This window comes from Pseudodesulfovibrio halophilus DSM 5663 (genome assembly GCF_059568665.1).
In genome coordinates this window covers 291,901-346,922 of record NZ_JCANTV010000008.1, presented here as the reverse complement: position 1 = coordinate 346,922, position 55,022 = coordinate 291,901, and the positions used below count along the sequence as shown (strand labels likewise).

The following is a 55,022-nucleotide window of genomic DNA, read 5'->3' as shown; positions in this document are numbered from 1 at the left end:
TATCCGTTGCCTAGGCCCCGGAATCCACTCCGGCCTCGCTGAATGTTGCCATTTCGTTGAAAATGTCGCACGCGGAGCGCAGCAGGAAGAGCGCGCAGGCGGCGCCGGTTCCTTCGCCGAGGCGGAAGCCGAGATGCAGCAGCGGTTCCTGCTCCAGCATGGCGGTGACGGCCTCGTGTCCCGGTTCAGCGGACGCGTGGCTGACAAAGCAGTACTCCGAAACCAGCGGGCAGATGGCCCGCGCCGCGCAATACGCCGCGGTGGAGATGAAGCCGTCCACGCACACCACCTGACGGTTGCGGGCGCCGCCAAGGATCAACCCGGCCAGCGCGGCGATCTCGAGGCCGCCGAGCGCGGCGAGCACGGCCAGCGGATCGCCGGACTCCACGACCTCCCGGTTGGCCGCAAGCCCCCTGCGGATGACGTTGATCTTGTTGCGGACGCCATCCCGGTCAAGTCCGGTTCCCGGCCCCGTGATCTCCTCGGGGTCGAATCCCAGATAGGCGCAGTACAACGCGGTGGACGGCGTGGTGTTGGAAATGCCCATATCCCCGGTCCCAAGCGTGCGGATTCCCGCGTCGAAGGCTTCGTCAGCCAGCCTGACGCCCAGCAGCAGCGCCTCGAGGCACTCATCCCTCGTCATGGCCGGTCCTTCGGCCAGGTTGGCGGTTCCGGGCGCGACCTTGGCCTGAATCAGGTTGGGATGCGCCTCGTATGCCCCGCCGCACGATCCGGCGTCGACCACGTAGAGTTCCGCCCCGACCGTCCGGGCCAGCACGTTGATTCCCGCGCCGCCGTTCAGGAAGTTCGCCACCATCTGACGGGTGACCTCCTGCGGAAACAGGCTGACCCCTTCGGCGGTCACCCCGTGATCGCCCGCGATGGTGTAGATTCGGGCCGGATCCGCGCTCAATGCGTCCGGGCCTTCCTGAATCATGTATATGCGCCGAGCGAAATCCTCCAGACGTCCGAGGCTTCCCTTGGGCTTGGTCAGGTCGTCCAGTCGGGCCTGCGCCGCGACTCCCAATGCCGGATCAAGAGGCCGAATCGCCTCAGCGACAGCTTCGAGCTTGCGTTCCATGTTTCTTCTCCTTGTGGCTCAGGCTTTTACACCCGCGCCTTGCGGATTGCAAATATGCCGGGAAGTTGCGGCGGGGCCCCGTTGGTGCTATTTCATCCCGAAGGAGTGAGGATGGGCAAGGAACTTTGCGTCATACACGCCAATTGTCAGGGCGAGCCGCTGCTGCAGCGGCTGAACCGCAGCCCGGACTTTTCGCAGCGCTTCGACACGCGGATCGTCACCAACTACGCGCGCGAACCCATGCCCGACGGACTTCTGGAGAACGCCTCCCTCTTTCTCTATCAATATCTGGATGACCAGTGGGGGACGCTTGCTTCGAATGCCCTTTTGGCGCGGCTGCCCGAAAATGCCCGCACCCTCTGCATCCCGAACATGTTTTTCATGGGCTACTGGCCCCTGTGGTCGGGAGCGCCGGGGTTCGATTATCGCGACAGACGGCTTGACCAGCTTCTGGACGCAGGGATTCCCGACGAACAGATTCTCACCCTGTACCTGCGCTCACACCCCGCCAAGCACTTCGGCCTCAATGGCCTGCTCGAGGAAACCTTCCGCCGGGAAGAGGCACGAGAAGCCGTGACTCCTGTCAAATACCTCGGTCACATCCGAGAACACTGGCGCGCGAGGCGGCTGTTCAACACCGTGAACCACCCCGGACCCGAGCTTATGGACCTTGCGGCATGCGGCATTTTGGAGCACCTTGGCATGGCGCGCCCCACCGAAGCCGCGCTGGAGCAGTGCGGTGAACCGTTTCCCGAGTTCCAGCAGCCTATCCACCCGCTTGTGGCGGAACACTTCGGACTGCAATTCACGGACGCCAACACGCGGTACGAGGTTTACGGCCAGAAGATGACCTTTGCCCGATACGTGGCCCACTACATCGACTGTCGCAGAAGCGGCATCGACGACTTCATCTCCTACCTGCGGGCGAGGGCCGCCAATGAGCAAGCCTAAGGTCGCATGGGTCGGCGGCATCTATTTCCGCGACGACTTCGCCCGGCAAGGCTTCGACGTTCGGACCGTGAACTTTTCCGGGCCAAGGGCGCTGGACTGGGAGGAGCTCTGCGAGGAGACGGGCTGTGAGCCGGATGTGGTCATCTACAACGACCGCTCCCTGCCGCCTCCGCTCATCGGCGTCGAAGCCTTTCCCTGTCTGAGCGTCTTCTACTGCATCGACTCTCACATTCACGAGTGGTACCCACTTTACGCGCAAGGGTTCGACCTCTGCGCCGTGAGCCTGCGCGATCACATGTCACGGTTTCGCCTTCGGCTGGACGAGCAGGCCGTCTTCTGGCTACCGCCTTACCCCATCCGCGACGAGCGCCCGCCTGCGGAGCAGCCGGAACGCATCTGGCCCCTGCTGTTCGCCGGCACGGTAGATCCGGAGACCACGCCGGAACGCAAGCTGTTTCTGGACAGGATAACAGAGCTGGTCCCGGGGCTTGAGATTCGCAGCGGCCGGTTCGAGACGCTCTTTCCGCAGGCCGAGATAGTGCTGAACATCGCCGAACGGGGTGACCTCAACTTTCGCGTCTTCGAGGCTCTTGCCACGGGAGCCTGCCTCCTGACTCCGGAAGTGGGCCACGGCCAGTCCGAACTGTTCGAGGACGGCAGGCATTTTTTCACCTATCCCCTGAACGAACCGGAAGCGGCGGCAGCCCGGGTACGGGAGTTGCTCTCCGATCCGGAGCGCATGCGCCTGGCGCGCCGCGAGGGACTGGCGGAAATCGACGCCCGGCACCGCAGGAGCCACCGGGCCGTCCAGCTTGCAGAAGTTGTTCGGAAAGCCCTTGAGCATTCTCCGGTACAGCGCAGACTCCGCGAGGCCCCGTCCATTCACGAACGGTTCCTCAGGCTCGTCTATCTTCACTGGGCGCAAGCGGAGCGCGGCAGCGGGCTGGGCGCCCGCTACCTTGCCGCCGGCCGCAATAGCCCGGCTCGGTCCTGACCGGAATCAGGACTTTTTGTATTCGGGATCTTCGAGGAGGTCGCGCCCCGACGCGGCGTTTCTCGCCAGCTCGTCGCAACGCTCGTTTTCCGGGTGCCCGCTGTGGCCCTTGACCCAGCGGAAATCCACGGAGTGCTTTTCCAGAAGCGGCATGAGACGCCGCCACATGTCCTGATTTTTCACCGGCTTCTTCGCGGCGGTCTTCCAGCCGTTTTTCTGCCAGTTGGCGAGCCACTTCTTGGTGATGGCCTGCTGCACGTATTTGGAGTCGGTATACAGCTCCACTTCGCAGGCTCGGTTCAGGCTCTCAAGACTCTCGATGACCGCAAGCAGCTCCATGCGGTTGTTGGTTGTCAGTCTGTAGCCCTGAGAGAGTTCCTTGGTCGTGTCGCCGTATTTGAGAACGGCACCGTAACCGCCCCGCCCCGGATTGCCGAGACAGGAGCCGTCGGTGAATATGGTCACCCGGGTCATGAATTTCCTTGTTGAGAGTCGAGGGCGCTCAGCCGCGACCAGATCATGGTCAGCACTATCTTGAGCTCGCGCGGCCAATCGCCCTGTTTGAATGATTGCATGAAGTCGTCGGTGAGCGATGCAGTGAAGTCGTCACCCAGCGCGGCCCGTACAAGCGGCGGAAACCGCAGAATGACCTCTCCCGCTTCGGGAGCGAGGCCGAAGAACATGGTCTTGGGCCCGACCTCCGGAACCAGCGCCTGTCCCTTGTAAATCGTGACCTTCATGTTGACGCCATATGTCTCACGCATACTAGCGATGAACCCCTTGAGAAAATCCAAGTCGGTCTGGGACAACGTTTCGGTCTGATCGTTGACGGCCTGTCTGGTCTGGATGCGCTCCAGCACGCTCTTGTTGTTCTGCATGAAAGCCCAGGCCACCACGGCAATCACTCCGACAAGCGCGATGGCGCGAATCATGCGCTCGGCTTTGGAGCGCCCTCTGGGCTTGGGAATCTCAAGTCGCACAGCCTGTTCCTCCGGGGGTTGCCCGCTCAGGGAGCATTCAGCGTTTCCTTCGTCAACCGTGCATACGTACCGTCAGCCTTGATTTCCCGCAAGGTTTTCGTCAAGAGCGGCACCATCTCCCGATGCTTTTCATGGATGTAGATATACATGGGAACCACTTTATACTCCGGCAGCATCTCACGCACGCGAAAGCCTTTCTTCCGCAGCAGATATCGCCCTGCATGACGCTCGTAAAGCGCGATGTCGATACGCTTGTGGACAAGCATGCCCAACAGCTGTTCCGGCTTGTTGGCATGACGGTGCATGGTCTCGGGACGCAGGATGCTTTCGTAAATCTTCCATCCCCGCAACAATCCGACCTGCAGGTGATTGAAGGTCTTCCAGTCGATTCGGGTAGGACATCCTGCTCTGGTGAACGCCACGAACGCATACTCGACAACAGGCTCGGGGAGCATCACGAGATTTGAAAACTGCTTTTCGATCCCGGCAATGCGAGGCAGTTCCACATCCACCAGCCCCTGATTGGCAGAGAGCAGCGCCCGAGCCGCCGGCTGCCTGACGATCTCGAACGAGACGCCGGCGCGACCGAATATTTCCAGCAGCAATCTGTCGAGAAAGCCGTCCTGATCGCGGGTAGAATATGGAGGTTTGATGGAAGTCCCAACCTTGAGGGCGGGTTGGTCGGCATGAAGACTTTCCGGAAAGAGCAAGGCGACCACCAAGCACAGGGAAAGCAGGGATTTTGCGACCATGGAATTTGATACATTCCACTCCGGATTTTCGCAACCCCACGAAAAAGGCCCGCTCCGTGGAGCGGGCCTTCGGGTAGGTAACGGCAGATCGAGGTTACGCTGCTTCCTCGGCGGGAGCGCAGTCGCAGTTGTCCTCGGTGGAGCAACCGCAGGGCAGCGCCTGGGAGTGGCCCATATCTTCCTTCACGCTGGTGGCGATCTTGAAGAGCACGGTCACGACCAGTGCGCCCACGGCGTAGATCATGGCGGAGATCATCAATTCCTTACCGGTGGGCCAGTAGGGGGTGATGGTGCCGAACGGAGTCGGGTTGAAACCACCGATGAGCAGGCCAAGGCCCTTGTCGAGCCAGGTCGCGATGATCAGGATGCCGAGCGCCCAAGGCAGGATCTTCTGGTTTTTGCGCAGCTTCGGCGGAATCAGCAGAGCCAGCGAAGCGGCGGCAAACAGGATGAAGGTCCACATGAACGGAACCAGCTCGTGGTGTCCGTGTTCACCTGCGAAGAGGTAGGTGATGGAGTGGGTGTGGCCCGGCAGCTGGGAGTAGTATGCGGTGAAGATTTCCAGCAGGAAGAAGAACATGTTCACGACCATCGCGTACGTGATGATGGTGGTGAGGGTGTTCAGTGCCTTCTTCGGCATCTGGAAGGAAGTGAACTTCTCGGTAACCTTCATGACCAGCAGCAGGATGGCCGGTCCGGAGCAGAACGCGCTCGCCAGGAAGCGGGCGGCCAGAATGGCGGTGAGCCAGTAGTGGCGGCCGGGCAGGCCCTGGTACAGGAACGCGGTGACGGTGTGGATGGAGAACGCCCATACTATCGAGATGATGATGAACGGCTTGACCCACTTGGGGTGCGGAAGGCGCATGCGGTCATGCTCCAGACAGACCCAGCCGCAAAGGATGTTCAGGAACAGGTAACCGTTGATGACGATCATGTCCCAGAACAGGATGGAGTTCGGGGTCGGATGGAAGATGACGTTGAGCATCCGCTGCGGCTGACCGATGTCGACCACGATGAACAGCAGGCACATGATACAGGCCGCGATTGCCATGAACTCGCCGAAGATGACCATGTGCTTGTTCGGTTTGTACTTGTGAAAGTAGTACGGCAGCACAATCATGACGCCGGATGCGGCGAGCCCGACGAGGTAGGTGAACTGGGAGATGTAGAAGCCCCAGGAGACGTCACGGCTCATGCCGGTGATCTGGAGACCTTCCATCAGCTGATTGATCCAGACAGCACCGCCAATGGCGATGATGACGAGCAGGAAGCCGATCCAGCCGTAGTACCTCGGGGAACCTTTCAGAGCTCTTTCAAGCATTACTGTCCTCCCCTATATGATGTAGTAGACGCTCGGCTCGGTGCCGGCGGAAGGTTTGCGACGCAGGGTGAACCGCTCGCGCAACACCTGGCGCACTTCGCTTTCGGGATCGTTGAGATCGCCGAAGAACATGGCGCCGTTGCTGGCCTCGACGCAGGCGGGGCGTTCACCCACGGCCAGACGCTCGACACAGAAGTTGCACTTTTCCACCACGCCGCGCATGCGGGTGGGGAACTTGGGATTCAGCTTCTTCAGTTCTTCCTCGGTGAAGTGGTCGCGAGGCTCGCTGAAGTTGAAGGAGCGGGAGCCGTACGGGCAACCGGCCATGCAGTAGCGGCAGCCGATGCAGCGATGGTAGTCCATGGCCACGATGCCGTCGGCACGCTTGAAGGTCGCCTTGGTCGGGCAGACGCGCACGCACGGAGGATTATCGCAGTGGTTGCACAGAAGTGCGTAGGAGCGCTGCTTTATTTCCTCGTTCATGTGCGGGTTGGGCTGCTCCACGAAGGTCTCGTCGTAGCTGCCGGTCCAGAGCCACTTGACTTCCTGATTGGAGTCGATCTCGGGCACGTTGTGGATCTTGTGACACACTTCGATGAGCGGAGCGAAGTCCTCTTGGGTCTTCAGCTTCGTGGTGTCGATGACCATTGCCCAGCGTTCGGCGTCGAGCCCTTTCGGGTTCTTCATGATCGGTGCGGCGTGGCCGCCACCGGCGGCCTTGGCGACTGCGGGGGCCGTGCAGAGCGCGGCCGCCGCGACACCGGCGAACTTGATGAACTTTCTTCTGTTCTGTTTCATTATTTCAGGCCCTCCGGCTGGATGTGGCAGTCCCAGCAGTAAGGCGACACGCCAGCGTCGGCGTGGCACTTGTCGCAGAACTCGGCCTTGTTCTTGTGGCAGTCCATGCAGGTGTTCTGCAGGCTGATTTCGAACTCTTTGCCCTCGTGGTTCACGTAGACGCGCTTGCCGTCACGCAGGGCCCAGTCGCGCCACTCATCCAGCAGCTCCATGTGCTTGGTGCGCATGAACTCGAGGGATTCGACACATTTCTTCTCTTTGGCCGGGAGCTTCAGCTTCGGCTGCTTGTACGACGCTTCCACCGTCAACGCGTTGTACGCGAAGGGGGAAAGCAACAGGCCGACGAAGATGAGCAGGCCAATGATGATTTTTCCACCGTAATGCATTGCTCACATCCTCCTAGGCGTTCGGGGGAGTCCAGTCGTCTTCCTCGTCCTCGAAGCCGGGGAGCGGCTCCTGGCGGAGGTCCATAGTCCGCTGCTCTTCCCCGGGCAGGACGAGCGCGTTACCCACGAGTTCGTGCGTTCCGCAGACCTCGACTCCGGGCGCCCAGTAATTAGCCAGGGGTATCAGCGTCGCACGGTCGATGGCGCAGATGCAGGCCATCATGTTGACGTCGTGCTTCTGCTGGACGTAGCGCAGGGCGTTGCCGCGGGGCAGTCCGCCGCGCATGCGGATTTCCATGATTTCGTCGGTGTTCAGGCCGGAACCGCCTGCGCAGCAGAACGTTTCTTCGCGGATGGTGCCCTGGGGCATTTCGAAGAAGTTGTTGCACACGGACTTGATCACGTAGCGGGGCTCGTCCAGCAGGCCCATGGCGCGGGACGGGTTGCAGGAATCGTGGAAGGTGACCCGGAGATGGTCGTTGCGGGTCGGATCCAGATTCAGCTTGTTGTGCTTGATCAGGTCGGAGGTGAACTCCGTGATGTGCACCATCTTGGTGGCCGCGGCGTTGTGGAACACGGTTCCGGTGACGGGGCTCTTCGGGGTCGTCATCTGCGGCCCCTGATTGTCGCCGTTCATGGTGTCCATGTACTGGTTGATCACGCGCCACATGTGGCCGCATTCGCCGCCGAGGATCCACTTGGCGCCGAGGCGGTTGGTCTCGGCGTACATCTTGGCGTTGAGCTTCTTCATCATCTCCGAAGAGGTGAAGAGCCCGAAGTTGCCGCCTTCGGATGCGTAGGTGGACATGGTATAGTCGAGATCAAGGTAGTGGAAGAGCATCAGGTAACCCATGAAGGTGTAGATGCCCGGATCCGCGAACACGTCGCCCGAGGGAGTGATGAAGATGATCTCGTGGCCCTTTTCGTTGAGCGGGGCCTTCACGCGAACGCCGGTGACTTCCTCGATGTCGTCCACCATGAATTCGACGATGTCGGCGAATGCGTGGGGCTGGATGCCGAGGTGGTTCCCGGTGCGGTTACAGTTGGAGACCGGCTCCATGATCCAGTTGATGCCGATGCCGCACAGGTGCAGCAGTTCGCGCGCCATCATGGTCACTTCCGCGGTGTCGATGCCGTAGGGGCAGAACAGGGAGCAGCGGCGACATTCCGTGCACTGGTAGAAGTAGATGAACCACTCCTTGAGCACGTCCTCTTCCATGACGCGGGATCCGGTGAGCTTGCTCAGGATCTTGCCCGCCATGGTGAAGTCCTTGCGGTAGACGGAGCGCATCAGCTCGGCACGGAGCACCGGCATGTTCTTGGGATCGCCGGATCCGATGAAGAAGTGACACTTGTCGGCACAGGCGCCGCAACGCACACAGATGTCCATGAAAAGCTTCAGGGAACGATACTTTTCAAGGCGTTCGACAAACCCCTGGTGGACGATGTCCCGCCAGTTCGGCGGCAGCTTCCAGTCCTCTTCGTTCGGAGCCCAGATGCGCGGATTCGGGAAGTTCACGCTCTCCAGAATCTCCGGCTTTGCCGGGTAGCACCAGTTGCCGGGGGAGAAATCCACGGGGGTCTCCATCCAGCCGGTCGCCGGCGGGGTGTAGTCTATGCTCTTGAAGAGTTCTTCAGCTTTGGGAACAGCCATATTATTCTCTCCAGTCGTTTAAATTGCTTATCAGTCCGGATGGGGCCTAAGCCTCGTCCGCGCCCTTGGCGTTCTCGGGATTGTCCAGGGGCAGACCGGCTTCAGCCATCATGGGACCGAATTCCTTCTCATAGGCCTCGTAGGAGTGAGGCTTGATGTTCGGATCGTTCCACGGGTTCACGTGGTGACGGATGCGCGCGTCGTTGGGCATGTTGCGGGTCGGGCTCAGGAACACGCCGCCGAGGTGCATCAGCTTGCTGAACGGGAAGTAGGCCAGCAGCACGCTCACGAGGAAGACATGCACGTAGAAGGACACGTCGATGTTCTCGGGAATGTGGAAGTTGAAGGTGGCCAGTCCCATGGTCAGTTCCTTGATGGCGATGACGTCCACCTTGGCGTAGTAGCGCATGTAGATGCCCGACAGAGCCACGCCGATGATGAGCAGCAGCGGGAAGTAGTCGTTGACCAGGGAGATGTAGCGCAGTCTGGAATCGGCAATCCTGCGGAAGAGAAGGAAGAGCAGGCCGGCCATGATCAGCACGTCGGACTGATACAGGACCGGAGCGCCGATCTGCAGGATGCCGTCCATGAACTCGAGTCCGTTGACGAAGAACGGGATCGGCTCAAGGAACAGGCGCAGGTGCCGCAGCACGATGACCAGAAAGCTGTAATGGAACAGCAGGGCGAAGAGCCACAGCCACTTGGAGGAGGCATAGGCCACCACCGGCTCGTCCCCGACCTTGTGCAGGGAAGCCTTGCTGTTGCGGAACAGGCTGCGGAAGGTCAGCACTTCCAGAAGCATGCGGACAACGGTCTGAAAACCGTTGGTGGGGTTGTCCCACTTGTTCTGTTTAAAGGTTTCGGGGTCGAAGGAGCGCTGCTGCCCACCGGTGGTGGGGATGCTGAAGGGCACCGGGCTCTTACCCCATTTGATTATCCTGTAGGCGAAGCCCAGGACGAAGATGACGAAGGCCGTCATCGGGATGCACACGCCGAATATCGTATTCAGGTGCGCCAGTCCCACCCCGAACAATGGGATGAAGACCAGGAGAAAAACGAAGAGGAGTGAGTACAAAGCATTCATCTACCGTCACCTCGCTTGCATTTTGGTCCCGCGAACATTCGCGGGGACCGCCTCTATTCCTCGGCCTTGCCGGCCGTCACGTCCGAAACGCAGTTGGCCCGCCGCACGATATTGCGGTGGGCGCGCTTGACCTCGTCCACGCGCATGGCGAAGAGCTCCTCGCGCGTTTTCGAGTAGATGTCGAAGGCCATCATGGCCATGTTGTCGAGTTTTGCCTCGAATCGAAGCAGGTCTGCCAGCTCGCCCTTCTTCTCCATCTCCTTGAAGTACGCTTCGCGAAGCACCTTCTTGAAGAGGAAGAGAAAGCTCAGGGCCTGAGAGGGGCTGAACTCCTGAACGGAGCGGATGCGGATAAGGCGGTCGAGGGAGTCGGCCATGGCCTCCGCATCATCCCAGCGGATGAGGTGGTCGATGAACTCGCCCACGCAACGGGTTATGGTTTCGCCCACGGGGTTTGAGAACGTGTTCCCGCCGGTCTTCCAGATACGACGGGTCTCCTCGGGATAGCTCCCGAGGATGGCGTCCACCCATTTTTCCGCGAGCGTCTCGCGGTCGGCGCCTAGGCGCTCCTCCATACCCATAACGCTACCAGCTCCTATAAAAAAATCTCGCGAAACAGCGACGCCCTCCCCCAAGGGCCACCGGTTCACGCTCGAATTGGCTGAGGATAATTGTGAAAACCCTCACGTAAAGATGTGAGTTTCTATTCCAGATAGACTCGAAAAGGTCAAGGTTTTTTGCCAAAAAAAGCGGCTGCTCCCGGCCTTGCCGACACCCCGAAAATGCCCGTCATGCGGGCCTTTTTCCCAAGGTGAATTTCCCTGCACCGAACACTTGCCAAAGCGCGGATTAATGTATACCTGTGCGGTATGAAAAACAGGGAGACACCCATGAAGACCATACACATACTTGCCCTCACCCTTCTGCTGACCCTCGGAGCCGGTTCGGCATACGGATTCCTCGGCCTTTTCGGACCGGAGCCGCTCGAGGCGGAAAACGGCGTCGTGAAAATCGACGTGGACACGGTCTCGGACGGCAAGGCACATCACTTCACCTACGACGCGGCAGGCAAGACAATCCGCTTCTTCGTGATCCAGAGCCGCGACGGCGTCATCCGTGCCGCCCTTGATGCCTGCGACGTCTGCTGGCGCGAGGACAAGGGCTACTCGCAAAACGGCGAATGGATGGTGTGCGACAACTGCGGCCAGCGTTTCCACTCAGCCCGCATCAATGAAGTCCGCGGCGGCTGCAACCCCGCTCCGCTGGAGCGCAGCGTGGAAGACGGAATGGTCGTGATTCCCGAGTCCGACCTGTTCGCCGGCCGGCGGTACTTCCTCTAGCCCGGAACGTCGCGCATGAATCTGCTGACCATCCCCCTGCGCAACGTCAGGCGCAAATGGCTCAAGTCGGCCCTGCTCCTCGGCGTGTTCGCGCTGGCCGCCATGTCGATCACGGCCCTTTCGCTGGTATCCCGTGCAGTCGGCGCCGGCATGGAAGAGAAGCTCACCGCCTTCGGTGCCAACATCCTGATTGTTCCACGCTCCGAGACACTGAGCGTCAGCTACGGCGGGTTCAGCCTCGGAGACCTTGACTTCGGCAGCGAAATGCTCGTGGTCGACGAGGTGGACAGAGCCATCGACTCCGTAGAGCTGCGCAAGAACATCAGCGTGGTGGCTCCCAAGCTCATCCATGCGGGACGCCTGAACGGCGCCCCCGTTGGCGTCATCGGCGTACGCTGGGATCGCGAGAAGGCCCTCAAGGGCTACTGGGCCGTTGACGGCAGCTATCCAGAGAGCCGCAACGAGGTGCTGGCGGGGGCCAAACTTGCCGAACAGCAGGGGTTGCGCCCGGGCGACACGACCAGCCTCGACGGACGGGATGTCCGCGTGACCGGGGTGCTCATGCCCACCGGCAGCGACGACGACTCCGTGCTTTTCGCGGCGCTGCCCTTTGTGGGCGAGCTGGCGGACACGCCGGGTCGCGCGACCTTCGTGGAAGTGGCGGCCCTGTGCTCCGGGTGTCCCATTCAGGACATAGTGGACCAGCTCGCCGAAGTGCTGCCCGGCACCGAAGTCACGGCCATGCAGCAAGTGGTCAAGCAACGCATGTACTCCATCCGCTTCGTGGAACGCCTCGCCTTCGGCGTGAGCTCGGTGATCCTGCTCATCGCCTGCGCCTCCGTGGGCCTTTCCATGCTGTCCTCGGTCAACGAGCGGGTCCGGGAGATCGGCCTGCTCCGTTCGCTCGGCTTTTCACGGCAGGGCGTGTTCACGGTGTTCTGTTTCGAGGCCCTGCTCATCGGCCTGACGGCCGGGCTCGCCGGCTACCTGCTGGGACTCGGCGCAAGCGCGAAGATACTGTCCCTGCTCGACATGGGCGGCACTGCGAGTTTTTCCGGCGCCGAGCTCGGGCTGTCCGCCCTGTCCGCCGCGCTTGTCGCTGCGGTCTCGTCGGTTCCCCCGGCACTCAAGGCGGCTTCCGTTGAACCTTCAAAGGCGCTCGTATCCCTCTAGCTCCACAAGGAACCGTCATGCTTCTCGAAGCACGCAATATTGAAAAACGTTTCGGCCCCGAACCGGAGGGTCTCGTCCTCGGCGGCGTGGACCTCTCGGTGGACCGCGGCGAGTTCGTTGCCATCACCGGCCGCTCCGGGTCGGGCAAGTCCACCCTGCTCAACATCCTGTCCGGCATCATGCGACCCGACGGCGGATCGTTGCATTTCGAGGGCAAGGACATCACCGCGCAGGGAAACCGGGAACTCGACCGCCTCAGGGCAACCGGATTCGCCATGATCTTTCAGGCGCATCACCTCCTGCCCTACCTCACGGCGGAGGAGAACGTGCTGCTGCCCGCAATGCGCGGTCTGCGCCCCGTCTCCGCAGATCAGACGGAGACCGCCCGGGAGTGTCTGGCGCGCGTGGGGCTCGACGGCAAAGGACACCGGCTGCCCGGAGAGCTCTCCGGCGGGGAGTGTCAGCGTGTGGCCATAGCCCGTGGCTTGGCCAAGAAGGCGTCCGTGCTGTTCGCCGACGAACCCACCGGAAGCCTCGACCGCAAGACCGGGGACGGCATCATGGAGCTGCTGGAGTCTCTGCCCGGGACCGGACTGAGCGTGGTGATGGTGACGCACGAGGCGGACTACGCATGCAGGGCGCAGCGCACCGTGGAGCTGGCCGGCGGGAGGCTGGCCGGGATCAGTTGAGCTTGAAGAGCTTGCCGTAGGTGCCGTCGATGCGAATCTCGCTCAAGGCGGTCTCGAAACTGCGCACCAGATCAAGGTGCTCGGACTTCTTGGAAAACGCCAGATAGCTCGGCACGTTCTGAAGCGGCGGCGACAGCGCCCGCACGCCGTCCTTCCTCCCCATTTCAGCGAGGATGGTCCACGCCTCGAGCCAGTTCGAGACGAGGATGTCCGACTCTCCGGCAAGGAACCGCCGCACCGACTGCTCCCCGTTTCGGGAGACGATGAGCTTGTCGATTATCCCGTGCTCGACAGCGGCGTCGAAGAAGCTGCCGTAGCTGACCTGTTCGACCACGCCGAACGTGTACTTGGCCAGGGGCACCAGATCACCGTTGTAGTCGATGGCCGACCCTTCGCGCACGAAGAGAGAGGTCATCTGACCCACCAGCTCTGTGTTCGGGTAGACGAGATACTCCTCGCGCTCCGGCGTCCTGAAGGCGGTGTAGATGGCATCCGCCTCTCCGACCCTGACGGCGTCGAGGGCGTCGGCCCACGCCATGAGTTCGATCTCTATTTCCACATCCATCCGCTGGAACACCTCGCGCACCACGCGGGTCGCAACGCCCTTCACCTCCCCGTCCTCCATGTATTCATAAGGCGGATAGGACAGCGTGACGATCTTCAGCGGCTCTGCGAAGGCCGCGGCGGACAGAAAAAGGACCAGCGCGAACGCAAGGCTGATTCGGGACATTCTTCCTCCGATAGAGCATTGGTAGCACACTCGCGCCCATGCTCGCAACGCCGTGATAATAACCCTGTTGCCAAACCGGCAAAGGTGCTTATTGTTGGTGGCTGGAGGTACCATGGCACGATTCACGGGCATAAATCACATGGCAATGGTCACGGCGGACATGGACAGGACCATCGCCTTCTGGCGCGACCTTCTCGGTTGCCGGCTGGTCACGGGGCTGGGGCATCCGGGCTACCGGCATTACTTCTTCGAGCTGACCCGGCACGACATGATCGCCTTCTTCGAGTGGCCCGAGCTGGACAACTGTCCTGAGAAGGACCACGGCGTCCCGGTGAAAGGCCCGGCCTGCTTCGACCATGTCTCTTTCGAACTGGCCTCGCAGGATGAACTATGGGAACTCAGGGACCGGCTTGAAGCCGCGGACATCTGGGTCTCCGAAGCCGTGGACCACGGCTTCATCCATTCCATATACACCTTCGACCCCAACGGGATCGCCATCGAATTCAGCGTTACCGTGCCCGATGTGGACATCCGCAGCACGCCGGTCATGGTGGACAGCGACCCCACCCCGCTGGCGCGCGAAGGCGCGGACCCGGTGCCGGGACGCTGGCCCGAACCCGAGCGATTCACCCCGCCGGAAGAGCGTGAGGTCTATCCGGGCGAAGGGGATCAGATCCGTGAGGCGGCCCGAAAGAAAAAATAGCGCTGCTTACTGCGTGGTCCCGTCGAAGAACGCTTCCATGATGCGGTGAGCCTGGTTCTCGGCCTCCAGCGCGAGGCTTCCGAATTGAGCCGGGGCCACCCCCAGCAGTTCCCACGCGGCCTTGTCCAGCCTGGGGACATAGAGGTCGCCGCTGCGAGCGGTGTACAGAGCGTTGGCCATGAAGTCCGCGGCGTGGACGATGGCCGTCTCCAGCATCACCGGCGACGCCGACGGGCCGTGGTGGTGACGCAGCAGGTGCTCCAGAAACCGCGGCAGCTTCCACGCGCGCAAAAGCTCGGCTCCGATTTCCGCGTGCGTCGTTCCCCAGAGGGTCATCTCCGCCTGCGACACGGACTGCGGCTTAACACGACACGCCTGAAGCGGCTCCAGCGCCCGTTCGGGCAGATTGCGAAGCACCACCAGCCTGCCGATGTCGTGCAGCAGCCCGGCCACGAAGAAACGCTCGTCGTTGGCTATGCCGTGGTGGCTTGCGAGCAGGCGCGCGATCGTGCCGCACATGATGCTGTGCAACCAGAAGCCCTGAAGATTCAGTATGTCCTCGGGGATTCCCTCGAAGGCGGTGATGACGGAGATGCCCTGCGCCAGCCCGACAAGCTGCTCCGCCCCGACGATGGTCACCGCCCGGGTAAGGGAGTCAATGCGCCCGGGGAATCCGTAGAACGGCGTGTTGACCATGCGCAGCAACCTCGCCGAGACCGCCACGTCCTTGCTGATGATGTCCGCCATGTACGACGCGGAGCTGCGCGGATCGTTCAGCGCTTCGCTTATTTCGAAAAAGATGGCGGGCAGGCTCGCCAGCCGCACTTCGCCCTGAACCAGCTCCGCCGGGTCCAGCGGCCCCGCGGACTCGACCTTCAGCTCTGGGGCGGGATCGTAGCTTTTCACCATCTCCCTGAGCTGATCCGGGCTGTAGCGGGTTGCCGCGACCTTCACGAAGGCTCTGGCGGCTTCTCTCACGGCGGAGTGGCGGTGGTTGGTCAGGAGAAACTTTTTGCGGGCAAGCTCTCTCGCTGCGTCGAGAGCCTCCGGTGGGATGTCGGAAGAGTCGTCGCGCACATCCACCCGCGAGATTCCTGCGGCAACGGCCGTGGCTATGCTTGAGCCGGTCAGCGACGCCCCGGCCCGCAGGAGTCTGCGCCCCTGCGGTGTCACCAGATCACGTTCGAGCAGCATGCCCGGCTGTATTTCATCAATCGTTCGCCATGCCATAGGTTCGCCTTTCGGTTGGGAAAAACGTCCGTCCCTCTCGGCTTCTCTTGCCGAAGATGCTCATCATACCCTATTCTCCGGCCGCAAGCCACAGGAGTATAGAGAATGACGAGCGCCTTTCTGCCATATCCCGAGGGATGCATCCGGGCCGACTTCATCGACCGCCGCAAGCGCTTCACGGTGAACGCGCAGGGCGCCGACGGCCGCATCGCCGCCCACACCAACAACACCGGCTCCATGATGGGGCTTCTTCGGGAAGGCAGGACCGTGCTCCTCTCTCCCGCCGCCAATCCGAACCGGAAACTCAAATGGACCCTCGAGGCCGTGCAGTTTGACGATTTCTGGGTCGGTGTCAACACCTCCACCCCGAACAGGATGGTCCGCGCGGCGTTCGAAGCCGGACAACTGCCGGACACCGAAGGCTACACCGAGTTCCGCAGCGAGGCCAAGACCGGAAGCAGCCGTCTGGACGCCCGCCTTGAAGGGCCCCGGGGCGTGCTGTGGGTGGAATGCAAGAACGTCACCATGGTTGAGGACTGCCGAGCCTGCTTTCCCGATGCCGCCACCGAGCGCGGCAGGAAACACCTGAACGAGCTCATGGCCCTTGCCGAGCAGGGAGACCGCGTCGCGCTCTTCTTTCTCGTGCAGCGGCCCGACGGCGACTGCTTCGGCCCCGCCGACTTCATCGACCCGGAGTATGCGAACCTGTTCGCCAAGGCACTGCAAAAAGGCGTGGAGGCGTGGCCGTTCGAGGCCGAAGTCGGCATGGACGGCATCCGGCTCGGCCGCAGGCTTCCGGTGGCGATCTAGATGGGCTCGCTCGCGCTTGGCGCGGTGGTCATCAGCTTTGCCGCCGTCTTCGTCACTTCAGCCGGCATCTCGGCCGACGCTTCCGCGTTCTATCGGATGCTCTTCGGCGGCATCACCATGGTCGGACTGCTGGCGGCCAAGGGGAGGCTCGGCACGCTCAAGACGGTCCTGCCCGCCTCCCTCATTGCGGCATTCTTTCTGACAGGCGACTTCCTCTGCTGGCACAGGGCCATCCTCGCGGTGGGGCCGGGGCTGGCAACCATGCTGGGCAACCTTCAGGCGGTCTTCATCGCCGTGTTCTCCGTCATCATCCTCGGAGAGCGGCCCGGCTTCCGATTCGGGGGCGCGCTCATTCTGGCCCTCGGCGGCGTCTATCTCACGGTCGGCCCGCAATGGGACCTCGGCGGCGAGACCTTCCAGAAAGGGGTGCTCTACGGCGTGGCGACGGGACTGTTCTACGCCGCCTACATCCTGTCCCTGAAACGCCTCGTGGCCCGCACCGGCGACGCCCTCGCCAGCGTGGCCGCCATCACCCTCTGGACCGCGGCGGCCTGCGGGGCGGCCAACCTGATCGGCGGCGGCTCCTTCGCGCTGCCGGACATGGCCGCGTGGTCATCCATGCTCTCACTCGGCGTTCTCTGCCAATGCGGCGGTTGGCTGCTCATCAGTCGCGGGCTGGATACGGTGCGCGCCTCGCTCGCCGGGCTCGTGCTTCTGCTCCAGCCGGTGCTGTCGTTTCTGTGGGATATTCTCTTCTTCGCAAAACCGGTAGACCCGGTGGAACTCTCCGGCGTGGCGCTGGCGCTCTGCGGCATCTATCTGGGTTCCCTGCAACGGCAGCCCAGGGCCCGCGATCTGCCGGGCGGGTGACTCAAATGACGAAAAGCTAGGAGGCAGGACGAACCAGAATGGTCACGCGACGGTTCCGGGACTGGTTCTCCACGAGTGGATTGCCGTTCTCGTCGCGGTTGGGAACAAGCGGTTTTGTATCCGCAAGCCCCTTGATCTCTATCTCGCCCTTAGGGAACCCCTCACCGATGAAATAGCGGGCCACGGACGCGGCGCGCGCCGACGAAAGCTCCCAGTTGGAGGGGTAGCGCGCCGAACGGATGGGGATGTCGTCGGTGTGGCCTTCGATGGTCAGCCGGTAGCCGTGGCCAGTCAGGGGCGCGACGATGCGCGAGAGGATTTCGCGCGCCTTTGCGGTCAGCCCGGCCTCGCCGATGCGGAAGAACACCGTGGAGGGCAGGCTGATGGCCACCGCGTCGGGCCGCATGCGCAGGGAGACGGTGTCCGCGTCCTGGTCGATGAGCTTGGCGAGCTCCAGCTGCAGTTCGAAAAGATTCTTCCCCCTGCCTTCCACCGGGAACCGGCTGGACTGAGGGTCGCCCTCCATGACGCGGCTCGGCGCATCCTTGCCCTTCATGGCTTCGGCCAGAATGTCGGAAACCGCTTCGTACCGGCTCTGGTCCACCTTGGCGATGCCCAGCATGACCACGAAGAAGCACATGAGGAGCATCATCATGTCCGCGAACGACAGCGCCCAGGTGCTGTTGTCCGGTCCACGGTGCTTCTTGCGCGGCGGTAGCGGATTCACGGCTCCCCTTCCTCCTAGCGTGCGCTCACGGAGGACCACTTGCGCGGCGGCAGGTAGCCCTTGAGCTTGTCCATGACGATGGCGGGCGGCGTCTTTTCCTTGATGAACAGGATGCCGTCCCGGATGACGTTCATGAGGATGGTGCGCTCCTCCACCCGCCGCTCCACCTTGGTGGCGATGGGCAGGTAGAGCAGGTTGGCGAAGAGCACGCCGTAGAGCGTGGTGGTCAGCGCCGTGGCCATGGCGGGGCCGATGCGGGTGATGTCCCCGCCGAGCCCCTGCATCATGGCGATGAGCCCGATGAGCGTGCCGATGATGCCGAAGGCGGGCGAGAGCGTCGCCATGGTCCGGTAGATGCCCGTGGCGTAGGTCTCCTGCTCGTGATACTGCTGAATGCGCGTGTCGAGGATTTCCTTGAGTTCGTCGCGGCTGTAGCCGTCCACCAGCATCTGGAGCCCGTCGCGCAGAAATTCGTTCTCGATCTTCTTGATGGACTGTTCCAGATACTCCTCGCCCTTGTAGGAGGAATCCTTGGAAATCTGCACCAGCACCTTGATGTAGTTGCCGATGGGCAGCTCCTCGGCCCGGAAGGCGGTCATGAACAGGCCGAAGACGCGCATGACTTCCTTGAGCGGGTAGCAGATGAAAGTGGCCGCGATGGTGCCGCCCAAGACGATTGCCAGTCCGGGGAGGTTGATGAAGACCTCCACCGAGTCCGTGGCGACCCACGTCGCGCCGCAGAGCACGGCGATGCCGGTGATGATGCCGAAAATGGTTGCGACGTTCACTACTGGGAGACCCCCTTTGCGGCCTTGACGAGCGAAACGAGCTCATCCTGCACGTCCTGCGCCTCGGCCTCGTCCACGTTCTCGCGATTCTCCGCCTCTTCCTGAACGATCGCCGCGATCTTGCGTGCGAGGTTGCTCACGATCTTTTTTCGCGCGTCCTCTTCCGCGACGCTCATCAGGATGCCCAGCTTGTAGTACCCGAGCTTGGCGAACACGTCCTTGAGCGTGGCGTTGTCCACGAAGACGATGTCGTTGACGTCCTCGAGGTCCTCGATCTTCTTGCGCTTGCGCTTGACCTTCCTGAAGAAGCCCTCCTCCTGCTGTTCGGCCCAGGCCATGGTGTTGGCCTTGTGGAACAGAAACAGCGACTCGGGGATCTCCCCTGCGGCCATTTTCTTGTAGATGACTTCGGGCGAGGCGTTCACGGCCTCGGCAAAGTCGAAGATGTCCATGAACTCGAGGTCCGAACAGGCGGCCTCGGGGCCGAGCTGCTTGGCGAGGTTTCCGGCGACCTCGAGAAAAGTCTCCGGCGAGGTGATGCGCACGTAGCGGTCCGCAAAGGCCTTGCCCGTGCCCGTGGCGTTGATTTCGATGATCTTGAGCGTGCGCAGCTTTTCCAGCACCTGTTGCAGCTCGGCCTCGGTGGTGAGCAGCACCGTCTTGCAGGTGCGGGCGAGTTCGCGGACCGGCAGCCCCATGGTGTGGTTGGGGATGCGCTTGGCCTGCGCCGGGGGCAGGTTGCTGTGCGTTGCCCACGACATTTCGAGAATTCGGCAGATAGCCAGAAAGGTGTCGGTACCGGTTCTGGCGCCGCCCGCGCTGTTGGCCTTGCGCAGCCGTTTGAGCAGGAGGTTCACCAGATGCTTGACGGTCTTGGGGCTGCGCTCGAGCATGCCCGTGACCTGCTGCCGGGTGAGCACCATGAGCTCGCAGTACTCCGCGGCCTCGGCGCTGGCAGAGCGCGCCTGTTCCGCCAGCGCGCCCATTTCCCCGAAGATCTCGCCCTTGCCGAGACGGTCCAGAACCACCTTGCGGTTGTCCACGGTCCGGTACAGCGTCACCGAGCCCTTCTTGATCATGTAGGCGTAGGTGCCCTGCTGGCCTTCCTGAAAAATGACCTGTCCCTTGTGGTAGGTCTTGATGTTCTGAATCTTTCTCTCGGTCATCATGCGTGTATTCACCCCGAAAATAGAGAACCATACCACTTTGCCAAGATATCTTAACGTAGCCGTTTTTCGCATAAAGGACAATGCGGATAGAATGTCGGCCGCCCCCTTCCCCGCAAGGAGCGCATGGGGGACGGACCGTACCCGGTTCCCCGTTTTCGGAGTCGACGCGTCCGCGGCGGTTCTGTTATAAATGAGAAAAAAATTTGTGGCGTTCGACTGCCCGGAACGGTATATGGCCCATCGGCACGTTTCACTGCTTCGAGGCGCGCAAAGACAGTTCGTGAGGTTCAATGGGCATTTTCAGCAAATCATCCGCACAGGGCGACTCTTCGGAGCTCAACGCGTTTCTCGGCGTGGGCACCGAATACCGCGGCAAGCTGCACTTCGTGGGCACCGTCCGCATCGACGGTATCTTTCATGGTGAGATCGCCACCGAAGGCACGCTCGTACTCGGGCCCGAAGCGTATATTCAGGGCACCGTCAACGTCGGGCACCTCGCCTCAAGCGGCAAGATCGAGGGCGACGTGATCGTCGGCGGCAGGACCATTCTCCAGAAAGGCTCCAGCCTCAGCGGCAGCCTGTCCACTCCGGCTCTGGTTATGGAAAAGGGCGCCTTCCTTCAGGGAGACATCGCCATGACCGCCGAAAAGAAGCCGGAAGTCAGGGCCGCATCCACCGTGCAGGCGCTCGGCGCCCCGGAAGAGGACGAGCTTGCCGATCAGGCCGACCTCGGGTAAAAGGTATCTCTTCAAATAACAATCGATGAGAGGATAGCAGCATGTACCAGTTCGTGATCGTCAAAGGCGACTCGGAAACCATCGTGTCCACCGGCGACAACTACCTCGAGATGGAATTGCAGCTGGAACGGCACATCCGGTCGCTCAATCCCGGCTATGGCGAGATCCGAAAGGTCGGGGATTCCAAGAAATAGTATTTGCCGCAGTCGGCACCCGGGGCGTTTCCAGCAGGAAGCGCCCCTCTTTTTTGCGCCCGCCACGCGAAAAATCGCATGGAGAATAACGCCGCGGCTCTGGCAACAGCCGACGTTTGGTGCTAGCATCTCGCAAACTCGGAGGTTGCCATGAAACAGGTTTTGCTCGGCACGCTTCTGCTCCTGGCCGTGAGCGCTGCGGCCATGGCGGGGAGCGCTTCCAATCCGGACCCGGAAGCACTCTGGAACAGGATCGCGGTGGACGACCCCTATACGGAATGGGGGCAGTTCCCAGACCACCGGGGAATGCAGGAAGGCAACGCCCCCCACGGCCAGTGGCACATTGTCTACGTCAACGAACAGGCCGGTTCGGCAGGACACCCCAAGGACGACGGCGCCGTCATCGTCAAGGAGAACTTCGGCGAAGGGAAAACCCTCAACGCCATCACCGTCATGTACAAGGTGGACGGATACAATCCTGCCGCCGGAGACTGGTTCTGGGTCAAATACGGTCCCAAGGGTGAGGTGCTCGTGTCCGGACGTCCGCAGGGTTGCATCAGCTGCCACACCGCGGCACGGGACAATGACTTCATCATGACCTCGGAGCACTAACCCCCACGAAATCGCCTTTCGGGTCGGAGAATCCAAGATTTTCCGGCCCTTTTTTGCGCTTCGCGAAAAACATTTCCCTCGAAAGAGCTCAGAATGAAACAGCTTTTCTCCGTGTAACGTGATTGTAACAAAAGCATATTCCATGGGGCGGCCATTTGTGCTAGTTCTCGCGCGTCCACGGACGCTGGAACCTGAGAGGAAATCAGAACATGATACTTAAGTCCTTCCGGATGAGGGTCCTTCTTTGGGGCGGGGCTCTCCTGTTGGCGGCGATGGGTGTTGTATTTTACTACAGCACCCTCCTTGTGGGCTCCGATCTCACGGAGGATACCGAAGAGCGTTCGTGGCGCCAGCTGCAGACCGTGCGTTGGCTCGCCCTCGACCACCGGCCCTTCGAATCCCGCCTTGAATTCGACGAATGGATCACGCAGGTCGGCGGTCGTCTCGGGGTCAGAATCACCTACATCCACGACGGCAGGGTCCTTGCCGACTCCGAAGTGCCCTTCAGCGCGCTGGACGGACTGGAAGACCACGGGCACAGGCCCGAGGTGCTCAACGCCCTGCACGCCGGCAAGGGCATGGACCACCGCCGCTCAGCCACGCTGGATCAGGAAATGATGTATGTGGCCTGGAACATGCCCGCTACCGGGGGGCTGCCCGAAGGCGTGCTGCGCGTGGCCACGCCGTTCTCCCAGGTGCGTGAGCGCGTGGGCGATCTCAGGGAGAACTTTTTCTGGCTCATGCTGCTGACCATGGTCGCCGCCACCGGACTGGCGGCCCTGCTCTCGCGCGTCATGAGCGGCTCCATCAAGGCCTTCTCGGACGTGGCGAGACAGATCGGGGACGGGAACTACTCCCAGCGCATCCGCGTCATCCCCGGCGGCGAGTTCTATCCGCTGGCCCAGTCGGTCAACGCCATGGCCAAGAAGATCGAGCGGCACATCCGCACCATCGAGGACCAGAAAGGACAGCTGCGCGCCATGTTCGAAGGCATGACCGAAGGCGTCATGACGCTTGACGCGCACGGCCGCGTGGAGTCCTACAACTCGGCGCTGGACGGAATGATCTCCATGCCCGCCACGGCCCGCGGAAGGACCCCCATCGAGGTGACGCGACGCTACGAGGTCCAGAACCTCGTGGACAGCCTCTTATCCGACACCGCCACCGAAGAGGACATGGAGCCAAGGATTATCGACCTGCTCGACAACCGCGTGGTCGAGGTCAGCGCGGTCCCGTACACGGACCACGACGGTGGCCGCAAGATCATCCTCGTCTTCCACGACATCACCGCCATGAAGCGCTCGGAAAAAGCCCTCAAGGACTTCGTGGCCAACGCCTCCCATCAGCTGCGCACGCCGCTGACCAGCATCAAGGGCTACTCGGAAACCCTGCTGGACAGCCCGCCCAGAGACTTCGAGGGCGCGCGCGGATTCCTCGAGATCATCGTCAAGAACGCCAACCACATGAGTCAGGTCATCTCCAGCATGTTGGCACTGGCCAAGTCCGAACAGATCGGCAAGGCGTTCCGCATGAGCGCGGTATCGGGCCGCGAGGCCCTTGCTCAGGCGGTTGTGGACGTCACTCCGCTGGCTTCCGACAAGGATGTGACCATTCGCACCGAGGCCGAAGAGGGACAGCTGGCGGTCCTCGGTGACGAGGAAGGTCTGCTCCACGTCTTCCACAACCTGATCCAGAACGCCGTCAAGTTCAGCCCCGAAGGCGGCGAGATCCGGATATACGCCGCTGAACGGAACGGCAAGGTGCGCTTCTGCGTCGAGGATCAGGGGCCGGGCGTGGCAAGGGAACACAGCGACAAGGTGTTCGAACGCTTCTACAGAGTGGACGAGAACACCATCGACGGCCAAGGCGGAGCGGGACTCGGCCTGGCCATATGCCGCCGGATAGTCAGCAACTTCGGCGGCGAGATTTGGCATGACGGAGCGGGAAGGGACGGCAGCGGAGCGAGGTTCTGCTTCAGTCTCGACGCCGCCGGAGAAAACTAACGAACGTGACCCTCCAAGGCCGGAGGGGGGGAAAAATGGACATTTACGACGTATTCTTCTACCTGTCGCTGGGCGCCGGGTTCATGATGGCATTCAACCTTGGCGCCAACGACGTCGCCAACTCCATGGCGTCCGCCGTGGGAGCCAAGGCCATCTCGGTGCGGCAGGCGGTCTTCATCGCCGGTATCCTCAACTTCGTGGGGGCCGTCTTCCTCGGATCCCACGTGACCGCCACCGTTTCCAAGGGCATCATCAACCCCTCATCCATATCCGACCCCAAGATCATCATGATAGGGATGTTCGCCGCACTGCTTGCGGCCGGGATATGGGTGCTCATAGCCACGCTCACATCACTACCCGTCTCGTCGACACACTCGATAGTCGGGGCCATCATGGGCTTCGGCATGGTGGCCGGCGGCGCGGACGTGGTGAACTGGCTCAAGATGGGCGGCATCGTCCTCTCGTGGATCATCTCGCCGTTCTTCGCATCCGCTATCGGCTATTTCGTCTTCACCAGCATACGACGAAAGATCCTCTACAAAAAACACTTCATCCGTCAGGCCAAGAAATGGGCGCCCTTCTGGATAGCCCTGACCGTGGCGCTGATCATGCTCTCCTTCCTCTACAAGACCCCGGTTGGCAAGGATCTCAACCTGCCCTGGGCCGTATCCCTGCTCGTGGCCGCAGCCGTGGCCGGCGCAGTCTACTGCGTGGCATGGTGGATAGTGTCCCGGCTGGTGCGTGACGCCGAGGAAGGCCCCGAGACCGTCGAGACCGTCTTCCGCAAGATGCAGGTCGGCACCTCCTGTTACGTGGCGCTCTCCCAGGGCGCCAACGACGTTGCCAACGCCATCGGTCCCGTGGCCGCCATCTACCTCATCTCCCGCGAGCACCAGCTGCTGGCACAGGCCGACGTGCCCATAAGCATGCTCATCCTCGGCGGCATCGGCATCGCCGTGGGTATCGGCCTGCTCGGCCACAAGGTAATGGCCACCGTGGGCGGTCGCATCACCCAGCTGACCAACACCCGCGGTTTCGCCGTGGACTTCGGCGCAGCCAGCACCGTGCTGGTGGCCTCCAACATGGGGCTGCCCGTTTCCACCACGCACGCCGCCGTCGGCGCGGTCGTCGGCGTGGGCATGGCCCGTGGCTTCCGCGCGGTGGACTTCCGCGTGCTCGGCAAGATCGTACTCTACTGGGTGCTCACGGTTCCCATTGCCGCCGTGACCTCCATTGTTATCTTTGAACTGTTAAAGGCCATATGCTATTAGCATGATGGATTAATGGAGGAACCATGTACCTGAGACTGCCTTTCTTCGGGCTGCTTGCCCGTCGCGACCCCATGGACGGCCTTGTCGAGCACTACGACAAGATCGCCGAATGCATCGGCGCCATCGACGATTCGCTGGAATGCTACGTTTCCGGCGGCGTGTGCCGCGAGTTCAAGGAACTCAAGAACGCCATCGACAAAATCGAGAGCCACGCGGACAAGATCAAGCGCAACATCCGCAACCACCTCCCCAAGGGCCTTTACATGGCCGTGGATAAGACGCTCTTCCTGAACTACACCAAGTTTCAGGACAACATCCTCGACGCCGCGCAGGACGCCCTGCACTGGCTCGGCATGCGTCCCGTGGACGTGCCGACGGACATGCAGAAGGACATCATCAACCTGCTCGACAGCGTACGGACCGCCACCGAACTCCTCGGGCCGGCCCTCAAGTCGACCATCGACCTCGTCTACGGCGAGACCATCGACCGCGAAGGCACCAAGGAGACCTACCGCAAGGTCCGCAAGGAACGCGAGAGCATCCGCAAAAGCACCAACGAACTGGTCAAGAAGATCTACAACTCCGACATGGACTTCAAAGACATCTACCAGCTCATCCACTTCTGCGAATGCCTCGGCGACATGGGCCACAGCTGCGAAAACTGCGTGGACACCCTGCGCAACATGATCGCCCGCTAAACGCGCCCCCGCAAACGCACTTCAAGGCCCGGCTCCGATTCGGAACCGGGCCTTTTTGCATACCTTTCCGGGAGCGTGTTATCTTCACGAGTTCCTTGCCGCCGTTTCCGATTTGCGGTATGCCCATGAGCCATGCATGAAATGTCGATAGTACAAAACATTCTGGACATACTCCGGGATGAAATGACCAACAGGGACATCGGCCGCCTCAAGAGGGTGGTCATCAAGAACGGCCAGCTCGCCGGCGTCGTGACCGAAGCCATGGAGTTTGCGTGGGAAGCGCTGACTCCCGGCACAAAGGAGTTCGACGGAGCCACGCTCGAAATAGTCGAGATTCCGCTCAAGGTGTCGTGCGGCAAATGCGGGACGGAATTCACCCCCGACCACAGCCGCTACATGCCCTGCCCGAGCTGCGAGGAAGTGCTCGGCCACAACGTCCTTGAAGGCAAGGAACTCTACATCGACAGTATCGAACCCGCCGACCCCGAAGAGTAGGGGCCGGGATTCACAAGGAGCATTCCATGAGCAGCGAAATTCCCATAGTACGCGACGTGCTCGAAGCAAATGACAAGATTTCCGACCAGCTCAAGGAAATCTACAAAGAGAAGAAGATCCTCTGCCTCAACCTCATGAGCTCTCCCGGAGCAGGCAAGACCAGCCTGCTCGAACGCACGCTCACAGACCTGCGCGACGAGTTCAAGATGGCCGTCGTCGAAGGCGACCTCCAGACCGACAACGACGCGAAACGCGTTGAAGCCACCGGCGCGCAGGCCGTCCAGATCAACACCGAAGGCAGCTGCCACCTCGACTCCAGCCAGATTCTGGAATCCATCAAGCAGATCGACCTTGACGGACTCGACATCCTCTTCGTGGAGAACGTGGGCAACCTCGTCTGCCCCGCAGAATTCGATGTGGGCGAAGACCATAAGATCACCCTGCTTTCCGTCACCGAAGGCGACGACAAGCCGGAAAAATATCCCTTCATGTTTCACATCTCCGCGGTCATGCTGCTCAACAAGGTCGACCTGCTCCCCTACGTCGACTTCGACCTCGACAGCGCCAGCGCCCACGCCCGCAAACTCAACGCCGACATCGAGGTGTTCCCCATCTCCTGCAGAAACGGAGACAACCTCGACAAGTGGTACGACTGGCTCAGAAAAGCCCGCGAAGCCAAGAAATAACCCCCCCGGCACGACAATCAAAAGGGCATCCCACTCGGGATGCCCTTTTTTTGCCTCCGGCGGGCCCTTCAGGCGGACCAAAGGGGCGGGCCCCCTTTGGAAACCCTGCGTTGTCAGCGGGGTTGCAGCTCGGACGCGGGCTGTGCGGCCGCGTAAACCCAGCAGCTGCAACCCCGCTGACGGGGATTCATGTGTGAACTTCTTGAATGACTTGCCCGGAACTGCCCGAGCCTTTTCTGTCCTCAGAACCAGCAACCGCCACTCACACCCAGCCAAATGATGTTGGCTGACGTATGATTTGTGCATGAATCTCTTGAATCGACAGCCCGGTACTGCCCGAGCCTTTCTGTCCCTCAGAACCAGCAACCGCCGTTCGCCCCCAGCCAAGCCGTCAACGCGCTTGGGCTTTCGGAAAGCGTCAAAGCGGCTTGGCAAGCCAGATGATTTTGGGAGATTCTCAAGAACCCTTTTGCAAAAGGGTTCTTGAGCCGCCGGAGGCCCCGAAAAAAAGAGCCCGGTGCCAGCGAACTGGAACCGGGCTCTTATGAATTCGGGATGTCCGTTAGGCCAGAGCCGTGAGGTTGAGAAACAGTACGATATTGGCGGTGTGCATGATCCAGAGGAGCAGCGCTCCGAGGAAGGCGGCCCATTTGAGGCGCAGGGGCGATTCGCTTTTCCACATGGGGGCCCAGAGGGCGATGCAGGCCACGGACGCGGCGACGGCCACGGCCCAGAGGATGCCGAGCGGCCCTTGGGTGACCATGGTCCTGACTTGCTCGGGCAGTGTTGTGAAGAGCCATCCCTGGGTGCCGAGCTGCAGGGTCATGGGGACGAAGGCCCAGAGGGCGGCGCGACTGAGTCCGAAGCGGTAGTAGTCGCGTCCGAAGTCGTCCTTGTTGCGTCGCATGACGAGGTAGGCGAGGCTCAGTCCGGCACCGGAGGCCATGGCGGCCAGGAGGTACTGGGCAGTGATGGCGGCGGTAAAGGGATCGAGAGCTGCGGGCCACTGCGGGGCGGTTTCCGCGCGCAGGGCGGGGAGCAGCTGGACGGCCCCGATGGTCCCGGCGGTGATGGTTGCGAGGGAGGCGACGGCAGCCAGCAGTCCCAGGGCGGAGTGTGCGCCTTTCTGTTTGCGCATTTTTTTCCAGAGTGGTGCCCAGAGGGCGAGCAGCAGGACACTGGCCGCGCAGAGAATGAAGACGTGGGTCACGGGGGAGTCCGGGTGTGCCAGCCACTGCTTGAGTCCGGGGAACCGCTGCAGGGCTGGGAAGGCGCTCATGCCCATGCCGAGGACGGCGAGCAGGGCGAGCTTGAGCGCCATGGTCGCGGTCTGCTGGGCGTATTTGTCAAGCAGGACTCGTTTGCCGATGCGGGCGGTCCATTCGCAGATTGCGGCGACAACGACGGCGCCGAGGGCCGCGAAGCCGATGAGGTCGGCGAGAGCCGGCAGGCTCATCTTTGCGGCTGTAGCCATGAGTTCGGTTGCGTTCATGTCGATGGTCTCCGTGGGGATGAAATGAGCGGCGAACGTGCGAACGCCCCCCGCGACGGTGTTGTGCCTCAAATCCGCTGTCGAGGCAAGGCGGGGGCATGCGGCATTCCTTGCAAAATAATCCCGTATCAACTAAAGATTGAAAAACCTTTGCCTGTCATTCAAACGGAGCTCCGGATGAAACACCGAATCCTTGCCCTTGCGATCCTTCTGAGCATATGCCTCGCCGGATGCGTGACCACCGCCAGTACCACACGGACGGACAACGCCAGCATGGAGTGGCGCATGCGCAGCCTTGAAGAGAGCTTTCTCGACTTTCGCGAAAACCAGAAGGAACAGATGCGCAGCCAGCAGGAATTTCAGGCACGCATGGAAAACCGTCTGAACGACCTTGAAAACCGCCTGACACGGGTCGCGGGCGGCGACATGTCCGAACAGGGCCCGGCGGTTTCCGGTCAGGGGCAGGACGCGCAGAAATCACAGGACGAGGACTGGGTGACGGACCTCGAGCCGGAGGAAGACGGCAAGGGGTGGACCAGTGTGAGCCCCGAAGGCAAGGCAGAGACTGCGGAGCAGGGCGAGGCTGCCGGGCAGGACGCGCAGGACGACGCGGTAGCCGAGAGTTCAGAGCCCAAACCGTGGGCAGACGTCCCGGGGCCGAAGATGCCGGACACGCCTCAGGGGCTGTACGACCTTTCCCTCGACATGTACCGCGATGGCAAATTTCCGGCAGCGCGTGAAGGATTCGACGCATTTCTTTCCAAGTACCCGGACAACAAGCTGGCCGGGAACGCCATGTACTGGAAGGGCGAAACGTACTATTCCGAAAAGGACTTCGCTCAGGCCATCCTGACGTTCAAGGAGGTGGCCATCAAATATCCGCAGCATTCCAAGGTGCCGGCGGCCATGCTGAAGACGGGCATGGCGTATGAAAAGGCCGGCGACCGTGACAACGCGGTCTTCTACATGCAGACGCTGGTTCAGGAATATCCGGACTCTTCCGAGGCCGAGGTCGCCCGCAGGCGTCTTCGCGCCATCGGCGCCTGATGAGCCATGGATCGCCAGCGGGAGTACTTTGCCTGTCTCGCCCTGCGCCATACTCCCGGCGTTGGGGCTCGCACGTGGAAATCCATCCTCCAGTCCTACCCCACCGCTTATGATGCGGTTCAGGACGCCGCTCGCTGGTCCGAGCGCGGCGCGGCCGGCAGACATGTCGCCAAGGCCTGCGCCGAAGAAGCGTGGCGGGAAGCGGCGGAGAACGAGTACCGGGACGCGCGGCACCGCAAGCTCGGCGTCATTTCGTGGCACGACCCGCTCTATCCGCAGCGACTCAAGGACATCCCGGACCCTCCGGCTTATTTCTACTATCGCGGCGACCCGTCGCTTCTGAAGGCCCCTGCCGTGGCAGTGGTCGGGGCGCGCGAGTGCACCCGCTTCGGCCTGGAAGCCGCGGACCGCATCTCCCGAGAGCTGTCGCAGGCCGGCGTGACGGTGATTTCCGGGCTTGCCGCGGGCATCGACAGACAGGCGCATCAGGCGGCCTTGCAGGGCGTGGGCTCCACCGTGGCGGTCCTTGGTACGGGTATTGACGTACCGTACCCCGCCAGCAACGTGGAGCTGCTCAAGGCGGTGAGCCGCAAAGGGTGCGCGGTTTCGGAGTTCGCCCCCGGCACGCGGCCCGATTCCAAAAATTTTCCCACGCGCAACCGCATCATCAGCGGCCTGAGCCTCGGCGTGCTCGTGGCCGAGGCGTCCGGCAGGAGCGGCAGCCTGATCACGGCCCGGCTCGCCGCGGAGCAGGGACGCGAAGTCTTTGCGCTGCCCGGTCCGGTGGGACACGCCACCTTTACCGGCTGCCACCGGCTGATCCGTCAGGGCGCGACGCTGGTGGAGGGCGCGGAAGACATCGTGCGGGAACTGCGCTATCAGTTCAGTCTCGAGCTGGCGTCTGCGAACACGGCAGACCGCGCCGTCACGGAGCAGGACGTGGCCGTGGAAGTCCCTGAAAGAGCATCGCCCCTCGGACAGATCCGTAAGGAATCCGGAAAGAAGGCGAGATACCTCCCTGAGGAGCCGCTTCCGGACCTGGAGGGCGATGAGCTGGTGCTGTTCGAGCGGCTTGTGGGCACCGACAGGCTGCATGTCGACGAGATAGCCCGTGCGCTCCAGTGGGAAAGCTCGCGGGTGAGTACCGGGCTTATCATGCTGGAAATGAAGGGGCTGCTGCGCCAACTGCCGGGCATGTGGTACACCGCCCGGGAGGCTTGAGCGCGGTTCGGCATCCGTGTAGAATCTTTCCCATCCATTGAGCAAGGAGCCTCGTGAATGCAGAAAATACCCACCGATCTGGCAAAGCCGGGCATGAAGCTGGCCCGTCCCGTGGTCAAGGACGGCGGCATCACGGTCATGGCCGAGGGCATGGAACTCACCGAGGCGCTCATCGACCGGCTTGGCAGCATGAAGATCGACAAGATCGTGGTGCACGGCAACCCCGTGGACATGGCCGGATCGGGCGGCGGCACAGCGTTCGACGAACGGCTGGCACGCATGGACCACCTGTTCCGCCACTATTCCAAAGACAAATGGATGTCCCGCGTGCGTGACCGCATGAAAGAGTATTTCCGGTTCAAGGCGGCGCAGCAGGCAGCCCGGCAGCGCGCCGAACAGGAACGCGACAAGCTCGTGGAGGAACCCGGCACCGCCGGTGAAGCCGCCAACGGCGGGGAGGAATAGGCATGGAAGACCTTCAGACCACGGTCAAAGGAGAGATCCTTTCCATACAGGACCTGCCCACGCTCCCGGGCGTTCTCGACGAAGTCTCCAGACTCGTTGAGGATCCGGACGCCTCCACCGAGGCCATCGCCAAGGTCATCTCGCGCGATCAGGTGCTGTCCGCGAAAGTCCTGAAGATGGTCAACTCGCCCATCTACGGCTTTCCGGGACGAATCGGCACCATCCAGCACGCGCTGGTGCTGCTGGGGTTCAACGTCATCCGCGGCATCATCATCTCCACCTCGGTGTTCGACATGATGGTGGCCGCCATGAAAGGGCTCTGGGAACACAGCCTCGGCGTTGCCACCGCCTCGAACATCGTGGCGCGCAACGCCGGCTTCGAGGACCCGGAGGAATACGCGGTGGCCGGCCTGCTGCATGATCTCGGAAAGGTCGTCACGGCGGTCCAGCTGCCGGAGCTGCACGACACCATTCTGGAAACGGTTCGTGAGCGGGACCTGACCTATTTCCGCGCCGAGAAGGCCGTGCTCGGGTTCGGGCACGACCGCATCAACGCGTGGCTGGCCCGGCACTGGCACCTTCCCGGCAACATCCGGGAGGCCATGAGCCGCCACCACAGCCCGCATCTTGCGGAGTTCTACAAGCCCGTGGCCTGCGTGGTGCACATCGGTGATTTCATGGTCAGGCTGTTCGAATTCGGCACGTCTGGAGACGACCAGACGGCCTATCTGCGTCCCGAAGCCATGAAGGAACTCGGCCTGAAGATGAGTGATCTGGAACGCTGCATGGACGAGCTGTCCGAGCAGATGATCGACATCGCGGACCTGAGCCTGTAGCGCCTACTTGTCCGTTGAAAGGGTGGAGTGGTGAAGCCCTATGGCCTTGACCACGCCCTTGGCAGCCTCCATGTCCACGTACCCGAGCGTGATGCACACTCCCAGATAATCCATGTTCATGGCTTCCATCTTGTTGATGGCCCGCTCGCTCTGGTCGATGGTGATCAGGCCCTTGTTGATCATGTATTCGGCGGCCCGCTGCAGGTCGGGGTCGTTCCGGTCCTGCGGCGTGTCCTTGATGGGTTCCTTCTCCTCGGGCTGGTGCTCCGCGAAGCTGATGTCCTTGCGGGCGAGGACGGCCCTGTTCTTGAGCTCCTTGAGCTCGTTCTGCAGCTGCTTCTTGCGACGGCTCAGGTGCAGATAGCGCTCTTCCACCTCCCTCTCCTCTTCCGCAAGGGCGCGGATGCGGCGGCGCATGGCGTTCATCATGGAGCGGTGGGCCCAGGCGGTGAGCAGCAGGGATATGCCGAATATGATCAGGTGCGGTACCATGGATGCCCTCTGCCTAGGATTCCATGAGATAGCGGATGTTGGCGACCTGAGTCTCGAGCCGTTCGATGTCCTGCTCGAGGACCTCGGACTTGAGCTCCAGCTTGTTCTTCTTGGCCCTCACCGAGGTGTGCTTGCGGCGAACGTGGTCCGAACAGGTCTGGAACTGGACGAGCAGCACGCCTATCTCCACGAAGAAAAGCAATGCGAGAAGCATGTATAGTGTTGCGTCGTCCATCGAAGGGTCTCCTCTTCAAACGAGCATTACATACTCTCTATGGTGTAAATATTCAAGCAAAAGAGGCTCCTCGGCAGAAAACGAGATTTATTCCGCTTCAAACGCCCCGTGCGATGCGAGAAACGCCTCTTTTTCTCGGCGGGGGCGTTTTTTGACGGCCATCTCCAGTCGTAGCGCCGCGCTCTTTCCCTGCACCTCCACGCTGTGCACCAGTTCGACAGGGAGGCGGGAGCGCGTATAGCGGGCTCCCGAGCCGTCGTTGTGCGCGGCCAGCCGCCTTTGCAGATCAGTGGTTATGCCGCAGTAGAGAGTCTCGTCGACGCAACGGACCAGATAGACGTGCCATGTTCGCATGGCTAACGGAATACCCTCGGGATGCGCAGCAGTCAAAGCTGCTCTTGCCTTCGCGCGGCTGCCGTTATATCCCCCTTGCGGAAGGTAAACACATGTCGAAAATCACCGTCAATTCACTCGCAATGCACTTCGGCGGGGAAGAAGTCTTCTCCGACGTCTCCTTTGAAGCCGGACCGGGCGTGCGCATGGCCGTCACCGGCCCCAACGGCTGCGGCAAGTCCACGCTGCTGCGCATCCTCGCCGGGGTCACTGACCACGACGCGGGCACGGTCAGCATCGACCGCGGCGCACAGATCGGCTACGTGGCGCAGGAGCTCTCCGGGGACGACCTCGAACGCAACCTGCTTGCGTGGGTCATGGACGCCCTGCCGTCATGGAGCGGGTTCTGGGAACGCTGGGAAAAGGCCGTGGCCGACGGCGATCAGGCCCGGATCACCGAGCTCTCCCACGAGCAGGCCGAGTTCGAGGAGAAGTACGGCTACAGCCCGGAACACAAGGCGCGGGCCATCCTCACCGGGCTCGGGTTTTCGGAGGAAGACCTGTTCAAACGTCTCGCGGAACTCTCCGGCGGCTGGCGTGAGCGCTCCAAGCTGGCCCGCGTGCTGCTTCAGGGCGCGGACGTGCTGCTTCTGGACGAACCCACCAACCACCTCGACCTCGAAGCCGTGGAATGGCTGGAGCAGTATCTGCTCAACTTCCGCGGCGCGCTTGTCTTCGTGGCGCACGACCGCGTCTTCCTGAACCGCGTGGGCACTCATGTGCTGTTCCTCGGCGGCAGGCGGAGCGTGCTGCGCAAGGGCAACTTCGACGATTTTCTGGAATGGCAGGAGGAGGACGCCCGCCAGCGCGAGAAGGAAATGGAGAAACTCTCCGCGCGCATCGAGCACGAGCAGAACTACATCAGCCGCTTCCGGGTCAAGGCCCGCAAGGCCGCGCAGGCCCAAAGCAAGATCAAGAAGGTCGAGAAAATGGCCGAAGAGCTTGATCAGATGAAGAAGCAGGGCTCTTCCACGCGGGTCAAGGGCCGCTCTCTCGCCTTCAAGCTCCCGGCGCCGGCCCGGGGCGACAAGGTCGCCATCGCGGGTGTGGATCTGCGCTTCGCCTACGACAAGAGCAACCCGTCCGTCTGGGACGGCCTGAACTTCCAGCTCTACCGCGGGCACAAGGTGGCCCTCATGGCTCCCAACGGCGCGGGCAAGACCACCCTGCTCAAGCTCATCACCGGCGACCTGACGCCGGATGAGGGGCACGTGAAGATCGGCAACAAGACAAAGCCCGGCTACTTCAGCCAGCATCAGCACGAGATTCTGAACCTCGACGGCACCGCCCTGTCCGAGATTCGCCGCCTGAGCGATCCGAACCTCACCGAGGAACAGCTCATGGGCGTCCTCGGTCTTTTCCTGCTCGGCGAAGACTTTTTCGACCGCAAGGTCTCCGGGCTTTCCGGCGGAGAAAAGAGCCGCCTGCTGCTGGCCAGCCTCTTTCTGGCACACCCGAACCTGCTCATCCTCGACGAACCCACCAACCACCTCGACATCGAGTCGCGCGAAGGACTCATCGCCGCTCTCAAGGACTACGAAGGCACGCTCCTTTTCGTAGCGCACGACCGCTACCTGCTCTCGGAAGTGGCCGAGGAGGTCTGGGAGCTCTCGTCCTCGGGGATAGAACAGTACCTCGGCGGCTTTGCGGATTACGACGAGAAACGGCGTCAACGCCTGGCCGAGGCCGCGCGGGCGGGCAGCGGCAAGTCCTCTGCGAGACAGGAAGAAGCACCGGCCCTTGACGAGAAACCTGCGGAAACCCGTCGGTTGAGCAAGGAGGAGAAGCGGCGTCAGGCCGAGCGGCGCAATGCCCTGTACCGCGAACTCAAGCCGCTCAAGAAGGACTACGCCAAGCTCGAGAGCGACCTCGAGAAGGCCATGGAGGACCACGGCCGCCTCGAGGCGGCCCTGAACGACCCCGCCACCTACGAAAAGCCCGAGCTGGCCGTGAAGTCCCAGTCCGAATACACCGAGGTCAGCGACTGGGTGGACACCCTCATGGCGCGCATGGGCGAACTCGAGGAGCGCATCGCCGACATCGAGCGGCAGCGCGGCGAGTTGGAGGAAGGCTGACCGTGACGCGCCTCATCGACGTGGCCGCAGGTATCCTCTGGCGCGACGGGCTCTATCTGGCTGTGGACCGCCCCAAGGGCGAGTGGGCCGGATGGTGGGAGTTCCCCGGCGGCAAGGTCGAGGACGGCGAGGAGCCGGACGTCGCGCTTGTGCGGGAGCTTCGCGAGGAGCTCGGCGTGGAGGTTCGCGGCTTCGAGTTCTGGTGCGAGAAGGTCCACCACTACCCCCGGCTCTCGGTACGCCTGCTGTTCTACCACGTCACCGTTTTCGACGGCGATCCGCGCAGCCTTGAAGGACAGAGCTTCGCATGGGTGCATCCCGAGCGCCCCGAGGGCATCCGCTTCCTTCCGGCCGACGACGACATCGTGGCCGCTCTCGCCGACGGGGCCGGTCCCAAGGGGAAATGATCCCGCCGCAAACCGCCGGTTGAAGCCTGACGGGAAAAGGAGTATCTTCATTGGCCCTTCCCGCGCCATGGTCAGTGCGCGGGTGGGATACACCGTCAAGCAAAGGAGTGATGCATTGCGGATCTGCGATTCGATTCGTCCGAATTCCCCGTTCATTTCCCTTGAGTTCTTCCCGCCAAAAGAGCGGGACGCGTGGCCGAAGTTTTTCGACGTGGTGGACAAGCTCAAGACCCTCGACCCGCTGTTCGCCTCGGTCACCTACGGAGCGGGCGGCGGCACGCAGGACAACACCCTGGAAATCGCGCGGCGCATCAAGGCCGATCACGACATCGAGCCGCTGACCCACCTTACCTGCGTGGGTGCGTGCGACGAAGCGCTCAAGGACTACGTGGGCGCGCTTGAGGACGCTGGAATCGAGAACATTCTCGCCCTGCGGGGAGACCCGCCCAAAGGCGAGGAGAACTTCGATTTCAACAGGCAGGAGTACAAGCACGCCACCGATCTGGTGGGCTTCCTGCGCCGGCACTTCAAGAAGATGTGCGTGGGCGTTGCCTGCTATCCGGAGCCGCACCCCGAATCCCCGAGCGTGAGCTTCGACCTTGCCATGAGCAAGCACAAGGTGGAACAGGGCGGCGAATTCATGGTCACCCAGCTGTTCTTCGACAATCGTGTCTATTTCGATTTCGTGGACCGGATGAAGGCCATGGGCGTGGACGTTCCGGTGATTCCGGGCGTACTGCCCATCATGAACATCCGCTCGGCCAAGTTCATCCTCGGCCTCTGCGGCGCCAGCATCCCGGGCAATTTCCTGCACGAGCTGGAAAAGGCCAACGACGAGGGCGGTGACGACAAGGTATACGAGGTCGGCATGGCCTACGCCAAACGGCAGGCACAGGACCTTATCGACAGGGGCGCTCCCGGGGTGCATCTGTACACCCTCAACAGCGCCAAGGCCTGCCTCGAACTGGGCAGCAGCCTGAAGTTGTAAGCTTTTGGAGAGTGAAGCTATGAGCAAGAAGGAATTTCGCGTCGCGGTATGCGGCGCAACGGGTGCCGTCGGTCAGGAGATGCTGGCCACGCTGGCACAGCGCGACTTCCCGGCATCGGAAGTCATCCCCATGGCCTCGGCCCGCAGCGCCGGCAAGACCGTGGAATACAAGGGACAGGAGCTGACGGTCGTGGAAATGACCGAGGACTCCTTCACCGGAATCGACGTGGCCCTGTTCTCCGCCGGAGGCGGCCCGTCCCAGAAGTTCGCCCCGGCGGCCGCCAAGGCAGGCTGCGTGGTGGTGGACAACTCCAGCGCATGGCGCATGGACCCCGAATGCCCGCTCGTCGTACCCGAGGTGAATCCGCAGGACCTCGACTGGCACAAGGGCATCATCGCCAACCCCAACTGCTCCACCATCCAGATGGTCGTGGCCCTGCAGCCGCTGCATCTGGAAGCCGGAATCAAGCGCGTGGTGGTCTCCACCTATCAGGCCGTCTCCGGCTCCGGTCAGGAAGCCATCGACGAGCTCGAAGAGCAGACCCGTCGCCTCATGAACGGCAAGCCCATCGTTGCCGAGGTATACCCGCACCAGATCGCGTTCAACTGCCTGCCGCAGATCGACGCGTTCCTCGACGACGGCTATACCAAGGAAGAGATGAAGATGGTCAACGAGACCGTCAAGATCATGGGCGACGCCAGCATCAAGGTCACCGCCACCACCGTGCGCGTGCCGGTCTTCTACGGCCACTCGGAGTCCGTGAACATCGAGACCGACGAGAAGCTCACCGCCGAGGACGTGCGCACCCTGCTGGCCGCCGCCCCGGGCGTGACCGTGGTGGATTACCCGGAAAAGCTGGCCTACCCCATGGCCATCGACTCCGCGGGCGAAGACGATGTCTTCGTCGGCCGCATCCGCGAGGACAACACCATCGAAAACGGCCTGAACATGTGGATCGTGGCCGACAATATCCGCAAGGGCGCCGCTCTGAACACCGTGCAGATCGCCGAGACCCTCATCGAACGCGACCTGCTGCGCGTGCCCTAGCAAGCAAACAATTCATCCGGTCCGGGGACGAGAACGTCCCCGGACCGTCACCCGCTGAGGAAATCGCCGTGAAGAAAATCGTGGACAGCCGGGAATACCTCGACCGCATGCTCGCCGCACCCCGCCCCGGAACGGAAAAGGTGCGCGCCTTCTATGAACAGCGCGTTGGCGTCATCTGCAAGGACCCCAAACTCATGCTCATGCCGTGGGACGACCACCTCGTTCATCGCGGCGACGGCGTGTTCGAGGCCATGAAGTGGGTGAACGGCAAACTCTACCAGCTCGGCGCGCACGTGGAACGCATGAAGCGCTCGGCCAAGGCCATCCACCTGACCCCGCCCTGCTCGTGGGACGAGCTCTCCCAGACCATCCTCGACGTGGCCCGCGCCGCCGAAAGCGAAAACGGCATGATCCGCGTACTGCTCGGCCGAGGACCCGGCGGCTTCGGCATCGACCCGGCAGAGTGCCCCGTCGCCAGCCTGTACGTGGCCGCCTTCGATTTTCAGCCCAAACCGGACAGCTTCTACGAAAAAGGCTCCACCGCCTTCAAGACCTCGGTCCCGGCCAAACAGCCATACCTCGCCGCCATCAAGAGCATCGACTACCTACCCAACGTGCTCATGAAACGCGAGGCCGCCGAAAAAGGCTACGACTACCCCTTCTGCTTCGACGAACACGGCCTTCTCGCCGAAGGAGCCACCGAGAACGTCTGCATCGTGGACAGAAACGGCAAGGTGCACATCCCCGAGTTCACCAACGCCCTCGCAGGAACCACCCTCATGCGCGTGGTGGACATGATCAAAGATGAAATGGACATCATCTTTCGAGGCATCACCGAACACGAAATCCTCGAAGCAAAGGAAGTGATCATCGTCGGCACCACCGGCGACGCCATCCCCGTGGTCCGCTTCAACGGCAAACCCATCCACGACGTGCGACCGGGACCAGTGGCCAAACGCATCCGGGAACTGATCCGACAGGACATAGAAGCCAACGGAATTCCAGTTCGGTAGTTTTTCAACACACCGTTTGTGAAAGAAGCCCCCGCCGATGAATCGGCGGGGGCTTCTTTGCCTCCGGCGGCTCAAGAACCCTTTTGCAAAAGGGTTCTTGAGAATCTCCCAAAATCATCTGGCTTGCCAAGCCGCTTTGACGCTTTCCGAAAGCGCAAGCGCGTTGGCGGCTTGGCTGAGGGCGGACGGCGGTTGCTGGTTCTGAGGGACAGAAAGGCTTAGGGAGTACCGGGCTGTCGATTCAAGAGATTCATGCACAAATCATACGTCAGCCAACATCATTTGGCTGGGTGTGAGCGGCGGTTGCTGGTTCTGAGGACAGAAAAGGCTCGGGCAGTTCCGGGCAAGTCATCCAAGAAGTTCACACATGAATCCCCGTCAGCGGGGGGGCAGCTCGGACGCGGGTTGTGCGACCGCTTGAACCCAGCAGCTGCAACCCCGCTGACAACTCAGGGTTTCCAAAGGGGGCCCGCCCCTTTGGTCCGCCTGAAGGGCCCGCCGGAGGCATCCTGAAAGCACAACTCTGCCTATGAGAGAAATCGATTTGATCCAGAAAACCCGGACTGCCGGTAAAGTGTTGATCAGACCACTTTTTATGGAACCACTGTTCGGTTTTTCCGGAAAAACGTCGGCCCCCTTTACATAACCTGGGCCGCCACCGGCGCTCTCAATCAACACATACTCATAAATTACGAACCGTTAGCAAAACGGCCTGCTTTTTGCTCATTATCTGGAAACATCCAGACTTTTCCAAGAGGGGTACATCATGAACAGAGTATATGCAGTTCTTTTCGTCATGGGGATCATGCTTTTCGGCTCCGTGGCTTCGGCGCAGGCCTACGTGACCACATGGGACTTCGACCTTGATTACGGATTTACGAGTTGGACCGTGGACGAGGGCAGCTCTTCGGCGCTGCCCATAACGGCCTCCGATTCGACCGTACTCGACGGCGTGTCGGGTGATCGTCGTCTGGCGTGGGGTGATCCGACGGCGCAGGGCAACGGGCAGCGCAGTTCCATCTGGTTTGAACGCAAGACGGGCACGGTGGACACCAACGGCGGGCTTGCAGGCGTCACCAATCTTTTCCATGCCAACTATCCCATTCTCGCCAGCAGCGACATTCTTTCCAGCGGCGTGGTTCGCTCCGTCCTGACGTTGACCCCGCTCGGTGGGTCCGATGATCAGGTATTCAGTACGAGCTTCGACTTCAACTTCTGGGAGACCAGCAACGACGGCGTTTATGAAGAGGATATCTTTCTTGTGGCCAGTACGGCTCAGTCCGAGTTTTCCTTCTTGTACGACGATGTCGAGTATCTGGTCTCCTTCATGTCCTCGTTCAACGAGGTACCCTCGGCCGCGTTGGACGACAACGGTATCATCTGGCCCGGCACGCCTTTCGGCTGGACCACCGTGGAAAACATGACCAACGAGGAAAAGACGTTCTTCAGTGTTTCCGCCGCGCCCGTTCCGGAGCCGTCCACCTTCATCATCTTCGGACTCGGTCTGCTGGGAATCCCACTTCTTCGCCGCTTCCGCAGAAACTAGTCATACCAGACCGACTATAACGAGCCCCGGGAACCGCTTCCGGGGCTCGTTTTATTGGTGATTCATTCAGCATTTTTCCTCTTGTCGCTTGCGCCGCCCTTCGCTCAGGGCTACAAATGAGATCATGTCTTCCGATCAAATCACAGAGCTTCAGCAGGCAAAGGTCAGAATCCGCGAACTCGAACAGCAGAACGAGGCGCTTCGGGCGCAGTTGAACACGACGTACGACAAGGAACCCCTTCGACTGTTCTTCGACCTCGGTCTAGTTGGCATGACTCTGACTTCGCTTGAGAAAGGCTGGCTGATGGTCAACCAGCGGCTCTGCGACATGCTCGGCTACACGCATGAGGAGATGATCACCAAGACATGGGCGGACCTGACCCACCCCGGTGATCTTGCGGAAGACGTTCGGCTCTTCGAGTCGGTTCTAGCCGGTGAACGCGACGGGTACCAGATGGACAAGCGTTACGTGCGCAAGGACGGATCGGTGCTGCAGGCGCGCATCGACGTCATGTGCGTGCGAGACAGCGACGGCAAACCCGACAAGTTCATCGGCATGATAGCCGACATTTCCGACCTGCTGGAATCGAGACAGAAACTTGCGGAGAGCCGGGAGCGGCTGTCACTGGCCATCGAAGGCGCCGAGCTGGGACTCTGGGACTGGAACATCGTATCGGATGAGACCTTCTTCAACGACCGGTGGCGTGAAATCACCGGCTACGCTCCGCATGAGCTTCCCGAGCACTTCACTTCATGGAAGTCCGTTATCCATCCTGAGGACGCGGAGCCCATAGAGGATATTCTCGACGCACACCTGAGGGGAAGAACGCCGAATTTCAAGGCGGAGCATCGCATCATCCGAAAAAACGGCGACACGGCGTGGGTTCTGGACGCGGGCAGGGTCATCGAGCACGGGCCAGAGGGCGAACCGACCCGCGCGGTGGGCATCTGTCTCGACATCACTCCCCAGAAGATGGCCGAAGAAGCCATGATCGAAAGCGAAGCCACCATGAAGGCCATGAGCGAAGCCTCCCACGACGCCCTGATCATGATCGACGATAAAGGGATAATATCCTTCTGGAGTCAGGCGGCGGAGCGGATTTTCGGCTGGTCGTCGAGAGAGGCGACAGGACGGGAACTGCATGACCTCATCGCGCTGGAAGAAGACATGAAAAAGGCCCACCGCGGTCTCGAAAAATTCGCCAAGACCGGCAAGGGGCCCGTAGTCGGCAGCGTCATGGAGTTCAACGCCCGCCACAAGCACGGGCATACGTTTCCTGTGGAGCGCACGGTTTCCTCGTTTCGGCTCCGGGGCCGATGGTACGCCGTGGGAACGCTCAGGGACATCACGCAACGGGTGCAAAACCGCCAGAAGCTGCTTGATCTGGCGAGGACCGACGGCCTTACCGGATTATACAATCGCAAATATTTCCATGAACTTGCCGATAGGGAAGTGACGCGATCCGCACGCTACAGCGTCCCCCTGGCTGTTGCCCTTATGGACCTCGACCATTTCAAGCGGGTTAACGACACACATGGACATGACGGGGGCGACGCTGTCCTGAGGCATTTTTCGAAAATCATGACCGAAACCATGCGCGACTCGGATATCGTCGGGCGGTACGGTGGAGAGGAATTCATCGTCCTCATGCCGGAGACTCAAATCCCGCAGGCCAGAGAAGCGGCGGAGCGACTCAGAAAGATCGTCGAAGAGACCCCTACCCCTTGGGAGGATGGAAGCATCCACTATACGGTGAGCATCGGCGTTGCCTGCGGTGAGGGCGTTTCTGACATCGACGACATCATCAAAAAGGCCGACGACGCGCTCTACCGCGCCAAACGGGACGGCAGGAACCAGATCGCAGTGGCGCAATAGGTCCGGACTCACGGGTATAGAAGGTCGCGGGCATCTCTCGGGATGCCCGCGCCCATTTTCTACATGTTCTTGATGACGGAGAAGTCGCCGGTATAGCCGGCTTCGAGTACCGGGCCCATGTATTCGTCGACGAGGTCGGCGTTGAGAGGCACCGGCATGTTCTTGAGCTTGGATTCGAGGGCCGGATTCTTGGCGGCCTCGAGGCAGCGGGTGATGTGTTCGCGGGTCATGTTCGGCAGGTCACTGAGCTTTTCGGGGAAGCCTACGCGAAGGCTCAACTCACGCATGCCTCTGGCCACGGCTTCGCCCAGCTCGCGACCGCTCAGAGCGTCGAGGTCTTCCGTGATGAGACCGTGCCTGCGATAGATTTCACCCACGCGGCGCACCTTGTGCTCGATGGCCGGGGCGAAGAACACCGTGTAGTACGGCTCCATCAGGGCGCAGGCCCGGCCGTGGGACACCACGTCCACAAGGGAGAAGCTGTTGAGGTGCGGGCCGCTGGTGCCCCCGACCATGATGGCCTGACCGCCGAGGTCTGTGCCGAGGCCGAGGTCCATGCGCGCTTCCTTGTCGTCGGGATTTTCGGTCAGCGCAAGCAGGCCGCGGATGACGAGGTCCACCCCGGCTTCGCAGATCTGCGCGCACTTCTCCTCAATCTCCGGCCCCGCCCCGAAATACACTTCCACGCAGTGACCGATGCCGTCGAAGGCGCCGTCCTGCGTCAGGCTGGCGGGCTGCGTGGCAGTCACTTCGTAATCGAACACCGCGCGCGTGGGCGTCACGGCTTCGTCGATGACCAGATACTTTTGGCCGTTGATGTTGTCGGTGACGTTGGAATATTTGGTCAGGTGCGCGGCAGAGCTTGCGGCGAGCATCACGGACACCGTTGGCAGCAAAGAGCGGCCGTGCTTTTCGAGCGCCTCCGCCACCTTGCCCATGCCGAAGAACGGGTCGATTTCGGGCTCCACGTCACCGAGGGCCGCGAGGACCACAGCGGACTTCACCGCATCGATGCCGGAACCGCCGTCCACGGTCACGATGACATCGGGCTTCTTGTGCATGATGTGCGAGTGCATGCGGTAGACGTCTTCAAGCGGTGCGTTGGGATATGCTCCGCGGCATTCGCCCACCACTTCGACGCCCGCGTCGGCCAGCGCCTTGAGGGCTCGCTCGCGAAGCGGAGCGAACCACGGGCTTGCGAGGCGTCCCACGAACAGGGCCCGCTTGCCCAGTTCCGCGGTATGGCGCGCGAGCTCCTCGTATACGCCGAGGCCGTAGCTGTAGGTTTCGCCCTTGAATTCCGTCAGCAGTTTCTTGGCTTTTTCTCTGGAGTCCATGGTTACTCCTTGTCCGCTTCGACCCCGGCCAGTGCGCCGAGACCGCCTTTGAAAATCAGTTTTGTCGCCAGTTCGTCGGCGTGCTCGGCCACGTCCATGAGCTTTTCGAGCCCGTCGAGGATTTCGTAGCGCTTCTCCTCGTCGCAGTTGTCGAACTCGAACTCGCAGTCTCCGTTGGTCAGGTACTCTTGGAGACGGTTCAGGTAATCCATGTCTATCATTGAAGATTCCTCGCTAATCGTGATGGTATGGGATGCCTTTTCGGATGCAGGCGGCCCTGTAGAGCTGCTCCATGAGCATGAGTCGGGCCAGCTCGTGCGGCAGGGTCATGTCCGAAAGGCGCATGGTATGCCTCGCCGCGGCCTTCACTTCGTCCGAAAGCCCGAAGGGGCCGCCGATGACGAAGGTCGGCTCCACGCCGGGCATGTCCGTCCAGCGTGTCAGCAGCTTGGCGAAGCCGCGCGACGTGGTCTGCTCGCCGTGCTCGTCAAGCACCACCAGCAGATCATTCTTGCCCGCCTTGGCGAGAATGCCCTCGCCCTCTTTGGCGTTGCGCTCCGGCGCGGGGAGTTTCCCCGGCCCGTCGCGCACGACGCGCTCGTCCAGTTTGTAAAAGCGCGACAGCTTTTTATGGTAGTGAGCGCAGCCCTCGGCGTAGAACTTCTCCTTGAGCTTGCCCACCCAGATGAAATTGATGCGACCTGCCGCCACTAGACGCTCTCCAGCGTGGCCGTGACCTCTCCGTCGGCAAACTCGATGCGCACGAATCCTCCCCCGGCCACCATGCCCGGATTGAAGACCGGCGTGCCGCCGATGTCGTCGCGCCCCTTGGCTTCGTGAATATGCCCGGTGATCACCAGATCCAGCCGAGCTTTTTCGATGAAGCTGCGCACTGCCGCGCTGCCCACGTGCTGTCCGCCGCCGACCACGTCCAGCGCGCTCTCGCCCGGCGGTTCATGGATGGCGAGAATGCGGTGCGCGTACCCCGCGCTCGCCTCGTCCAGCTCCCTGAGCCACGCGGCGATGTCCTTCTCCGGGACTTCACCGGGGGTGTTGAAGGGTGTGGGCGTCGAGAAGCCTACGCCGATGAGGCACAGCTCCGGCGCGAGCTCGCGCACCTGACGGTGCAGCATGACGCCGGACTCCTCCAGAAAGCGCGTGACCTCCTGCGTATCCATGTTGCCCGGCTGGGCGTGGATAACGGGGTTGAGCGCGCGAATGGCCTCCAGCACACGCCCCGCCTGCGTCCTGCCGCCGCAGTTGGTCAGGTCGCCGGTGACGATGACCCCGGCGGCTTCGCGTATGCCGGGGATGTCGGCCATGGCCGCCGTGCTCTCATGCACGTCGCCGAATGCGATCCAGTACATGCTCTCTCCTTGTGCTTGCTGCATGATTCCGTCAGCCCGACATTTCCGCCGGACAGTTCGGAAATCTACCAGAAATCGCCCCGCTCCTCTACCGGCGGCGTGCGGTTTCTTTCGGCACCCGCGCGACCACTGGCACCGGGCCCCGAGCCCGACGCACACTTTGTTCCGGGCTGGATTGTGCCGCCCGGCCATGCTAAGGAATCGCAGATGCAAGCAAAACACGAACTCAGAGCCGCCATGCTGGACCGGCGGAAGGGCCTCGCGCCCGAGGACGCCGCATCCCGCAGTCTCGCGGTGGCGGCGAACATCCGCAGCCTTTCCGAATGGAAGAACGCCCGCGAAGTGCTGGTCTACTGGCCCGCGCGAAACGAAGTGGACGTGCGCCCCCTCGTGGCCGAGCTCTGGCAGCGCGGCGACCGGGTGCTGCTGCCTCGCTGCCGTCCGGAGCAGCCCGGGTGCATGGACCTGGCCTGCGTCACCTGCGGCGAAGACCTCGTCCCGGGCATGTATGAAATCATGGAGCCGGACAAGGCCTGCCCCATCGTTGCGGACTTCACGCCCGACCTCGCCCTCGTGCCCGGCGTGGCCTTCGACAGGGACGGCAACCGCCTCGGACACGGCGGCGGCTACTACGACCGCCTGCTCGCCAGCCCCGGCATGGCGGACTGCGTCACCATCGGCGTTTGTTACGAGTTTCAGCTGGTCGACGAAATCCACGCGGAGCAATGGGACATTCCGGTCAGAATGATAGCCGAAGAGGAACGCATATGGTCCAGATAGCCACCTTCACCCACCGATTCGACCTCCTGCCGGGCGTGGGCTGCGCCTTTACGACTCGCCTCGGCGGCATCTCCTCGGCCCCCTTCGACGCGGCGAACCTCTCCTACGAGGTGGGCGACGATCCCCGCGCCGTCACCGAGAACCGCGAATCCCTTCAAGAACAGTTCGGGTTCCGCAGCTGGGGCGAATGCCTTCAGGTTCACGGCACTGAGGTGCATTTCGACCCTGCGCCGTCCAAGGCCACCGATCAGCCCGTGCTCAAGGGCGACGGCATGGCCACCACGCGCAAGCGGCAGGCGCTGATGATCAAGACCGCCGACTGCCAGCCGGTGATGCTTGCCCACCGCTCCGGCAACATCATCGCGGCCCTGCACGTGGGATGGCGCGGCAACGTGGCCGGGTTCCCGATCTCAGCCGTCAAAAATATCTGCGAACGCTACCGGCTGCGTCCTGAGGATTTTCTCGCCGTACGCGGCCCCAGCCTCGGCCCGTTGCACGCAGAGTTCACCAACTTCGACGAGGAGTTCGGCGCCAGATTCAAGCAGTTCCACGACCCTGCCACCAACTGCGTGGACCTCTGGGCCCTGACCCGCTACCAGCTCCTTGCCGCCGGACTGCGCGACGAGAACATCTCCGGCATAGACCTGTGCACCAGAACCATGACCGACACCTTCTACTCCTACCGCAACGCCCCGGCTCCGGAACGCCGCACCGGACGGCAGGCCGGAGTCATCTGGATGCAGGAAGCCTGACCATGGGCATGCTGACCAAAGTCATCGTCATCCTGTTGCTGATCCTGTTCATCACGGGTCAGTTCACCCGGAGCAAGGAAAAACGCGCCAGACGAAGGCAGAACATAACCAACCTGCTGCTGGCCGTGCTCGTGGCCGTGATGCTCTTCACGTTCATCCACACCATCGTCCGCTGATCCGCCCGCATCGCGCACTTGACACAACCGCCCACGGCCCTACATTGCCCGGGCGAGGTAAACATGATCAATCTTCTGGACCTGACCCGTACCGAACTCGAATCCTTCTGCACGCAGGAGCTCGGGCTGCCGCGCTTTCGCGCAGAGCAGCTCTGGCAGTGGTTGTGGCAGAAAGGCGTCGCCGACTTCGACGCCATGACCAACATCGCCAAACCCCTGCGCGAAACCCTGAAGGAGAAGTGCGAAGTCCGCTGGCCGGAAATCGAAAAGACACAGGTTTCGGAAGACGGCACCACCAAGTTTCTGTTCAGGATGCAGGACGGCAAGCGCATCGAGTCCGTCATCATCCCCATGCACGACCGCTACTCCCAGTGCCTGTCCACGCAGGCGGGATGCGCCATGGGCTGCACCTTCTGCAACACCGGCCTCATGGGGTTCGAACGCAACCTCACCCACGGCGAGATTCTCGGACAGGTGCTTGCAGCCAGAAAGCATCTGGAGGACAACGACCTGCCGCCGCTCAAGAACCTCGTGTTCATGGGCATGGGCGAGCCGCTTCTGAATCTGGACACCCTGCTGCGGGTGCTCGGGACCCTGCCCGACACCAAGGGCCTCAACATCTCCTGGCGCCGGTCCATGGTCTCCACCGTCGGCTTCCCGGACCAGCTGCGCACCCTCGGCGATTCCGAAATGGCCCTGCCCGCCATCTCTCTGCACGCCCCGAATCAGGCCCTGCGGGAACAGATCATGCCCAAGGCCGCCCGGTTCCACATCGACGACCTCGTGGCGGCGCTGCGAGCCTATCCCATGCGTCCCCGCGAACGCATCACCATCGAATACCTGCTGCTCGGCGGCGTCAACGACCGCCCCGAACACGCGCGCGAACTGGCCAGCCTTCTCGCCGGCCTGCGCTGCAAGGTAAACCTCATCAGCTACAACGCCACCGAAGACATGCCCTACCGCGCTCCGTCGCGCGAAGACGCCGAAGCCTTCCAGAACATCCTGAAGCAGAAAGGGATGACCGCCTTCATCCGCCGGAGCATGGGCGCAGACATCGCCGCCGCGTGCGGACAGCTCAAGGCCGATCAGGAAAAGTAGCCCCGAAGCGCAACATCGCGAGGGACGCCTCACAAGAAAAAGCCCCGTGAACAACTGTTCCGGGGCATAAAAACATTCATCAGGCAAATCCAGAGAGCGCGCATCAGGGAACCTGCCATATCCCCGGGCGCCGCCATGCGGGATGCGGGAGATACTGCAAGCCGGAGCGTGTGAAACGCTTTCCGGGGGATCATGCAGTCATTCCAGAACGGTCGCTATCCTCTGCGGAAGATGACGTTCTGGTCACCTTTGGAGCCGACGCCGTCGCTCCGCAGCACTTTGAGTCCGGCTTCTTCCATCAGCTCGACAATCCTGTCCTTTTCTTCAAGACATTCAACCAGAATGGTCTTGAGACGCGGGTCGGCCAAGACCTTGCGCCCTCCCTGCAGAATTTCCCCTTCAAGCCCGTCGACATCAATCTTGATGTGGTTCGGGAACTGCGAATCAGGCAGAAGGTCCACCGCGTAATCCAAGGAAAGGCCGAGCATCCCCTGAGAAAAGGCTGGATCGAAACTGGTATTTTTATGATCGATGGTTCGGGCGAACTGCGACGTGGATGAACCGCTGGAGAACTTGAAGAGGAACAGCTTGTCGAGGCTGTTCTCCCTGCTGAAGGCAAGACAGTAAGCCGTTATGACGCCCGCAAGCCGGTTCCGCTCGATGTTGCGGTTGAAGATGGCATAGTTGCCGAAGTGAGGCTCGAAGGACAGAACCGCTCTGGCTCGCCGTGCTGCATAAAAAGAGAACACGCCGACGTTCGCGCCAATGTCGAAGAAAACGTCATCAGGCTGAACGTACTCATCAATCCATTCAATGGTTGAAGGCTCTTTCCGGAGCATCTGCGAGTAGCGGGAGTACTCTTCTTTCGTGTCAAACTCGAAGGTGTTGTCGCCAACAGAAACGCGACCGCGTCTTTTGGCTGCCATCCACTCGATCTTGTCCTTCCATCTGGCGATTCTTTTGGACATACGGGCCTTTGGTGATGTTATTGATTTGCTGCGAGCAACTTCGTGCCAAGGAAGTCGAGCTTAGTGCTCAGGGAACATCTCGTCAACAGGATCAAAGGGCATTTCGTTTTTCCTGCTCCGGATGTACTCATTCAGCCGTTTCGAAGAATGAAAGCGTTCTCGGTTCGAGACTCTGCCCATGGCATACGGCCGCCCTGCAGCCGCACAGAACGAAGCGTCTGGTACAATAGACAGCGCGGACCAGCGTGACCGGTCAAAAGAACCGGTACACGGCGACAAACGTTGCCGCGACATTTGGTTGGCGGGATTGAATGGCATAGCGGAAGGTCTGGTCAGGAGCGTTTGTGCAGAGTCAGTTCTCGTTGACCGGCATCGGCTTACCAGAATCTGTCAGCTAAGTTTCCCAAGCCTCAAAGCCCCGTCGGTGGGACTACAGCTAGGATGCGGGGTGTGCGCTCGCATGAATCCAACAGCTATAAACCAGCTAAAAGACTAGGGCCTCCAAAGCGGATCCACCTTTTTGGCCCCCTGAAAGGGCTGCCGGAGACCGGCCTGATAACCCCTTGAAGAAAACGGATCAGGCCCTGAAGCGGTAGCCTACGCCTCTGACGGTTTCGACCCAGTCGGCGTAGGGTCCCAGTTTCTGACGCAGGCGGCGCACGTGGGTGTCGACGGTTCTGGAGTATCCCTCGAAGTGGGTATCCCAGACGGTGTCGAGCAGGTGGTCACGGGTTTGCACCTTGCCTCTCCCGAGGACGAGCTCGGTGAGGAGCTTGAATTCGGTGGCGGTCAGCGGCGTGGGTTCTCCGTCGACCCTGAGTTCATGTGCTTCGAAGTCGATGAAGAGGCCGTCGCGCTCCCAGGAGTTGGGGGCCTGTTTCACCTGTTCCTTGCTTCGACGCATGATGGCTTTTATGCGCAGGATGAGCTCGCGCGGAGAGAACGGCTTGACGACGTAATCGTCGGCGCCGAGTTCCAGCCCCACTATGCGGTCGATCTCCTCGCCCTTTGCGGTGAGCATCACCACGGGGACGTGCGAGAGGGCGGAATCCTGTTTGACTCTTCTGCAGACTTCCAGTCCGTCCAGCCCCGGGAGCATCAGGTCCAGCAGGATCATGTCTGGCAGAAAGGTTGCGGCGCGCTCAAGTCCGGCGGCGCCGTCGGATTCGGCTGCCACTTCGAATCCGGCCTGTGCGAGATTGTATTTCAGCAGCTCCCGCGTGTCCTTGTGGTCCTCCACTACGAGGATCTTCTTGTCTGCCACGGTGGACTCCTTTGGTTTGCGTGCGTTGTCTCACTAATACAGGTTTGTCACCGCTTCGTGACGGGGCATCGACGATCGGGTTGCAAGGAGGCATTTCCGCCATGATCGCGACCTGTTCGGCATAGTGCCACGAGTGTGGCAAATATTCCAGCTTTCATGCGTAAAGTGTTCCGGGAACCGGCCGATAAGTAAGGCATCATCGCGATAATCTCTGAAGGCGGACCTGCATTATGTATTACCATGGATTCGACAGAAAATTCCCTTCGGGACAGAAATACTGGAGCATGTACGACGACCAGCTCATCGGCATGCTGTTTTCCAAGATCGTCAACAAGACCCTGACAGTTTCCGAGCAGGAGGAGGACATGGTGGACGACATGGTCAACAACCTGTTCGACCTCTGCTTCTACATCAACAAGGACTTCCACGAGTGCTGAGGCGCTCGGCTGTTGCCATCGCAAATCCATATCGCGAAAAAGCGGTTCGGAGACGGTCTCCGGGCCGCCTTTTCGTGTCCGGCACACGCAGTGCCACGTTCAATAATGGACCGTAGCGTGTCGAGCGTCTAGCGTCTTGGTTGCATGGACCGGAGCGGGACCGATCACTTCGGGGGCGGCAGCTTTCCGGGGCCTACTTTCGGGATGGGCTTTGCTTCGCTTCTGGCAAGGGCCACCGAGCCGCCGATTATCAGCAGCGAACCGGCCAGCGTCATGCCCCCGGGCACCGAGTCGAAGACGGCCCACCCGAGGAGCGCGGCCATCACTATTTCGAGATAGCCTATGGCGGAGACCGGCCCGGCCTTGTCCTTCTGGTATCCCTGCGTCATGAGATGCTGGCCCATGTTGGTGAAAAGCCCCACCCCGGCCAGCATGAGCCACTGGGAGCCGTCGGGCAGCGCCCAGTTCCAGCCGTCGATGAGCGGCGCGCCGAAAAGGATCACCATGGGCGGATAGATGATGACCGAGAGCGGATGCTCGTGCTGGGCGAGGCGTCGCACGGAAATGATGGCGAAGCTGGAGAGCAGCGCGCCGAGAATGGCCACGGAGACCGCCAGCGGCGGCAGGGGCATGGGCACGCCGAAAAGGAATGAGGGCTGCGTCACCAGAACGATGCCGCTGAGGCTGACCAGCACCGAGAGCACGCCGCGGACGCTCATGCGCTCGCCGAGCACCGGAACGGCCAGCAGGGCCACGAAGACCGGGTGCAGGAACAGAAGGACGGTGGCGTCCGCCAGCGGCAGATGGATGAACGAGTAAAAGTTGCACCCCATGGCGGCAAAGCCGAGCACGCCGCGCAGGAGCAGCAGCCCTTTGCGGTTGCCCAGAATCGGGGCGCCGGTCCCTCGAATAAGGGCCATGCTGTACACGATGCCGACCACTGCGCGGGCGAAGAGCACCTGCAGCGGAGGCAGTCCCTGACCGGCGAGTTTGACCAGCATGGAGCCGACGGCAAAAAAGACGGTCCCTGCAAGCATGCAGCGCACGCCGGATGCGTTGAAGAATGCCATGACGTGGACACCGTAGAAAGAAGAACGCATTGTTGCAATAAATTTAGGCACTTTTTCGGCCACTTTCAGAGTATGCCTTTTTATGTTACATCATTCTCTGAATGGGCCCCTCGCGAAGCACAAGCAGGCGACGCGAGAGGCCTTTTGGCATATAGCATCAGTCTTAATTCGGGAGGACGATCTTGTTTAAGAATATGAGTATGCGGAGCAAAATACTTGTTCCTATCTGTACTGCGGTGGTGATCGTTTTCATTGCCACCATGACGATTACCGGCATGCGCATGAGCGACACGCTCAAACGCGATGCCGAGAAGCTGGCCACGGCGGTCGCCAAGGACTACGGGAGCGAGATCGGGGCATCCGTGGACAAGGGCATGGAAAGCGCGCGCACCATCGCGTCCTTCATGGGCGGCGCCAAGGAGGTGCGGGGCGTCTTCGGCCGCAAGAAGGCCATCGCCATGCTTCGCTCCGTACTGGAGCAGAGCCCGTATCTGGACGGCATCTGGACCGTGTGGAAGGAAGACGGCTTCGACGGCGTGGACGGCGCGTTCGGCAGCACCGAGATGCACGACGAGACCGGCCGCTTCATCCCGCGCTGGTACCGCAACGCCAAGGGCGAAATCGTCGGCGAGGCGATGAAGAACTACACCGCCGAGGGTGAAAAAGGATATTTCTACAGCAAGCCCTTCAAGACCAAGAAGCCCTACGTCAGCTCCCCCATCATGATGAAGCGGGGCGACGAGCAGGTCATGAAGGTCACGGCCAGCGTCCCCGTTTTAGTAAAGGATGAAGTGTACGGCGTGGCCGGAGCGGACATCATCCTCAGCCGCATGCAGGACATCGTCAAGGGCATCTCCCTGTTCGGTTCCGGGTACGGCTTCGTCATCAGCGACGAGGGCAATCTCATCGCCCACCCCAAGAAAGAGCTCATCGGAACCGATGTTTTCAAGTACTTTGAAGGGGCCGAAGCCGAGAAGCTCGCGGACGCGGTCAACAACGGGACTCCCCTCGAGCTGCGGTCCAAATCCGCGGTCACCGGCAAGGAGACCTACTACGTCTTCGTGCCGTTCGAGCTCGCCGGAACCGGCGTGAAGTGGCTCTTCGGCGTCAACGTCCCCATGGACAGCGTCATGGCCGAGTCTCAGGAGCTCATGCTCATCAACGCCGCCATGGGCGCCGTGGCCCTGCTGATCATCGGCCTCATCATCTTCTTCGTGGCCGGAACCATCGTGCGCCCCCTCAAGCGCATTGTCGCCTCGGCGGAGGAAATCGCCAAAGGCAATCTCGACACCAAGGTGGACATCGACCAGAAAGACGAAATCGGCGTGCTGGCCGATGTACTGCGCAAGATGGTCTCCAACCTCGTGGAGATGATCGACACCGCCGAAAAGAAATCCGCCGAAGCGGAGGAGCAGACCAAGGCGGCCCGCGTTGCCACCGAGGAAGCCGAGGAAGCGCGCCAGCAGGCGGAGATCGCCAAGAAGCAGGGTGCGCTACAGGCAGCCGAGGCCCTTGAGGGCATCGTGCGCCGCATCACGGCATCCTCCGAGGAACTCACCGGACAGGTGAGGCAGGCCAGCAGCGGCGCCGAATCCCAGAGCTCCATGGCCTCCGAGGCCGCCACCGCCATGGAACAGATGAACGCCTCCGTGCTCGAGGTCGCCCGCAACGCCTCCCTTGCCGCGGAAAGCGCGGACGGCGCGAGCGGTCAGGCCCGCAACGGCTCCGAGGTCGTCGCCACGCTGGTGAAAGCCATCGGCGAAGTGAGCAGCCGTTCGGAAGAGATGAAAAACCAGCTCTCCGGACTCGGCAAGAAGGCCGAGGGCATCGGCGAGATCATGAACGTCATCACCGACATCGCCGACCAGACCAACCTGTTGGCGCTGAATGCCGCCATCGAGGCGGCCCGCGCGGGCGAGGCCGGACGAGGATTCGCCGTTGTCGCGGACGAGGTCCGCAAGCTGGCGGAAAAGACCATGAACGCCACCAAGGACGTTGAGGATTCGGTCAGCCAGATCCAGAAGGGCACGCGCGACAGCATCGAGAGCATGGACATCGCCGCGGACGCGGTCACCCGCAGCACCTCCCTCGCGGGTGACGCGGGCAGCTCTCTGGAGGAGATTGTGACAATCGTTCGCGAAACCGCCGATCAGGTGCGCAACATCGCCACCGCGTCCGAAGAGCAGTCTTCGGCAAGCGAGCAGATCAGCCGCTCCGTGGACGAGGTCAACCGCATCTCCGACCAGACCGCCGAAGCCATGCAGCACTCCAGCGACGCCATCGGGGAGCTGGCGAACATGGCAACCGAGCTCAACGACCTCATAACGAGGCTCAAGAACGAATAGAGGTCAGCGTCGACCTTTTTGCGCGGGGTCTCCGTCCGTGGACGGAGACCCCTTTTTCGTTCATCCTGCGGCGACTTTACAAATCAGGGCCTTCGGTATAGAGGTTCTTTTCGCGTCAGAAAATGCCAAACCCGCCGCGAGGCGGGGACGGAAAGCCACGGGTCTCAAGCAGACGGCCGGGTTGCCGGGACGCCCTTCGGTCCGATTCGGATCTCATCACCTCCGGCACAGGTTCGTCTGCCGCCCGTTCGGGAGCGGCCATGAGCGGCAGCAGGGACATATCCAGACAGGACGGCAGGCCCTCCTTTCCAAACGGAAAGGGGCTGGTGCCAATCTCTCCGCACGTGCTCTCTCCTTCCACGGTCGGGGCCTTTTCCGTCTATCTCATTCAGGATGACAAGCCCGTGCTGTACGCGACCAAGGGCGAATGCTTCACGCCTCGCCACAGGCAGCGTCTGGCGGACCTCGACGTGGAGCTGCTGTACATCGTTCCTTCCGAGCGTCAGGCCTATGTGGACTTTGTCAGGGAGAACCTCACCGCGCTGCTTGATGACGAGAGCATCCCGTGCAGAGAGCGGGCAAAATTCTTCTGTGAGGCCACCACCGCTCTTGCGCGCGACGCCTTCGACCGCTCCCTGCCCAACCCCGGCGGCGTGGTCCGGTTCCGCAGAATCCAGACCCTCATTAGCGACGGTTCCCACTTCTTCACCGGCCCGGAGGGCGTGCGGGAGATTTTCCGTCTGGTCTCCGAAAACGAAGATCTGTACGCCCACGGCGTGGGCTGCATGGTACTTACCGCCAGCCTGCTGTCGCGTTTTTCGCCGAACGACAGAGAGCTGCTCACCGCCTGCTCCATGGGAGCGCTCATGCACGACGTGGGAAAGCTGGAGCTGCCGGAACACGTCCTGAAGACCGCACCCGATGAGCTGAACCACCACGACACGGAGCTGCTCCGGTCGCATCCGGCGCTCGGCGTAAGCGTGTGCTCCACCCTGCCGCTGCCGCAGGAGAGCCTGCACTGCATTCTCTTTCACCACGAGCTGGAGGACGGGTCGGGCTACCCGACACGGGCCAGAGGGGAGATGATCCCCTTTTACGCGCGCATCGTCTCCCTGTGTAATTATTATGAAAGTTTGATCCGCGAAAAGCCCTGGCGCCGGGCGCTATCAGCGCGTGAGGCGCTTTGCCGCATTCGCGATCAAGGCGGGAAGTTCGACCCGACGATGGTCGAGCTGCTTGAAGGAGTGGTCACCCGCTCCGGCATGGTTTGAAGGCGGCGCCCCTCGGGGCGCCGCCACTTCTTACAGAACCGTTCGTGTTCGCCTTTTACCACGGCGAAAGAGCCGTTCCTGCGAGCACAGTGTTGCT

At 61.7% G+C, this 55,022-nt stretch carries 60 protein-coding genes and 1 riboswitch; of the genes, 34 read left to right on the top strand and 26 right to left on the bottom strand.

Annotated elements, in window-relative coordinates; all coding sequences use genetic code 11:
* Positions 1-10: 10 nt before the first annotated feature.
* A complete protein-coding gene (cobT, locus tag BR24_RS03765) occupies positions 11-1,081 on the bottom strand; it encodes a nicotinate-nucleotide--dimethylbenzimidazole phosphoribosyltransferase (protein WP_496540169.1) in 1,071 nt (356 codons plus the stop codon).
* A 111-nt stretch (positions 1,082-1,192) separates the two neighbouring features.
* Between cobT and BR24_RS03760 the strand changes: the two genes are divergently transcribed.
* A complete protein-coding gene (locus BR24_RS03760; RefSeq protein WP_496540168.1) occupies positions 1,193-2,032 on the top strand; it encodes a WcbI family polysaccharide biosynthesis putative acetyltransferase in 840 nt (279 codons plus the stop codon).
* Positions 2,019-3,026, top strand: a complete 1,008-nt coding sequence (locus BR24_RS03755; RefSeq protein WP_496540167.1) for a glycosyltransferase family protein — start codon at positions 2,019-2,021, stop codon at positions 3,024-3,026. Before BR24_RS03760 ends, BR24_RS03755 begins: the two co-directional genes overlap by 14 nt.
* Before the next feature lie 6 nt (positions 3,027-3,032).
* Here BR24_RS03755 and rnhA read toward each other — a convergent pair whose 3' ends face one another.
* From rnhA to BR24_RS03710, 9 genes are all read right to left on the bottom strand, one after another.
* A complete protein-coding gene (gene rnhA / locus BR24_RS03750) occupies positions 3,033-3,500 on the bottom strand; it encodes a ribonuclease HI (protein ID WP_496540166.1) in 468 nt (155 codons plus the stop codon).
* On the bottom strand, positions 3,497-4,006 hold the full coding sequence (locus BR24_RS03745) for a hypothetical protein (RefSeq protein WP_496540165.1): 510 nt from the start codon (positions 4,004-4,006) through the stop codon (positions 3,497-3,499). The genes rnhA and BR24_RS03745 overlap by 4 nt, the downstream gene beginning before the upstream one ends.
* 26 nt (positions 4,007-4,032) lie before the next feature.
* A complete protein-coding gene (locus tag BR24_RS03740) occupies positions 4,033-4,758 on the bottom strand; it encodes a substrate-binding periplasmic protein (RefSeq protein WP_496540164.1) in 726 nt (241 codons plus the stop codon).
* A gap of 94 nt (positions 4,759-4,852) precedes the next feature.
* Positions 4,853-6,079, bottom strand: coding sequence for a sulfate reduction electron transfer complex DsrMKJOP subunit DsrP (gene dsrP, locus BR24_RS03735; protein WP_496540163.1), 1,227 nt, complete (start codon positions 6,077-6,079; stop codon positions 4,853-4,855).
* Positions 6,080-6,091: 12 nt separating this feature from the next.
* The gene (dsrO, locus tag BR24_RS03730) at positions 6,092-6,877 is read right to left on the bottom strand and encodes a sulfate reduction electron transfer complex DsrMKJOP subunit DsrO (protein ID WP_496540162.1); all 786 of its coding nucleotides are present in this window, start codon (positions 6,875-6,877) and stop codon (positions 6,092-6,094) included.
* Positions 6,877-7,263 (bottom strand): sulfate reduction electron transfer complex DsrMKJOP subunit DsrJ, encoded by a 387-nt coding sequence (gene dsrJ / locus BR24_RS03725; RefSeq protein ID WP_496540161.1) that lies wholly within the window; start codon positions 7,261-7,263, stop codon positions 6,877-6,879. The genes dsrO and dsrJ overlap by 1 nt, the downstream gene beginning before the upstream one ends.
* A gap of 13 nt (positions 7,264-7,276) precedes the next feature.
* Complete coding sequence (dsrK, locus tag BR24_RS03720; RefSeq protein ID WP_496540160.1) at positions 7,277-8,917, bottom strand: sulfate reduction electron transfer complex DsrMKJOP subunit DsrK; 1,641 nt, start codon at positions 8,915-8,917, stop codon at positions 7,277-7,279.
* A 46-nt stretch (positions 8,918-8,963) separates the two neighbouring features.
* Positions 8,964-10,001, bottom strand: coding sequence for a sulfate reduction electron transfer complex DsrMKJOP subunit DsrM (dsrM, locus tag BR24_RS03715; protein ID WP_496540159.1), 1,038 nt, complete (start codon positions 9,999-10,001; stop codon positions 8,964-8,966).
* Between the two features lie 53 nt (positions 10,002-10,054).
* Entirely contained in the window at positions 10,055-10,576 is a 522-nt protein-coding gene (locus BR24_RS03710) for an RsbRD N-terminal domain-containing protein (protein WP_496540158.1), read from the bottom strand.
* 315 nt (positions 10,577-10,891) lie between these two features.
* Between BR24_RS03710 and BR24_RS03705 the strand changes: the two genes are divergently transcribed.
* The 3 genes from BR24_RS03705 to BR24_RS03695 are packed head-to-tail and all read left to right on the top strand — an operon-like array spanning position 10,892 to position 13,203.
* A complete protein-coding gene (locus BR24_RS03705; RefSeq protein ID WP_496540157.1) occupies positions 10,892-11,341 on the top strand; it encodes a Fe-S-containing protein in 450 nt (149 codons plus the stop codon).
* A gap of 15 nt (positions 11,342-11,356) precedes the next feature.
* Positions 11,357-12,514: an ABC transporter permease gene (locus BR24_RS03700; RefSeq protein WP_496540156.1), complete on the top strand. Its 1,158-nt coding sequence runs from the start codon at positions 11,357-11,359 to the stop codon at positions 12,512-12,514.
* A gap of 17 nt (positions 12,515-12,531) precedes the next feature.
* Positions 12,532-13,203 (top strand): ABC transporter ATP-binding protein, encoded by a 672-nt coding sequence (locus BR24_RS03695; RefSeq protein ID WP_496540155.1) that lies wholly within the window; start codon positions 12,532-12,534, stop codon positions 13,201-13,203.
* On the opposite strand, the gene BR24_RS03690 is transcribed toward BR24_RS03695, so the two are convergent.
* Complete coding sequence (locus BR24_RS03690) at positions 13,196-13,933, bottom strand: substrate-binding periplasmic protein (protein WP_496540154.1); 738 nt, start codon at positions 13,931-13,933, stop codon at positions 13,196-13,198. The genes BR24_RS03695 and BR24_RS03690 overlap by 8 nt on opposite strands.
* Positions 13,934-14,045: 112 nt before the next feature.
* Between BR24_RS03690 and BR24_RS03685 the strand changes: the two genes are divergently transcribed.
* Positions 14,046-14,636: a VOC family protein gene (locus tag BR24_RS03685; protein ID WP_496540153.1), complete on the top strand. Its 591-nt coding sequence runs from the start codon at positions 14,046-14,048 to the stop codon at positions 14,634-14,636.
* A gap of 6 nt (positions 14,637-14,642) precedes the next feature.
* Here BR24_RS03685 and BR24_RS03680 read toward each other — a convergent pair whose 3' ends face one another.
* Positions 14,643-15,830, bottom strand: coding sequence for an HDOD domain-containing protein (locus tag BR24_RS03680; protein ID WP_496540152.1), 1,188 nt, complete (start codon positions 15,828-15,830; stop codon positions 14,643-14,645).
* A gap of 141 nt (positions 15,831-15,971) precedes the next feature.
* On the opposite strand from BR24_RS03680, the gene sfsA reads away from it, so the two are divergent.
* Together sfsA and BR24_RS03670 are read left to right on the top strand one after the other, a co-directional pair.
* A complete protein-coding gene (gene sfsA, locus BR24_RS03675) occupies positions 15,972-16,676 on the top strand; it encodes a DNA/RNA nuclease SfsA (protein ID WP_496540151.1) in 705 nt (234 codons plus the stop codon).
* The gene (locus tag BR24_RS03670) at positions 16,677-17,546 is read left to right on the top strand and encodes a DMT family transporter (RefSeq protein ID WP_496540150.1); all 870 of its coding nucleotides are present in this window, start codon (positions 16,677-16,679) and stop codon (positions 17,544-17,546) included.
* Positions 17,547-17,562: 16 nt separating this feature from the next.
* On the opposite strand, the gene BR24_RS03665 is transcribed toward BR24_RS03670, so the two are convergent.
* From BR24_RS03665 to BR24_RS03655, 3 genes are read right to left on the bottom strand one after another with little or no spacing between them, the layout of a single operon-like run.
* Complete coding sequence (locus BR24_RS03665; protein WP_496540149.1) at positions 17,563-18,273, bottom strand: OmpA/MotB family protein; 711 nt, start codon at positions 18,271-18,273, stop codon at positions 17,563-17,565.
* A gap of 14 nt (positions 18,274-18,287) precedes the next feature.
* On the bottom strand, positions 18,288-19,061 hold the full coding sequence (locus BR24_RS03660; protein ID WP_496540148.1) for a motility protein A: 774 nt from the start codon (positions 19,059-19,061) through the stop codon (positions 18,288-18,290).
* Entirely contained in the window at positions 19,061-20,230 is a 1,170-nt protein-coding gene (locus tag BR24_RS03655) for a cyclic nucleotide-binding domain-containing protein (protein ID WP_496540147.1), read from the bottom strand. Before BR24_RS03655 ends, BR24_RS03660 begins: the two co-directional genes overlap by 1 nt.
* Before the next feature lie 290 nt (positions 20,231-20,520).
* On the opposite strand from BR24_RS03655, the gene BR24_RS03650 reads away from it, so the two are divergent.
* The 8 genes from BR24_RS03650 (at position 20,521) to hypB (ending at position 26,926) form a co-directional block, all read left to right on the top strand.
* The gene (locus BR24_RS03650; protein ID WP_496540146.1) at positions 20,521-20,967 is read left to right on the top strand and encodes a bactofilin family protein; all 447 of its coding nucleotides are present in this window, start codon (positions 20,521-20,523) and stop codon (positions 20,965-20,967) included.
* A gap of 41 nt (positions 20,968-21,008) precedes the next feature.
* A complete protein-coding gene (locus BR24_RS03645) occupies positions 21,009-21,161 on the top strand; it encodes a hypothetical protein (RefSeq protein WP_496540145.1) in 153 nt (50 codons plus the stop codon).
* 150 nt (positions 21,162-21,311) lie between these two features.
* The gene (locus BR24_RS03640) at positions 21,312-21,773 is read left to right on the top strand and encodes a cytochrome P460 family protein (RefSeq protein WP_496540144.1); all 462 of its coding nucleotides are present in this window, start codon (positions 21,312-21,314) and stop codon (positions 21,771-21,773) included.
* Between the two features lie 272 nt (positions 21,774-22,045).
* Positions 22,046-23,776, top strand: a complete 1,731-nt coding sequence (locus BR24_RS03635) for a sensor histidine kinase (protein ID WP_496540143.1) — start codon at positions 22,046-22,048, stop codon at positions 23,774-23,776.
* 35 nt (positions 23,777-23,811) lie between these two features.
* Positions 23,812-25,047, top strand: coding sequence for an inorganic phosphate transporter (locus BR24_RS03630; RefSeq protein ID WP_496540142.1), 1,236 nt, complete (start codon positions 23,812-23,814; stop codon positions 25,045-25,047).
* A gap of 23 nt (positions 25,048-25,070) precedes the next feature.
* Positions 25,071-25,745: a DUF47 domain-containing protein gene (locus tag BR24_RS03625; protein WP_496540141.1), complete on the top strand. Its 675-nt coding sequence runs from the start codon at positions 25,071-25,073 to the stop codon at positions 25,743-25,745.
* Between the two features lie 141 nt (positions 25,746-25,886).
* The gene (locus BR24_RS03620; protein WP_496540140.1) at positions 25,887-26,240 is read left to right on the top strand and encodes a hydrogenase maturation nickel metallochaperone HypA; all 354 of its coding nucleotides are present in this window, start codon (positions 25,887-25,889) and stop codon (positions 26,238-26,240) included.
* A 26-nt stretch (positions 26,241-26,266) separates the two neighbouring features.
* Positions 26,267-26,926, top strand: a complete 660-nt coding sequence (gene hypB, locus BR24_RS03615) for a hydrogenase nickel incorporation protein HypB (protein WP_496540139.1) — start codon at positions 26,267-26,269, stop codon at positions 26,924-26,926.
* Between the two features lie 562 nt (positions 26,927-27,488).
* On the opposite strand, the gene BR24_RS03610 is transcribed toward hypB, so the two are convergent.
* The gene (locus tag BR24_RS03610; protein ID WP_496540138.1) at positions 27,489-28,490 is read right to left on the bottom strand and encodes a hypothetical protein; all 1,002 of its coding nucleotides are present in this window, start codon (positions 28,488-28,490) and stop codon (positions 27,489-27,491) included.
* A 105-nt stretch (positions 28,491-28,595) separates the two neighbouring features.
* On the opposite strand from BR24_RS03610, the gene ybgF reads away from it, so the two are divergent.
* From ybgF to BR24_RS03590, 4 genes are read left to right on the top strand one after another with little or no spacing between them, the layout of a single operon-like run.
* Entirely contained in the window at positions 28,596-29,465 is an 870-nt protein-coding gene (gene ybgF, locus BR24_RS03605) for a tol-pal system protein YbgF (RefSeq protein WP_496540137.1), read from the top strand.
* A gap of 6 nt (positions 29,466-29,471) precedes the next feature.
* Positions 29,472-30,686, top strand: coding sequence for a DNA-processing protein DprA (gene dprA, locus BR24_RS03600; RefSeq protein ID WP_496540136.1), 1,215 nt, complete (start codon positions 29,472-29,474; stop codon positions 30,684-30,686).
* A gap of 57 nt (positions 30,687-30,743) precedes the next feature.
* On the top strand, positions 30,744-31,151 hold the full coding sequence (locus tag BR24_RS03595; RefSeq protein WP_496540135.1) for a hypothetical protein: 408 nt from the start codon (positions 30,744-30,746) through the stop codon (positions 31,149-31,151).
* 2 nt (positions 31,152-31,153) lie between these two features.
* Positions 31,154-31,987, top strand: coding sequence for an HDOD domain-containing protein (locus BR24_RS03590; RefSeq protein WP_496540134.1), 834 nt, complete (start codon positions 31,154-31,156; stop codon positions 31,985-31,987).
* 3 nt (positions 31,988-31,990) lie between these two features.
* Here the strand turns inward: BR24_RS03590 and BR24_RS03585 are convergent, their stop codons facing one another.
* The 3 genes from BR24_RS03585 to BR24_RS03575 all read right to left on the bottom strand — a co-directional run bounded on the left by BR24_RS03585 (position 31,991) and on the right by BR24_RS03575 (position 33,068).
* Positions 31,991-32,479 (bottom strand): hypothetical protein, encoded by a 489-nt coding sequence (locus BR24_RS03585; RefSeq protein WP_496540133.1) that lies wholly within the window; start codon positions 32,477-32,479, stop codon positions 31,991-31,993.
* A 13-nt stretch (positions 32,480-32,492) separates the two neighbouring features.
* Positions 32,493-32,714 (bottom strand): hypothetical protein, encoded by a 222-nt coding sequence (locus BR24_RS03580; protein WP_496540132.1) that lies wholly within the window; start codon positions 32,712-32,714, stop codon positions 32,493-32,495.
* An 87-nt stretch (positions 32,715-32,801) separates the two neighbouring features.
* Positions 32,802-33,068, bottom strand: a complete 267-nt coding sequence (locus BR24_RS03575) for a GIY-YIG nuclease family protein (protein WP_496540131.1) — start codon at positions 33,066-33,068, stop codon at positions 32,802-32,804.
* A gap of 92 nt (positions 33,069-33,160) precedes the next feature.
* Between BR24_RS03575 and BR24_RS03570 the strand changes: the two genes are divergently transcribed.
* The 7 genes from BR24_RS03570 (at position 33,161) to BR24_RS03540 (ending at position 42,060) form a co-directional block, all read left to right on the top strand.
* Positions 33,161-35,182 carry an ABC-F family ATP-binding cassette domain-containing protein gene (locus BR24_RS03570; protein WP_496540130.1) on the top strand — a complete coding sequence of 674 codons (2,022 nt, stop codon included), beginning with the start codon at positions 33,161-33,163 and terminating at the stop codon, positions 35,180-35,182.
* A gap of 2 nt (positions 35,183-35,184) precedes the next feature.
* A complete protein-coding gene (locus BR24_RS03565; protein WP_496540129.1) occupies positions 35,185-35,589 on the top strand; it encodes a (deoxy)nucleoside triphosphate pyrophosphohydrolase in 405 nt (134 codons plus the stop codon).
* A gap of 115 nt (positions 35,590-35,704) precedes the next feature.
* A complete protein-coding gene (gene metF, locus BR24_RS03560) occupies positions 35,705-36,577 on the top strand; it encodes a methylenetetrahydrofolate reductase [NAD(P)H] (RefSeq protein WP_496540128.1) in 873 nt (290 codons plus the stop codon).
* Between the two features lie 19 nt (positions 36,578-36,596).
* Entirely contained in the window at positions 36,597-37,625 is a 1,029-nt protein-coding gene (locus BR24_RS03555) for an aspartate-semialdehyde dehydrogenase (protein WP_496540127.1), read from the top strand.
* Between the two features lie 68 nt (positions 37,626-37,693).
* On the top strand, positions 37,694-38,638 hold the full coding sequence (locus BR24_RS03550; RefSeq protein ID WP_496540126.1) for an aminotransferase class IV: 945 nt from the start codon (positions 37,694-37,696) through the stop codon (positions 38,636-38,638).
* 766 nt (positions 38,639-39,404) lie between these two features.
* The gene (locus BR24_RS03545; protein ID WP_496540125.1) at positions 39,405-40,184 is read left to right on the top strand and encodes a THxN family PEP-CTERM protein; all 780 of its coding nucleotides are present in this window, start codon (positions 39,405-39,407) and stop codon (positions 40,182-40,184) included.
* A gap of 124 nt (positions 40,185-40,308) precedes the next feature.
* Complete coding sequence (locus BR24_RS03540; RefSeq protein WP_496540124.1) at positions 40,309-42,060, top strand: PAS domain S-box protein; 1,752 nt, start codon at positions 40,309-40,311, stop codon at positions 42,058-42,060.
* A gap of 59 nt (positions 42,061-42,119) precedes the next feature.
* Here BR24_RS03540 and BR24_RS03535 read toward each other — a convergent pair whose 3' ends face one another.
* From BR24_RS03535 to BR24_RS03520, 4 genes are read right to left on the bottom strand one after another with little or no spacing between them, the layout of a single operon-like run.
* Positions 42,120-43,397, bottom strand: a complete 1,278-nt coding sequence (locus BR24_RS03535; protein WP_496540123.1) for an iron-containing alcohol dehydrogenase — start codon at positions 43,395-43,397, stop codon at positions 42,120-42,122.
* 2 nt (positions 43,398-43,399) lie between these two features.
* The gene (locus BR24_RS03530; protein WP_496540122.1) at positions 43,400-43,618 is read right to left on the bottom strand and encodes a hypothetical protein; all 219 of its coding nucleotides are present in this window, start codon (positions 43,616-43,618) and stop codon (positions 43,400-43,402) included.
* A gap of 13 nt (positions 43,619-43,631) precedes the next feature.
* Positions 43,632-44,108 (bottom strand): 23S rRNA (pseudouridine(1915)-N(3))-methyltransferase RlmH, encoded by a 477-nt coding sequence (locus tag BR24_RS03525; protein ID WP_496540121.1) that lies wholly within the window; start codon positions 44,106-44,108, stop codon positions 43,632-43,634.
* Entirely contained in the window at positions 44,108-44,764 is a 657-nt protein-coding gene (locus tag BR24_RS03520; protein ID WP_496540120.1) for a metallophosphoesterase family protein, read from the bottom strand. Before BR24_RS03520 ends, BR24_RS03525 begins: the two co-directional genes overlap by 1 nt.
* A gap of 207 nt (positions 44,765-44,971) precedes the next feature.
* Here BR24_RS03520 and BR24_RS03515 point away from each other — a divergent pair, with 207 nt between their 5' ends.
* From BR24_RS03515 to rlmN, 4 genes are all read left to right on the top strand, one after another.
* Entirely contained in the window at positions 44,972-45,544 is a 573-nt protein-coding gene (locus BR24_RS03515; protein WP_496540119.1) for a 5-formyltetrahydrofolate cyclo-ligase, read from the top strand.
* A complete protein-coding gene (locus BR24_RS03510; RefSeq protein ID WP_496540118.1) occupies positions 45,532-46,296 on the top strand; it encodes a purine nucleoside phosphorylase YfiH/LACC1 family protein in 765 nt (254 codons plus the stop codon). Before BR24_RS03515 ends, BR24_RS03510 begins: the two co-directional genes overlap by 13 nt.
* A gap of 2 nt (positions 46,297-46,298) precedes the next feature.
* Positions 46,299-46,472 (top strand): hypothetical protein, encoded by a 174-nt coding sequence (locus tag BR24_RS03505; protein WP_462966383.1) that lies wholly within the window; start codon positions 46,299-46,301, stop codon positions 46,470-46,472.
* Positions 46,473-46,535: 63 nt separating this feature from the next.
* Positions 46,536-47,570, top strand: a complete 1,035-nt coding sequence (rlmN, locus tag BR24_RS03500) for a dual-specificity RNA methyltransferase RlmN (RefSeq protein WP_496540117.1) — start codon at positions 46,536-46,538, stop codon at positions 47,568-47,570.
* Positions 47,571-47,785: 215 nt separating this feature from the next.
* Here the strand turns inward: rlmN and BR24_RS03495 are convergent, their stop codons facing one another.
* Both BR24_RS03495 and BR24_RS03490 read right to left on the bottom strand, forming a co-directional pair.
* The gene (locus tag BR24_RS03495) at positions 47,786-48,538 is read right to left on the bottom strand and encodes an FkbM family methyltransferase (protein WP_496540116.1); all 753 of its coding nucleotides are present in this window, start codon (positions 48,536-48,538) and stop codon (positions 47,786-47,788) included.
* Between the two features lie 577 nt (positions 48,539-49,115).
* Positions 49,116-49,802, bottom strand: a complete 687-nt coding sequence (locus BR24_RS03490) for a response regulator (protein ID WP_496540115.1) — start codon at positions 49,800-49,802, stop codon at positions 49,116-49,118.
* Positions 49,803-50,032: 230 nt separating this feature from the next.
* On the opposite strand from BR24_RS03490, the gene BR24_RS03485 reads away from it, so the two are divergent.
* Complete coding sequence (locus tag BR24_RS03485) at positions 50,033-50,239, top strand: hypothetical protein (RefSeq protein ID WP_018125925.1); 207 nt, start codon at positions 50,033-50,035, stop codon at positions 50,237-50,239.
* Between the two features lie 164 nt (positions 50,240-50,403).
* Here BR24_RS03485 and BR24_RS03480 read toward each other — a convergent pair whose 3' ends face one another.
* Positions 50,404-51,309 carry a DMT family transporter gene (locus BR24_RS03480; RefSeq protein WP_496540114.1) on the bottom strand — a complete coding sequence of 302 codons (906 nt, stop codon included), beginning with the start codon at positions 51,307-51,309 and terminating at the stop codon, positions 50,404-50,406.
* 260 nt (positions 51,310-51,569) lie between these two features.
* Here BR24_RS03480 and BR24_RS03475 point away from each other — a divergent pair, with 260 nt between their 5' ends.
* Together BR24_RS03475 and BR24_RS03470 are read left to right on the top strand one after the other, a co-directional pair.
* Positions 51,570-53,654, top strand: coding sequence for a methyl-accepting chemotaxis protein (locus tag BR24_RS03475; RefSeq protein WP_496540113.1), 2,085 nt, complete (start codon positions 51,570-51,572; stop codon positions 53,652-53,654).
* A 114-nt stretch (positions 53,655-53,768) separates the two neighbouring features.
* A riboswitch (cyclic di-GMP riboswitch) is annotated at positions 53,769-53,843 on the top strand.
* Between the two features lie 71 nt (positions 53,844-53,914).
* Entirely contained in the window at positions 53,915-54,925 is a 1,011-nt protein-coding gene (locus tag BR24_RS03470) for an HD-GYP domain-containing protein (protein ID WP_496540112.1), read from the top strand.
* The last annotated feature ends 97 nt before the right edge of the window (positions 54,926-55,022 follow it).

Coding starts and splice junctions, on each gene's coding strand:
- BR24_RS03520 (WP_496540120.1), bottom strand. CDS start 44,764: ATGTACTGGATCGCATTCGGCGACGTGCATGAGAGCACGGCGGCCATG.
- BR24_RS03685 (WP_496540153.1), top strand. CDS start 14,046: ATGGCACGATTCACGGGCATAAATCACATGGCAATGGTCACGGCGGAC.
- hypB (WP_496540139.1), top strand. CDS start 26,267: ATGAGCAGCGAAATTCCCATAGTACGCGACGTGCTCGAAGCAAATGAC.
- BR24_RS03580 (WP_496540132.1), bottom strand. CDS start 32,714: ATGGACGACGCAACACTATACATGCTTCTCGCATTGCTTTTCTTCGTG.
- dprA (WP_496540136.1), top strand. CDS start 29,472: ATGGATCGCCAGCGGGAGTACTTTGCCTGTCTCGCCCTGCGCCATACT.
- BR24_RS03655 (WP_496540147.1), bottom strand. CDS start 20,230: ATGATGACCGAGAGAAAGATTCAGAACATCAAGACCTACCACAAGGGA.
- BR24_RS03640 (WP_496540144.1), top strand. CDS start 21,312: ATGAAACAGGTTTTGCTCGGCACGCTTCTGCTCCTGGCCGTGAGCGCT.
- dsrJ (WP_496540161.1), bottom strand. CDS start 7,263: ATGCATTACGGTGGAAAAATCATCATTGGCCTGCTCATCTTCGTCGGC.
- rlmN (WP_496540117.1), top strand. CDS start 46,536: ATGATCAATCTTCTGGACCTGACCCGTACCGAACTCGAATCCTTCTGC.
- BR24_RS03670 (WP_496540150.1), top strand. CDS start 16,677: ATGGGCTCGCTCGCGCTTGGCGCGGTGGTCATCAGCTTTGCCGCCGTC.
- BR24_RS03755 (WP_496540167.1), top strand. CDS start 2,019: ATGAGCAAGCCTAAGGTCGCATGGGTCGGCGGCATCTATTTCCGCGAC.
- BR24_RS03700 (WP_496540156.1), top strand. CDS start 11,357: ATGAATCTGCTGACCATCCCCCTGCGCAACGTCAGGCGCAAATGGCTC.
- dsrP (WP_496540163.1), bottom strand. CDS start 6,079: ATGCTTGAAAGAGCTCTGAAAGGTTCCCCGAGGTACTACGGCTGGATC.
- BR24_RS03480 (WP_496540114.1), bottom strand. CDS start 51,309: ATGGCATTCTTCAACGCATCCGGCGTGCGCTGCATGCTTGCAGGGACC.
- cobT (WP_496540169.1), bottom strand. CDS start 1,081: ATGGAACGCAAGCTCGAAGCTGTCGCTGAGGCGATTCGGCCTCTTGAT.
- BR24_RS03740 (WP_496540164.1), bottom strand. CDS start 4,758: ATGGTCGCAAAATCCCTGCTTTCCCTGTGCTTGGTGGTCGCCTTGCTC.
- BR24_RS03475 (WP_496540113.1), top strand. CDS start 51,570: ATGACGATTACCGGCATGCGCATGAGCGACACGCTCAAACGCGATGCC.
- BR24_RS03530 (WP_496540122.1), bottom strand. CDS start 43,618: ATGATAGACATGGATTACCTGAACCGTCTCCAAGAGTACCTGACCAAC.
- BR24_RS03595 (WP_496540135.1), top strand. CDS start 30,744: ATGCAGAAAATACCCACCGATCTGGCAAAGCCGGGCATGAAGCTGGCC.
- BR24_RS03695 (WP_496540155.1), top strand. CDS start 12,532: ATGCTTCTCGAAGCACGCAATATTGAAAAACGTTTCGGCCCCGAACCG.
- BR24_RS03535 (WP_496540123.1), bottom strand. CDS start 43,397: ATGGACTCCAGAGAAAAAGCCAAGAAACTGCTGACGGAATTCAAGGGC.
- BR24_RS03515 (WP_496540119.1), top strand. CDS start 44,972: ATGCAAGCAAAACACGAACTCAGAGCCGCCATGCTGGACCGGCGGAAG.
- BR24_RS03505 (WP_462966383.1), top strand. CDS start 46,299: ATGGGCATGCTGACCAAAGTCATCGTCATCCTGTTGCTGATCCTGTTC.
- BR24_RS03635 (WP_496540143.1), top strand. CDS start 22,046: ATGGGTGTTGTATTTTACTACAGCACCCTCCTTGTGGGCTCCGATCTC.
- BR24_RS03625 (WP_496540141.1), top strand. CDS start 25,071: ATGTACCTGAGACTGCCTTTCTTCGGGCTGCTTGCCCGTCGCGACCCC.
- rnhA (WP_496540166.1), bottom strand. CDS start 3,500: ATGACCCGGGTGACCATATTCACCGACGGCTCCTGTCTCGGCAATCCG.
- BR24_RS03575 (WP_496540131.1), bottom strand. CDS start 33,068: ATGCGAACATGGCACGTCTATCTGGTCCGTTGCGTCGACGAGACTCTC.
- ybgF (WP_496540137.1), top strand. CDS start 28,596: ATGAAACACCGAATCCTTGCCCTTGCGATCCTTCTGAGCATATGCCTC.
- BR24_RS03690 (WP_496540154.1), bottom strand. CDS start 13,933: ATGTCCCGAATCAGCCTTGCGTTCGCGCTGGTCCTTTTTCTGTCCGCC.
- BR24_RS03485 (WP_018125925.1), top strand. CDS start 50,033: ATGTATTACCATGGATTCGACAGAAAATTCCCTTCGGGACAGAAATAC.
- BR24_RS03495 (WP_496540116.1), bottom strand. CDS start 48,538: ATGTCCAAAAGAATCGCCAGATGGAAGGACAAGATCGAGTGGATGGCA.
- dsrO (WP_496540162.1), bottom strand. CDS start 6,877: ATGAAACAGAACAGAAGAAAGTTCATCAAGTTCGCCGGTGTCGCGGCG.
- BR24_RS03555 (WP_496540127.1), top strand. CDS start 36,597: ATGAGCAAGAAGGAATTTCGCGTCGCGGTATGCGGCGCAACGGGTGCC.
- BR24_RS03680 (WP_496540152.1), bottom strand. CDS start 15,830: ATGCTGCTCGAACGTGATCTGGTGACACCGCAGGGGCGCAGACTCCTG.
- BR24_RS03620 (WP_496540140.1), top strand. CDS start 25,887: ATGTCGATAGTACAAAACATTCTGGACATACTCCGGGATGAAATGACC.
- dsrK (WP_496540160.1), bottom strand. CDS start 8,917: ATGGCTGTTCCCAAAGCTGAAGAACTCTTCAAGAGCATAGACTACACC.
- sfsA (WP_496540151.1), top strand. CDS start 15,972: ATGACGAGCGCCTTTCTGCCATATCCCGAGGGATGCATCCGGGCCGAC.
- BR24_RS03570 (WP_496540130.1), top strand. CDS start 33,161: ATGTCGAAAATCACCGTCAATTCACTCGCAATGCACTTCGGCGGGGAA.
- BR24_RS03545 (WP_496540125.1), top strand. CDS start 39,405: ATGAACAGAGTATATGCAGTTCTTTTCGTCATGGGGATCATGCTTTTC.
- BR24_RS03540 (WP_496540124.1), top strand. CDS start 40,309: ATGTCTTCCGATCAAATCACAGAGCTTCAGCAGGCAAAGGTCAGAATC.
- BR24_RS03590 (WP_496540134.1), top strand. CDS start 31,154: ATGGAAGACCTTCAGACCACGGTCAAAGGAGAGATCCTTTCCATACAG.
- BR24_RS03585 (WP_496540133.1), bottom strand. CDS start 32,479: ATGGTACCGCACCTGATCATATTCGGCATATCCCTGCTGCTCACCGCC.
- BR24_RS03645 (WP_496540145.1), top strand. CDS start 21,009: ATGTACCAGTTCGTGATCGTCAAAGGCGACTCGGAAACCATCGTGTCC.
- BR24_RS03630 (WP_496540142.1), top strand. CDS start 23,812: ATGGACATTTACGACGTATTCTTCTACCTGTCGCTGGGCGCCGGGTTC.
- dsrM (WP_496540159.1), bottom strand. CDS start 10,001: ATGAATGCTTTGTACTCACTCCTCTTCGTTTTTCTCCTGGTCTTCATC.
- BR24_RS03760 (WP_496540168.1), top strand. CDS start 1,193: ATGGGCAAGGAACTTTGCGTCATACACGCCAATTGTCAGGGCGAGCCG.
- BR24_RS03650 (WP_496540146.1), top strand. CDS start 20,521: ATGGGCATTTTCAGCAAATCATCCGCACAGGGCGACTCTTCGGAGCTC.
- BR24_RS03510 (WP_496540118.1), top strand. CDS start 45,532: ATGGTCCAGATAGCCACCTTCACCCACCGATTCGACCTCCTGCCGGGC.
- BR24_RS03710 (WP_496540158.1), bottom strand. CDS start 10,576: ATGGAGGAGCGCCTAGGCGCCGACCGCGAGACGCTCGCGGAAAAATGG.
- BR24_RS03470 (WP_496540112.1), top strand. CDS start 53,915: ATGAGCGGCAGCAGGGACATATCCAGACAGGACGGCAGGCCCTCCTTT.
- BR24_RS03705 (WP_496540157.1), top strand. CDS start 10,892: ATGAAGACCATACACATACTTGCCCTCACCCTTCTGCTGACCCTCGGA.